The organism is Weissella hellenica (assembly GCF_005405545.1).
GTDB classification, from domain to species: Bacteria; Bacillota; Bacilli; order Lactobacillales; family Lactobacillaceae; genus Weissella; species Weissella hellenica.
The window spans coordinates 288,358-343,639 of record NZ_BJEG01000001.1; the positions used below are offsets into that span (position 1 = coordinate 288,358).

The 55,282-nt window shown below is 39.4% G+C and carries 74 protein-coding genes, 1 other RNA gene and 2 other annotated features (1 of these 77 cut by a window edge); of the genes, 67 read left to right on the forward strand and 8 right to left on the reverse strand.

Annotation, left to right across the window (positions count from 1 at the left end; translation table 11 throughout):
- The first annotated feature begins 111 nt into the window (after positions 1-111).
- The 5 genes from FFM61_RS01365 to FFM61_RS01385 all read left to right on the forward strand — a co-directional run bounded on the left by FFM61_RS01365 (position 112) and on the right by FFM61_RS01385 (position 4,884).
- Complete coding sequence (locus FFM61_RS01365) at positions 112-1,308, forward strand: iron-containing alcohol dehydrogenase (RefSeq protein WP_074426759.1); 1,197 nt, start codon at positions 112-114, stop codon at positions 1,306-1,308.
- Between the two features lie 85 nt (positions 1,309-1,393).
- Complete coding sequence (locus FFM61_RS01370) at positions 1,394-2,242, forward strand: methyltransferase domain-containing protein (RefSeq protein ID WP_074426760.1); 849 nt, start codon at positions 1,394-1,396, stop codon at positions 2,240-2,242.
- Between the two features lie 129 nt (positions 2,243-2,371).
- On the forward strand, positions 2,372-2,773 hold the full coding sequence (locus FFM61_RS01375; RefSeq protein ID WP_042491925.1) for a helix-turn-helix domain-containing protein: 402 nt from the start codon (positions 2,372-2,374) through the stop codon (positions 2,771-2,773).
- Positions 2,774-2,785: 12 nt separating this feature from the next.
- Entirely contained in the window at positions 2,786-3,616 is an 831-nt protein-coding gene (locus FFM61_RS01380) for an SAM-dependent methyltransferase (RefSeq protein WP_083194389.1), read from the forward strand.
- Positions 3,617-3,630: 14 nt separating this feature from the next.
- The gene (locus tag FFM61_RS01385) at positions 3,631-4,884 is read left to right on the forward strand and encodes a chloride channel protein (RefSeq protein ID WP_074426762.1); all 1,254 of its coding nucleotides are present in this window, start codon (positions 3,631-3,633) and stop codon (positions 4,882-4,884) included.
- Positions 4,885-5,099: 215 nt separating this feature from the next.
- Here the strand turns inward: FFM61_RS01385 and FFM61_RS01390 are convergent, their stop codons facing one another.
- Complete coding sequence (locus tag FFM61_RS01390) at positions 5,100-5,276, reverse strand: PspC domain-containing protein (RefSeq protein WP_074426763.1); 177 nt, start codon at positions 5,274-5,276, stop codon at positions 5,100-5,102.
- Between the two features lie 227 nt (positions 5,277-5,503).
- Entirely contained in the window at positions 5,504-7,309 is a 1,806-nt protein-coding gene (locus FFM61_RS01395; RefSeq protein ID WP_074426764.1) for a M3 family oligoendopeptidase, read from the reverse strand.
- Between the two features lie 192 nt (positions 7,310-7,501).
- Between FFM61_RS01395 and FFM61_RS01400 the strand changes: the two genes are divergently transcribed.
- From FFM61_RS01400 to tsaD, 22 genes are all read left to right on the forward strand, one after another.
- Positions 7,502-7,774 (forward strand): autorepressor SdpR family transcription factor, encoded by a 273-nt coding sequence (locus FFM61_RS01400; RefSeq protein ID WP_137604589.1) that lies wholly within the window; start codon positions 7,502-7,504, stop codon positions 7,772-7,774.
- A complete protein-coding gene (locus tag FFM61_RS01405; RefSeq protein WP_074426766.1) occupies positions 7,767-8,402 on the forward strand; it encodes an SdpI family protein in 636 nt (211 codons plus the stop codon). The genes FFM61_RS01400 and FFM61_RS01405 overlap by 8 nt, the downstream gene beginning before the upstream one ends.
- Before the next feature lie 232 nt (positions 8,403-8,634).
- Positions 8,635-10,131 carry a ribosomal protection-like ABC-F family protein gene (abc-f, locus tag FFM61_RS01410; RefSeq protein ID WP_074426767.1) on the forward strand — a complete coding sequence of 499 codons (1,497 nt, stop codon included), beginning with the start codon at positions 8,635-8,637 and terminating at the stop codon, positions 10,129-10,131.
- 99 nt (positions 10,132-10,230) lie between these two features.
- Positions 10,231-11,196, forward strand: a complete 966-nt coding sequence (locus FFM61_RS01415) for an alpha/beta hydrolase (protein WP_074426768.1) — start codon at positions 10,231-10,233, stop codon at positions 11,194-11,196.
- Positions 11,197-11,208: 12 nt separating this feature from the next.
- Positions 11,209-11,826 (forward strand): class I SAM-dependent methyltransferase, encoded by a 618-nt coding sequence (locus FFM61_RS01420; RefSeq protein ID WP_074426769.1) that lies wholly within the window; start codon positions 11,209-11,211, stop codon positions 11,824-11,826.
- Positions 11,804-12,334, forward strand: coding sequence for a nucleoside deaminase (locus tag FFM61_RS01425; RefSeq protein WP_074426770.1), 531 nt, complete (start codon positions 11,804-11,806; stop codon positions 12,332-12,334). The genes FFM61_RS01420 and FFM61_RS01425 overlap by 23 nt, the downstream gene beginning before the upstream one ends.
- Before the next feature lie 17 nt (positions 12,335-12,351).
- Positions 12,352-12,437: signal recognition particle sRNA small type (gene ffs, locus FFM61_RS01430), an RNA gene on the forward strand.
- 182 nt (positions 12,438-12,619) lie between these two features.
- Positions 12,620-14,350, forward strand: a complete 1,731-nt coding sequence (gene dnaX / locus FFM61_RS01435; protein WP_074426771.1) for a DNA polymerase III subunit gamma/tau — start codon at positions 12,620-12,622, stop codon at positions 14,348-14,350.
- A 24-nt stretch (positions 14,351-14,374) separates the two neighbouring features.
- Positions 14,375-14,683, forward strand: coding sequence for a YbaB/EbfC family nucleoid-associated protein (locus FFM61_RS01440; RefSeq protein ID WP_074426772.1), 309 nt, complete (start codon positions 14,375-14,377; stop codon positions 14,681-14,683).
- Between the two features lie 26 nt (positions 14,684-14,709).
- Positions 14,710-15,309, forward strand: a complete 600-nt coding sequence (gene recR / locus FFM61_RS01445; RefSeq protein ID WP_074426773.1) for a recombination mediator RecR — start codon at positions 14,710-14,712, stop codon at positions 15,307-15,309.
- Entirely contained in the window at positions 15,309-15,572 is a 264-nt protein-coding gene (locus tag FFM61_RS01450; RefSeq protein ID WP_074426774.1) for a YaaL family protein, read from the forward strand. Before recR ends, FFM61_RS01450 begins: the two co-directional genes overlap by 1 nt.
- A gap of 130 nt (positions 15,573-15,702) precedes the next feature.
- Positions 15,703-16,347 carry a dTMP kinase gene (tmk, locus tag FFM61_RS01455; RefSeq protein WP_074426775.1) on the forward strand — a complete coding sequence of 215 codons (645 nt, stop codon included), beginning with the start codon at positions 15,703-15,705 and terminating at the stop codon, positions 16,345-16,347.
- Positions 16,348-16,361: 14 nt separating this feature from the next.
- Positions 16,362-16,691 carry a cyclic di-AMP receptor DarA gene (gene darA / locus FFM61_RS01460; protein WP_074426776.1) on the forward strand — a complete coding sequence of 110 codons (330 nt, stop codon included), beginning with the start codon at positions 16,362-16,364 and terminating at the stop codon, positions 16,689-16,691.
- A gap of 9 nt (positions 16,692-16,700) precedes the next feature.
- Complete coding sequence (gene holB / locus FFM61_RS01465; RefSeq protein ID WP_074426777.1) at positions 16,701-17,705, forward strand: DNA polymerase III subunit delta'; 1,005 nt, start codon at positions 16,701-16,703, stop codon at positions 17,703-17,705.
- The gene (rsmI, locus tag FFM61_RS01470) at positions 17,702-18,580 is read left to right on the forward strand and encodes a 16S rRNA (cytidine(1402)-2'-O)-methyltransferase (protein WP_074426778.1); all 879 of its coding nucleotides are present in this window, start codon (positions 17,702-17,704) and stop codon (positions 18,578-18,580) included. The genes holB and rsmI overlap by 4 nt, the downstream gene beginning before the upstream one ends.
- Positions 18,580-19,323, forward strand: coding sequence for an acyl-[acyl-carrier-protein] thioesterase (locus FFM61_RS01475; protein WP_074426779.1), 744 nt, complete (start codon positions 18,580-18,582; stop codon positions 19,321-19,323). Before rsmI ends, FFM61_RS01475 begins: the two co-directional genes overlap by 1 nt.
- A 38-nt stretch (positions 19,324-19,361) precedes the next feature.
- Positions 19,362-20,354, forward strand: a complete 993-nt coding sequence (galE, locus tag FFM61_RS01480; protein ID WP_074426780.1) for a UDP-glucose 4-epimerase GalE — start codon at positions 19,362-19,364, stop codon at positions 20,352-20,354.
- Positions 20,355-20,580: 226 nt separating this feature from the next.
- A complete protein-coding gene (tsaB, locus tag FFM61_RS01485) occupies positions 20,581-21,306 on the forward strand; it encodes a tRNA (adenosine(37)-N6)-threonylcarbamoyltransferase complex dimerization subunit type 1 TsaB (protein ID WP_074426781.1) in 726 nt (241 codons plus the stop codon).
- A complete protein-coding gene (gene rimI / locus FFM61_RS01490) occupies positions 21,290-21,874 on the forward strand; it encodes a ribosomal protein S18-alanine N-acetyltransferase (RefSeq protein WP_074426782.1) in 585 nt (194 codons plus the stop codon). Before tsaB ends, rimI begins: the two co-directional genes overlap by 17 nt.
- Entirely contained in the window at positions 21,858-22,010 is a 153-nt protein-coding gene (locus tag FFM61_RS08920) for a hypothetical protein (RefSeq protein WP_168388691.1), read from the forward strand. Before rimI ends, FFM61_RS08920 begins: the two co-directional genes overlap by 17 nt.
- A gap of 56 nt (positions 22,011-22,066) precedes the next feature.
- Positions 22,067-22,303 carry a GNAT family N-acetyltransferase gene (locus tag FFM61_RS01495; protein ID WP_240005959.1) on the forward strand — a complete coding sequence of 79 codons (237 nt, stop codon included), beginning with the start codon at positions 22,067-22,069 and terminating at the stop codon, positions 22,301-22,303.
- Positions 22,304-22,306: 3 nt separating this feature from the next.
- Positions 22,307-23,332, forward strand: coding sequence for a tRNA (adenosine(37)-N6)-threonylcarbamoyltransferase complex transferase subunit TsaD (tsaD, locus tag FFM61_RS01500; RefSeq protein WP_074426784.1), 1,026 nt, complete (start codon positions 22,307-22,309; stop codon positions 23,330-23,332).
- A 90-nt stretch (positions 23,333-23,422) separates the two neighbouring features.
- Here the strand turns inward: tsaD and FFM61_RS01505 are convergent, their stop codons facing one another.
- Positions 23,423-24,412 (reverse strand): polyprenyl synthetase family protein, encoded by a 990-nt coding sequence (locus FFM61_RS01505; RefSeq protein WP_074426785.1) that lies wholly within the window; start codon positions 24,410-24,412, stop codon positions 23,423-23,425.
- A 460-nt stretch (positions 24,413-24,872) separates the two neighbouring features.
- On the opposite strand from FFM61_RS01505, the gene rpsJ reads away from it, so the two are divergent.
- The 31 genes from rpsJ (at position 24,873) to FFM61_RS01660 (ending at position 40,142) form a co-directional block, all read left to right on the forward strand.
- Positions 24,873-25,181 (forward strand): 30S ribosomal protein S10, encoded by a 309-nt coding sequence (gene rpsJ, locus FFM61_RS01510; RefSeq protein ID WP_042491882.1) that lies wholly within the window; start codon positions 24,873-24,875, stop codon positions 25,179-25,181.
- 89 nt (positions 25,182-25,270) lie between these two features.
- The gene (gene rplC / locus FFM61_RS01515; RefSeq protein WP_042491880.1) at positions 25,271-25,897 is read left to right on the forward strand and encodes a 50S ribosomal protein L3; all 627 of its coding nucleotides are present in this window, start codon (positions 25,271-25,273) and stop codon (positions 25,895-25,897) included.
- A gap of 24 nt (positions 25,898-25,921) precedes the next feature.
- Positions 25,922-26,545 (forward strand): 50S ribosomal protein L4, encoded by a 624-nt coding sequence (gene rplD / locus FFM61_RS01520; protein WP_042491879.1) that lies wholly within the window; start codon positions 25,922-25,924, stop codon positions 26,543-26,545.
- A complete protein-coding gene (gene rplW / locus FFM61_RS01525) occupies positions 26,545-26,832 on the forward strand; it encodes a 50S ribosomal protein L23 (protein ID WP_042491878.1) in 288 nt (95 codons plus the stop codon). The genes rplD and rplW overlap by 1 nt, the downstream gene beginning before the upstream one ends.
- Before the next feature lie 16 nt (positions 26,833-26,848).
- Positions 26,849-27,682 (forward strand): 50S ribosomal protein L2, encoded by an 834-nt coding sequence (rplB, locus tag FFM61_RS01530; RefSeq protein ID WP_074426786.1) that lies wholly within the window; start codon positions 26,849-26,851, stop codon positions 27,680-27,682.
- Positions 27,683-27,737: 55 nt separating this feature from the next.
- Complete coding sequence (gene rpsS / locus FFM61_RS01535) at positions 27,738-28,019, forward strand: 30S ribosomal protein S19 (protein ID WP_042491873.1); 282 nt, start codon at positions 27,738-27,740, stop codon at positions 28,017-28,019.
- A 16-nt stretch (positions 28,020-28,035) separates the two neighbouring features.
- Positions 28,036-28,383 (forward strand): 50S ribosomal protein L22, encoded by a 348-nt coding sequence (gene rplV, locus FFM61_RS01540; RefSeq protein ID WP_042491871.1) that lies wholly within the window; start codon positions 28,036-28,038, stop codon positions 28,381-28,383.
- Positions 28,384-28,396: 13 nt separating this feature from the next.
- Positions 28,397-29,065, forward strand: a complete 669-nt coding sequence (gene rpsC, locus FFM61_RS01545; protein WP_074426787.1) for a 30S ribosomal protein S3 — start codon at positions 28,397-28,399, stop codon at positions 29,063-29,065.
- Between the two features lies 1 nt (position 29,066).
- Positions 29,067-29,486: a 50S ribosomal protein L16 gene (rplP, locus tag FFM61_RS01550; protein WP_042491869.1), complete on the forward strand. Its 420-nt coding sequence runs from the start codon at positions 29,067-29,069 to the stop codon at positions 29,484-29,486.
- A complete protein-coding gene (gene rpmC, locus FFM61_RS01555; protein ID WP_002827981.1) occupies positions 29,486-29,692 on the forward strand; it encodes a 50S ribosomal protein L29 in 207 nt (68 codons plus the stop codon). The genes rplP and rpmC overlap by 1 nt, the downstream gene beginning before the upstream one ends.
- Positions 29,693-29,715: 23 nt before the next feature.
- On the forward strand, positions 29,716-29,982 hold the full coding sequence (rpsQ, locus tag FFM61_RS01560) for a 30S ribosomal protein S17 (protein ID WP_042491867.1): 267 nt from the start codon (positions 29,716-29,718) through the stop codon (positions 29,980-29,982).
- A gap of 45 nt (positions 29,983-30,027) precedes the next feature.
- Positions 30,028-30,396: a 50S ribosomal protein L14 gene (gene rplN, locus FFM61_RS01565; protein ID WP_074426788.1), complete on the forward strand. Its 369-nt coding sequence runs from the start codon at positions 30,028-30,030 to the stop codon at positions 30,394-30,396.
- Positions 30,397-30,428: 32 nt separating this feature from the next.
- Positions 30,429-30,737: a 50S ribosomal protein L24 gene (gene rplX, locus FFM61_RS01570; RefSeq protein ID WP_074426789.1), complete on the forward strand. Its 309-nt coding sequence runs from the start codon at positions 30,429-30,431 to the stop codon at positions 30,735-30,737.
- A gap of 30 nt (positions 30,738-30,767) precedes the next feature.
- Positions 30,768-31,310, forward strand: coding sequence for a 50S ribosomal protein L5 (gene rplE / locus FFM61_RS01575; RefSeq protein ID WP_074426790.1), 543 nt, complete (start codon positions 30,768-30,770; stop codon positions 31,308-31,310).
- 43 nt (positions 31,311-31,353) lie between these two features.
- Positions 31,354-31,752 (forward strand): 30S ribosomal protein S8, encoded by a 399-nt coding sequence (rpsH, locus tag FFM61_RS01580; protein WP_042491863.1) that lies wholly within the window; start codon positions 31,354-31,356, stop codon positions 31,750-31,752.
- 31 nt (positions 31,753-31,783) lie between these two features.
- Entirely contained in the window at positions 31,784-32,320 is a 537-nt protein-coding gene (gene rplF, locus FFM61_RS01585) for a 50S ribosomal protein L6 (protein WP_074426791.1), read from the forward strand.
- Positions 32,321-32,406: 86 nt separating this feature from the next.
- Complete coding sequence (gene rplR, locus FFM61_RS01590; protein WP_042491860.1) at positions 32,407-32,763, forward strand: 50S ribosomal protein L18; 357 nt, start codon at positions 32,407-32,409, stop codon at positions 32,761-32,763.
- 20 nt (positions 32,764-32,783) lie between these two features.
- Positions 32,784-33,287 (forward strand): 30S ribosomal protein S5, encoded by a 504-nt coding sequence (rpsE, locus tag FFM61_RS01595; protein ID WP_074426792.1) that lies wholly within the window; start codon positions 32,784-32,786, stop codon positions 33,285-33,287.
- Between the two features lie 11 nt (positions 33,288-33,298).
- Positions 33,299-33,484 (forward strand): 50S ribosomal protein L30, encoded by a 186-nt coding sequence (rpmD, locus tag FFM61_RS01600; protein ID WP_002827972.1) that lies wholly within the window; start codon positions 33,299-33,301, stop codon positions 33,482-33,484.
- A gap of 41 nt (positions 33,485-33,525) precedes the next feature.
- Positions 33,526-33,960 carry a 50S ribosomal protein L15 gene (gene rplO / locus FFM61_RS01605; protein ID WP_074426793.1) on the forward strand — a complete coding sequence of 145 codons (435 nt, stop codon included), beginning with the start codon at positions 33,526-33,528 and terminating at the stop codon, positions 33,958-33,960.
- Positions 33,960-35,267, forward strand: coding sequence for a preprotein translocase subunit SecY (gene secY / locus FFM61_RS01610; RefSeq protein WP_074426794.1), 1,308 nt, complete (start codon positions 33,960-33,962; stop codon positions 35,265-35,267). The genes rplO and secY overlap by 1 nt, the downstream gene beginning before the upstream one ends.
- The gene (locus FFM61_RS01615; RefSeq protein WP_074426795.1) at positions 35,264-35,833 is read left to right on the forward strand and encodes an adenylate kinase; all 570 of its coding nucleotides are present in this window, start codon (positions 35,264-35,266) and stop codon (positions 35,831-35,833) included. The genes secY and FFM61_RS01615 overlap by 4 nt, the downstream gene beginning before the upstream one ends.
- Positions 35,834-35,925: 92 nt before the next feature.
- Entirely contained in the window at positions 35,926-36,141 is a 216-nt protein-coding gene (infA, locus tag FFM61_RS01620; protein WP_002827967.1) for a translation initiation factor IF-1, read from the forward strand.
- Between the two features lie 35 nt (positions 36,142-36,176).
- Entirely contained in the window at positions 36,177-36,296 is a 120-nt protein-coding gene (rpmJ, locus tag FFM61_RS01625) for a 50S ribosomal protein L36 (RefSeq protein ID WP_040760535.1), read from the forward strand.
- Between the two features lie 53 nt (positions 36,297-36,349).
- The gene (gene rpsM / locus FFM61_RS01630; RefSeq protein WP_074426796.1) at positions 36,350-36,715 is read left to right on the forward strand and encodes a 30S ribosomal protein S13; all 366 of its coding nucleotides are present in this window, start codon (positions 36,350-36,352) and stop codon (positions 36,713-36,715) included.
- 32 nt (positions 36,716-36,747) lie between these two features.
- A complete protein-coding gene (rpsK, locus tag FFM61_RS01635; protein WP_042491849.1) occupies positions 36,748-37,134 on the forward strand; it encodes a 30S ribosomal protein S11 in 387 nt (128 codons plus the stop codon).
- Between the two features lie 51 nt (positions 37,135-37,185).
- The gene (locus FFM61_RS01640) at positions 37,186-38,130 is read left to right on the forward strand and encodes a DNA-directed RNA polymerase subunit alpha (RefSeq protein WP_074426797.1); all 945 of its coding nucleotides are present in this window, start codon (positions 37,186-37,188) and stop codon (positions 38,128-38,130) included.
- A gap of 38 nt (positions 38,131-38,168) precedes the next feature.
- On the forward strand, positions 38,169-38,555 hold the full coding sequence (rplQ, locus tag FFM61_RS01645) for a 50S ribosomal protein L17 (RefSeq protein ID WP_042491846.1): 387 nt from the start codon (positions 38,169-38,171) through the stop codon (positions 38,553-38,555).
- Between the two features lie 310 nt (positions 38,556-38,865).
- Positions 38,866-39,081, forward strand: a complete 216-nt coding sequence (locus tag FFM61_RS01650) for a hypothetical protein (protein ID WP_074426798.1) — start codon at positions 38,866-38,868, stop codon at positions 39,079-39,081.
- Positions 39,056-39,280, forward strand: coding sequence for an NfeD family protein (locus FFM61_RS01655; RefSeq protein WP_074426799.1), 225 nt, complete (start codon positions 39,056-39,058; stop codon positions 39,278-39,280). Before FFM61_RS01650 ends, FFM61_RS01655 begins: the two co-directional genes overlap by 26 nt.
- The gene (locus FFM61_RS01660) at positions 39,267-40,142 is read left to right on the forward strand and encodes an SPFH domain-containing protein (RefSeq protein WP_083194393.1); all 876 of its coding nucleotides are present in this window, start codon (positions 39,267-39,269) and stop codon (positions 40,140-40,142) included. The genes FFM61_RS01655 and FFM61_RS01660 overlap by 14 nt, the downstream gene beginning before the upstream one ends.
- A 51-nt stretch (positions 40,143-40,193) precedes the next feature.
- Here the strand turns inward: FFM61_RS01660 and FFM61_RS01665 are convergent, their stop codons facing one another.
- The 4 genes from FFM61_RS01665 to FFM61_RS01680 form a co-directional block, all read right to left on the reverse strand.
- The gene (locus FFM61_RS01665) at positions 40,194-40,886 is read right to left on the reverse strand and encodes a methionine ABC transporter permease (protein WP_074426800.1); all 693 of its coding nucleotides are present in this window, start codon (positions 40,884-40,886) and stop codon (positions 40,194-40,196) included.
- 2 nt (positions 40,887-40,888) lie between these two features.
- Positions 40,889-41,935 (reverse strand): methionine ABC transporter ATP-binding protein, encoded by a 1,047-nt coding sequence (locus tag FFM61_RS01670; RefSeq protein ID WP_074426801.1) that lies wholly within the window; start codon positions 41,933-41,935, stop codon positions 40,889-40,891.
- 65 nt (positions 41,936-42,000) lie between these two features.
- The gene (locus tag FFM61_RS01675) at positions 42,001-42,831 is read right to left on the reverse strand and encodes a MetQ/NlpA family ABC transporter substrate-binding protein (RefSeq protein ID WP_074426802.1); all 831 of its coding nucleotides are present in this window, start codon (positions 42,829-42,831) and stop codon (positions 42,001-42,003) included.
- Positions 42,832-42,928: 97 nt separating this feature from the next.
- Positions 42,929-43,196: a binding site (T-box leader), on the reverse strand.
- A 57-nt stretch (positions 43,197-43,253) separates the two neighbouring features.
- On the reverse strand, positions 43,254-43,919 hold the full coding sequence (locus tag FFM61_RS01680; RefSeq protein ID WP_074426803.1) for a YoaK family protein: 666 nt from the start codon (positions 43,917-43,919) through the stop codon (positions 43,254-43,256).
- A 138-nt stretch (positions 43,920-44,057) separates the two neighbouring features.
- Between FFM61_RS01680 and FFM61_RS01685 the strand changes: the two genes are divergently transcribed.
- Both FFM61_RS01685 and nadE read left to right on the forward strand, forming a co-directional pair.
- A complete protein-coding gene (locus tag FFM61_RS01685; protein WP_074426804.1) occupies positions 44,058-45,533 on the forward strand; it encodes a nicotinate phosphoribosyltransferase in 1,476 nt (491 codons plus the stop codon).
- A gap of 27 nt (positions 45,534-45,560) precedes the next feature.
- Positions 45,561-46,385, forward strand: a complete 825-nt coding sequence (gene nadE, locus FFM61_RS01690) for an NAD(+) synthase (RefSeq protein WP_074426805.1) — start codon at positions 45,561-45,563, stop codon at positions 46,383-46,385.
- 82 nt (positions 46,386-46,467) lie between these two features.
- Here the strand turns inward: nadE and FFM61_RS01695 are convergent, their stop codons facing one another.
- A complete protein-coding gene (locus FFM61_RS01695) occupies positions 46,468-47,484 on the reverse strand; it encodes an aldo/keto reductase (protein WP_074426806.1) in 1,017 nt (338 codons plus the stop codon).
- A 203-nt stretch (positions 47,485-47,687) separates the two neighbouring features.
- Here FFM61_RS01695 and cysS point away from each other — a divergent pair, with 203 nt between their 5' ends.
- From cysS to FFM61_RS01730, 7 genes are all read left to right on the forward strand, one after another.
- Positions 47,688-49,100, forward strand: a complete 1,413-nt coding sequence (gene cysS / locus FFM61_RS01700; protein WP_074426807.1) for a cysteine--tRNA ligase — start codon at positions 47,688-47,690, stop codon at positions 49,098-49,100.
- A gap of 71 nt (positions 49,101-49,171) precedes the next feature.
- Positions 49,172-49,385 (forward strand) — a binding site (T-box leader).
- A 76-nt stretch (positions 49,386-49,461) separates the two neighbouring features.
- Positions 49,462-49,941, forward strand: a complete 480-nt coding sequence (locus FFM61_RS01705) for an S-ribosylhomocysteine lyase (protein ID WP_042491831.1) — start codon at positions 49,462-49,464, stop codon at positions 49,939-49,941.
- 199 nt (positions 49,942-50,140) lie between these two features.
- A complete protein-coding gene (gene kdsA, locus FFM61_RS01710) occupies positions 50,141-50,992 on the forward strand; it encodes a 3-deoxy-8-phosphooctulonate synthase (protein ID WP_074426808.1) in 852 nt (283 codons plus the stop codon).
- Positions 50,976-51,929, forward strand: coding sequence for a KpsF/GutQ family sugar-phosphate isomerase (locus tag FFM61_RS01715; protein ID WP_074426809.1), 954 nt, complete (start codon positions 50,976-50,978; stop codon positions 51,927-51,929). Before kdsA ends, FFM61_RS01715 begins: the two co-directional genes overlap by 17 nt.
- Positions 51,930-52,205: 276 nt before the next feature.
- A complete protein-coding gene (locus tag FFM61_RS01720) occupies positions 52,206-53,129 on the forward strand; it encodes an aspartate carbamoyltransferase catalytic subunit (protein ID WP_074426810.1) in 924 nt (307 codons plus the stop codon).
- Complete coding sequence (gene pyrC, locus FFM61_RS01725) at positions 53,110-54,387, forward strand: dihydroorotase (protein WP_074426811.1); 1,278 nt, start codon at positions 53,110-53,112, stop codon at positions 54,385-54,387. Before FFM61_RS01720 ends, pyrC begins: the two co-directional genes overlap by 20 nt.
- Before the next feature lie 9 nt (positions 54,388-54,396).
- A protein-coding gene (locus FFM61_RS01730; RefSeq protein ID WP_074426812.1) for a carbamoyl phosphate synthase small subunit crosses the window boundary here: on the forward strand, positions 54,397-55,282 show its 5' portion. It continues 200 nt past the right edge of the window; the window shows 886 of its 1,086 coding nt (coding positions 1-886); it begins with the start codon at positions 54,397-54,399; the stop codon falls past the right edge of the window.

The window sequence follows — 55,282 nt, forward strand, 5'->3', positions numbered from 1 at the left end:
TCCTATTGATGACATTCATTTGTTATCGATAGGATGTTTTTGTTAAGATAAAGAGGGTTAAAATAAATTAATAATGCATAAAAAGCAATAATCTAAATTATGGGAGGTTGCATGGAAGATTTTAGTTTTCAAAATAAGACAGCTATTCGCTTTGGTAAAAATCGGATTGATGAAGAGTTGCATGATGCAGTAGCCCAGTTTGGGCATAATGTATTATTAACTTATGGCGGTGGATCAATTAAAAAATCAGGCTTATATGGTCGTGTTATGGCTGCATTGTCAGATTTAAATGTTGTTGAGTTATCCGGGATTGCGCCCAATCCCAAAGTGACATCAATCCGTGCTGGCCAAAAATTAGCAAAAGAACATGTGATAGATGTGATTTTATCAGTTGGTGGTGGCTCAGTATTAGATGCTGCAAAGGTAATTGCTTCAGCAAAATTTTACGAGGGGGATCCTTGGAATTTAATTGGGGTAGCTGGTACGAAACGTCGACACCAACTGGCGCAATTACCAGTCGTTGATATTTTGACGCTGGCAGCTACGGGTTCAGAAATGAACAATGGCTCAGTGATATCGAATGCACAATTAAATATGAAATTAGATTCATTTGGTCCGCAAACGCCAGCAGTCTCATTTTTAGATCCACAGTTAACGTATTCTGTATCAAAGTGGCAAACAGCTGCCGGTTCATTTGATATTTTTTCACATTTAGCTGAACAATACTTTGACCGTGCGACGGCTAATGATGTTACAAGCGGTATTATTGAAGGGATGATGCGAGCCATTATTAAATGGGCGCCAATTGCTGTGCAAGAACCGGATAACTATGATGCGCGAGCGAACTTAATGTGGGGTGCTACTATGGCACTAAACGACTTTGCTAGCTTAGGAAATGCTAATGATTGGACTGTTCATCCCATTGAACACGAATTATCAGCTTATTATGATATTACCCATGGTGTTGGGTTAGGTATCTTAACCCCACGCTGGATGAAACGTGTTTTATCGACAGAAACACAAGCCCGGTTTGCTCGTTATGGTCGTGAAGTATGGCATTTAACGGGTGATCATGATCAGCTTGTTGCACAAGCAGCAATTCAAGCAACGTATGATTGGATTAAATCATTGGAAATCCCAATGACGTTACCAGGTGTTCATATTAATGATGATACAAATTTTGTAAGGATGGCTCAAAATGCAGTTCGCGTTGGACGATTGGATCATAATGATGGCTATGTTAATTTAACAGTTGATGATGTTGTCGCTATTTTTGGTGCTTCGATGACGACTGATGGTTTTGAATAAATAAAAATAATATGAGGAATCAAAGTTAACCAGATTCGTCAGGGGCTTTGATTTTTTATTTGCAAATAGAAAATGATGGTACAATATGAAAAAAATTGATAAAGGTGTTCAATTTGTCACTCAGAATCTAAACATGTTTCGCTGCTTGGTTGATAATGAACCCTATGACCATATGGTTGAACATACCTTGGTATGTCCGCAGGGTCATCGCCTAGATTTAAATAAAAAAGGGTCATTGTATTTTTTGAACAAGGCAGTAAATACAGAATACGATGATAGTATGTTAGCATCACGACGCAAAGTGCTGACAGCCGGGTTGTTTGACGGGATTGTACAGGCCGTGTATGAAGAATTACCTGATCAACCACAACGAATTTTAGACGTTGGTACTGGTGAAGGAACACCACTAAAGCGTTTATTAGATTTACGTCAACAAGATGACACAGCTATCGGATTTGATATTTCAAAAGCTGGCGTTAATTTAGCAACCCAGCTAGTATCAGAGGCTTTTTTTGCAGTAGCTGATTTAGCAAACCTACCATTTACGGATGATAGTTTTGATAGTATTGTTGAATTTTTCTCACCAAGTGCGTATGAAGAGTTTAAGCGAGTTTTAGCACCAGGTGGAACGTTAGTTAAAATTGTACCAGCATCAGGTTATTTGCATGAATTACGAGAGATATTATATCCAGTTGATTCACCAAAACATACGTATCAAAATGATAAAGTTGTGCAACGCTTTATGGAAAATTACCCTACAGCCACACAACGTGAAATCACATATACATGGGAAATCCCAAGCGACCTATACGTTGATATATTACACATGACCCCGCTACATTGGGGAGCACGTCCTGAAACGCAAACAATAGCAGAAAATATGGCTTTGACACAGGTCACGGTGAATGTCGTTTTGATGACATATCAGAATTAATTGTGCATAATGTGGATAAAATAAGTATTTTTCCACAAAAAATTGTGGAAAAAGTTACGAAAGTTCGGTAAAATGGTCATAATAGGGTGAGAGCCCGTTACACTATATTTAATGAATGGAGCCGCGTATATGTTTCCTGATCGCTTACGTGAATTACGAAAAGGTCGTAATATCACATTGGAAAATCTTGCTGAAGAAATGAATAAACATCTTGAGCCAGGTCAAAAACCAAATACAGCTGCTCAAATCGGAAACTGGGAACGCGGTGACCGTTCACCATCCTATATTGAAGTTCGTAAATTAGCGGATTTTTTTAATGTTTCGATGGATTTTTTAGTGGGGCGTGCCATGTCAGAAAAAACAGATTTGTCATTGCTGTTTTTGTCAGGTAAAGAAATTGATTTTAATGGTAAACCATTAACGGATCAACAACGTTTTGATATTTTTCAATATGTTAATTCTTATTTGAATCCAGTTTCGTATACCGCTGAAGATGATTTACGTAGTAACCATCAAGAAAGTTTATTTTAAAAAGGAATGAATATGAACCAAACAGAATTAATTCGATTTGATACTGGTCGACAGCTCACTGAGATTGATTATCTTAGTGAGCTGTTGTCATATCAAACAATATTTAAATCAATTAAATCTATCAATCAATTGATTACAACAGTTAGTCAGGTTATTAAAGATATTAATCAAGGATTTTTGCCACAGCAGTTGCCGGTTTTGGAAGTGACGGACACGATGATTAGTGACGTCCAAAAATTTATTCTAAATAAATTTCCAACACAACCAGCTAAGGGTAATGCATTGTGGGGAAAAATGAGTGAAGACCTTGAGGCAGTCGACTTTTTGGTTCGTCATTTACGCGATGCCTTAATCGAATATTTTAGTATGTACGGCTATGTTTCCACACCTTTTATTCAAGATTTATCTACCTATTTGGCAGGAGAACCTGTTTTAGAATTAATGGCCGGACATGGCTATTTATCGGCTGGATTACGTGCATGCAATCCAACACAAACAATTATTGCGACTGATAACCAATTATGGCGTGATCAACCAGATATAACGCTATACCAACCGGTTACAACTGTTGAGAATATGACGGGATTAGCTGCGTTAGAGAAGTATGGCGAACAAGTCGGCGTAATTATTACGAGTTGGGCCCCTGATACTTCAACAGCTGACTGGGAGTTATTACAAGTAATTCGTAAAAATTATTCGGCTAAAAAATTGTTGGTCATTGGTGAATATCAAGGTGCAACAAATTCAAAAGTATTTTGGCAGCAAGCTAAATTAAAGCCAGTTTTAGCCACACATCATCACACTTTTGATTTAATTGATGAACAAGTATATGAAGTAGAATAGGATGTTATTTAAAAATGCTAGCTGAAACAAAACGTCAAACGATAGCGTTAATTACGGCAACGATTGTATTAGGAATCATTGTTGGTATTAGCTCATTATTATTAGGGCAATTATTAGATATTGTGGAACAGTTATTTTTACATTTTGAAGAAAATGCACATATGCCAGTTGCTACTGCTGCAACACCTATTAATCGCTTACTTTCAGTGACATTAGGTGGTATTATTGTTGCCTTGGTTTGGTATGCGCTCCAACGGTATGGTAAACCAACTGTTAGCATTAATAAAGCGTTGCAGGGAGAGAAAATGCCGGTTGGTGTGACCATTATTCATGTCATGACGCAAATTTTCTATGTCGCAACAGGTGGTTCAATTGGTCGTGAATTAGCACCGCGTGAAGCTGGAACATTGATGGCGCAAACGTGGCAAAAATTTGCAGGTCGGATTGGATTAGCTGAACTATCAGTTGATGATCAACGCTTGTTATTAGCTTCTGCAGCAGGAGCTGGGTTTGCTGGTATTTATATCGCGCCTATTACGGGGATGTTATTTGCTGTTGAAATTTTATTAAAAAAAGTAGACATTCGGACAGTATCTGTTAGTTTGAGTATGTCTGTTATTGCGATGCTCGTTGGTTCGATTACGAAGGGATTTGTGCCTTATTATTTAATCGCTCATAAGAATTTTTCAATTAAAATGTTACCGTTTGTCGTAGTAGTTGCATTGGTGATGGGACTATTAGGTGGTCTTTTCCGTCGTGGTTTCCAATGGGCTGGCAAGCATAATGCTAAGAAACAACAAATTTTATGGCAGTTACCATTAGTCGCTTTATTAACCGGAATAATTGCCATGAAAATGCCTCAAATTATGGGGAATGGTCGTGGCTTAGCTGAATTTTCTTTTGTGAATCTTGATCAAAATTTCATTATGTTCTTGTTAGTAGGGGCCGCGTTAAAAACAATTGTTACTTTGCTCACCATCAAAGCGGGAGTGGCTGGTGGTACGTTGACACCGTCGATTGCAATTGGTGGTGCATTAGGAAGTATTATTGGGTTTGCTTATCTGGTTATGATGCCTGGTTTATCAATGACAATTATTGCTCAGGCCGGTGTTATTGGAGCGGTCGGGTTCTTAGCAGCCTCACAGCAAGCCCCATTAATGGCATTATTTATGTTATTTGAAGTTTGTCATCTAGATTCGTCGGCATTACTGCCACTAGGGCTAACAATAGCTTTGGCTAGTGTATCTTCTAAATTAGTTTTAAAATAAATTAGTCAGTTGGCAAAAAAGCATGCTCTAAATTAGTTGTTAAGGGTTTATAACCATAGTACTTCAGCATGTTTTCAAGATTATTAACCAGGTGATATTATTACCAAAGGTGTTACGAGGAAACTAGTATCGGTCAATTAATCATTGATCAACCAATAGAAAAAGGACTGGTAAGCTCTCACTGAGATAGCTTATCAGTCCTTTTAATTAATCTGTTATTTTTCAGGTAATAGTAGCCAAAGAATTAAATAAATAACCAAACCCGGGAAGGGACTTAGTGTTAGTAATACCCAAATAATTCTTAGTAAATTAACATTCCAACCAAAGCGTTCAGCTAAGCCACCTAATACGCCGGCAAAAACACGATGATCTGTTGAACGGTATAGATTCATAATATATTCCCCCTATAATCCTTTACGTTCATTATACATTAAAACTTATGAAATTCTAATAATCATCATCCAAATTAGCAATTCAAATTTTACTGTAGCATGCAGAACCAAATAAAAATTTGCGGATACTGTTGTATGATGAAGTACCTAATTGCGTATAACAAAAAAGTGTCAGTAACCTAACCGTTTTAATATGGTAGCTTGCTGACACTTTAAATAGTTTTTATTTAGATAAACTGTTCAGAGAGGGTTAAGAACTCATCGATATCCTTTTTAATTAAATCAGCTCCCGCTTGCCAGAAATCAGGCTTCGTTAAATCAACACCCAGATGCTTTTGGGCTAATTCTTCAGTCGTCATGTTGGCAGTATCACGTAGCAACGCGATGTAAGCTTCTTCAAAATTTTCTTGGGTTTGGGCCCAAGCGTAAATCCCTTGGCTAAATAGGTAACCAAATGTGTAAGGGAAGTTATAGAAAGGTACATCATTAATGTAAAAGTGTAGCTTTGAGGCCCAGAAGTGGGGATGAAGTTCATCCAAAATACCGCCAAAGGCCTGTTCTTGAGCAGCTGACATTAGTTCATTTAGGCGAGTCGCAGGTACAAAACCAGCTTGTCGTTCTGTATAAAAATTATTTTCAAATAAGAAACGGGCACGAATATTTAAGAACATGGCAATTGGATTAGCCATTTTAGCATCAAGTAAAACAACTTTTTCGGCATCAGATTTGGCGGCTTGGACATTAGCGTCAGCGATTAACATTTCAGCGAAGGTTGATGCCGTTTCAGCAACGTTCATTGCGTAATCATCACGCCATACGGGCAGATCAGTTAAGACTGAAGTGTGAAAACCGTGACCAATTTCGTGGGCAATAGTTGCTGAATCATTAACAGAACCTGTAAATGTGGTAATAATACGTGATTCGTGGATATCCGGTACACTTTCCATCCAAGCACCTGGTGTTTTACCAGGGCGATTTTCTGCCTCAATCCATTGGTTTTCAAAAGCATTTTGGGCAAAGGCAGCCATCTTGGGTGAATATTTACCAAAATTTTTAATGATAAAGGCAGCAGCATCATCATAAGTTGTTGTTGTAGGGGTGTAATCACCTAATTTTGTAATTGGTGCAGATTGATCTTGCCAACCAATTTTATCTAAACCAAGTAATTGGGCTTTACGCTCAAAATAATCCTTAAACATCGCTTTATTATCATCAACGACTTGCCACATTGTGTTAAGCGTTTGTCGTGATAGATGGTTTAATTCTAACGGTTCTGCTAAAAAGTCGTCATAACCATGCGAAGATTGTTCAGTCAATCGGGCGCCAGCCAAATGATTTAATGTGTCAGCAGCTAGGTTTTCAGCATTACCCCACATTTTTTCATATTGTCGCATAATTTCAGCGCGGATTGTATTGTCAGGGTAGTCATCAATCCGGTTTAATGCTTGTCCAGCTGATAGTGTTTGTTGGACACTATTTTCGTCAGTATAAGTCATTGTTAAACCAGCGCTAATGGTGTCATAGTGTTCAGACCAAGCATCTAAACCGTCCAATTTTAATGTGTTTAATAATTGTTCAGTTTTATCATCTAATAGACGAGCAGCTTGGTGACGTAATCCTTTCAAATGGAAGGCAACTGGCGCAATTGCAGGGACAGCTAGTGCTTGATTAAAATCGTCATCTGAAAAAGTTGTTAACAGTTTAGCAAACGCATTTAATGGTGTTTGGTAAGCAACTGATAATTTTGCGACTTTTGTTTGATAAGGACGATACTCAGAATTTGTATAGTCGGCCGCTGATAAAGCATTAACGAATAGCGTGGCTGTACGTAGACCAGAAAAAATAGTTTGATTATCTGCAATAAGCTGGCTAAGTGTTTTAAAACTTGTGTCATTAACTAAATTATAGTCACTAATTGCTGTCTCTAAGTTAGTAATCTGTTGTGCTAATAAGTTTAATTTTTCTGCAAATTCAGGTGAATGAATACCACCGGGATAAATTGTATCTAAGTTCCAATTTAATGAATAAGTCATTTTTCATCTCCATCAATCTCATGTTTTTTTAATTATTTTGTTATTTATTCTATCATAACTTGTTTCTAGTACAAAAACTATTGGATACCACCTTATCGGATATTATCGTATCGAAATAATTAGTTTTATGTTACTATTTAGACAAATATCTAATTAGACGTTTATCTAAATAGTAGAGGGGAAATGTCATTAATGGGGTTTGAAAAAAGTTTTAAAGCGCTATCTGATCCAGTTAGACGAGAAATTCTGCAGTTATTAAGAAATGGTGCGATGACTGCAGGTCATATAGCAGAACATTTTGATATGACTAAGGCAACAATTTCATATCATTTACGTTTATTAAAAGAAGCGGGCTTAATTTGTGAAGCAAAAGAAAAAAATTTTATTTATTATGATTTAAATACCACACTAGTTGAAGAAATGATGGGGTGGTTAATGTCATTAAAGGAGCGTAAAAATGACTAAAAAAGAATTACGACGGCTATTGATTGTCACGACGGTTGTTATGTTGGTACCTTTGGTTGTTGGTCTAATTATTTGGCCACAATTACCAGATCAAATAGCAACACACTTTGGCGTTAATGGGCAAGCAAATGGTTGGCATGACAAAAATAAGACAGTATTTGGGGTACCTTTATTGATGATTATGATTCAATATATTTGCTTTTTCAGTCTTTATTTTGATCCTTCAAAAAATAACTTTAGTAAAGGGCTGTTCAAAGGACTGTTGTGGATTGCACCGATCATTGAACTTATCATGATGTTTAGTATTTATGGGATTGCGTTGGGATACCCGCTTGATATTGGTATGATTGTTAATTTTGTGGTGGGGTTATTATTTATTGGCTTGGGTAACTATTTACACAAAGTGAAGCAAAATTATACGGTAGGTATTAAAATTCCGTGGACATTACATAGTAAAGAAAATTGGAATCGAACACATCGCTTTGCGGCTTGGTTGTTTTTAATCGTTGGTATTATTATGATGATAAATGGTTTTTTCGAACAAACTTGGTTACTGATTGTACCTATCTTAAGTATCATCATCTTGCCAATTGGTTATTCGTTTATGCTGTATCGTAAGGGAATTTAGATTCTTGTTTCGCTTTAGTATACTTCCCAGGGGCGATATGGTACTATTAAATTAAATTATAGAAAAATTGAGGACTGTCCATTGAAGAATTAATACTATTTTGAAATTGCAATTATTATTGACACTCTTAGGGTGTAGTGTGCATTTCAGGTAGTATTGGTTTGGGTGGAGAGTCTTTTTTTGCGCTCTTTTATCATACTGATTACCTGAAGCTTTAAAATGAGGTGATAATTTGGGTAATATTGAATTTAAACAAGTAACATTTGGCTTTGATAATCAAGCACAACTTTTATTTGATAAAGCTAATTTAACGATTGATACATCATGGAAGTTAGGCTTAATTGGACGCAATGGTCGTGGTAAAACGACGTTGCTCAATTTGTTGCAGGACGTGTATCCATATCAAGGGACTATTACACATCAAGTCAGTTTTAACTATTTTCCACAAGCGATTCGAGATGCGAGTCAATTAACTTATGATGTCTTAAATGAAGTAGCAACAGTTGAAATTTGGCAAATTGAAAAAGAATTACAGTTAATGCAAACAGATGATGCCCTTTTATGGCGACCGTTTGTTAGTTTATCAGGTGGCGAAAAGACAAAAGTTTTGTTGGCATTGTTGTTTAGTGATCATAATCATTTTCCACTAATTGATGAACCAACTAATCATTTAGATTTGCAAGCCAGAAAACATATTGCGCAGTATTTAAAGGATAAAAAACAAGGATTCATTTTAGTTAGCCATGATCGGTCGTTTGTTAATGAAGTTGTGGACCACGTGATTGCCATTGAAAAACAGCAATTAATGATCTATCAGGGAAATTTTGCGACCTATGAAGAACAAAAAGGCCAACGTGATCAGTACGAATTAGATCAGAATAAAAAATTAAAAACAGAAATTGGACGTTTGAAGCACACGGCGAGTGAAAAAGCAGAGTGGTCTCATGGTCGTGAAAAAGGAAAATTTGGTAATCGCCACGTTGCGGGCAGTGGTGCTATTTTTGACCGCGGCGCGATTGGTGCCCGTGCAGCACGGACTATGAAACGTTCAAAAACATTAGTGCATCAAATGGAAAATAAAATCGATTCTAAGGAGCAATTACTGAAAGAAATTGAAACAATTGATATGTTGACCATGAACTATCAACCGAGCTATCACAAAACACTAATCACTGTTAAAAATTTACAATTGGCATACGAAAAATCGTTATTTGAACCAATTTCCTTTCAACTAGTGAAGGGTGAAAGGATTGCTATCCAAGGTAACAATGGGGCAGGTAAAACAGCAATTATTAATTATTTGCTAGGAACGTTTACGGGTCAAAGTGTTGGTGACGTAACTATCCCAGCGAATATACGGATTAGTTATGTGCGCCAAAATTATGAAAATAATACGGGGACCTTGGCAGAATTTGCAACGGCGCATCATTTATCTTACGAAATATTATTAAACAATTTACATAAGTTGGGCGTTGAACGTCATGTATTTAATACGCGTATTGAAAATATGAGTATGGGACAGCGAAAACGTGTTGAATTGGCAAAATCATTAGCGACACCAGCAGCATTGTTTATTTGGGATGAACCATTAAACTATTTGGATGTTTTTAATCAGGAACAATTGGAACAGATTATTCAATTAGTGCAACCCACCATGCTGATTGTTGAGCATGATGAAACATTTTTGAACAATATCGCCACGCAGGTGATTAAACTGCAACATGAGTAGAAAATAGATTATGAAATTTATCGTGATAAATAAAGTAATTAATCCCTTGTGCTATAATATCTTGAGTAAGTTTGATAAGGACAAGATAAGGATTTAGAGATGGTAAAACATCATAAAAAATGGTCGACAAAACGCAAAGTATGGACGTCGGTCGCAACACTAGTTGTTGTGGTTGGCGCAGCTATTCTAGGGGCGGGGGGGTATTTCTTCCATGTTGCCGAAGTAAGAGCTAAAAAGGATTTTGTGGGTAGTGGATTAGTTAGTAAGAAAAATCCGCTTTACGATCAGCAAGAAAAGTGGTTAGCTGCGGATACAAAAGAATGGCAGCTAAAGGCTAAAGATGGGATAAAATTAGTTGGTAATTACTTACCTGCTGCAAAAAAGACAAATAAAACGGTTATCGTTATTCATGGTTTTGGTGTTGATCATAAAGCAATGGCACCATATGGTGAGATGTTTCATCGTTTTGGTTATAATGTTTTGATGCCAGATGATCGGGCATCAGGTAAATCCGAAGGTAAATATATTGGCTTTGGTTACTTGGATGCTAAAGATTATCAAGAGTGGATTAGCCAAGTTATTGCTAAAAATGGTAAAAATAGCGAAATTGTGGTCATGGGTGCATCAATGGGCGCAGCAACGACTATGATGTTATCTGGTATGAATCCGCCATCACAAGTAAAAGCGTACATTGAAGATTCAGGATACACATCAGTTGCGGATGAATTGCATTATGAGGCAGGTAATATGTACGGCTTGCCTAAGTGGTTAGCGAATGTGTTAATTCCAGTTGTATCAGGATATTCAAAAGTGCTGGCAGGTTATAGTTATCATCAAGCAGATGCTGAAAGGTTGTTAGCCAATAACAAACGACCAATGTTGTTTATTCATGGTGATAATGATAAATTTGTGCCAACTAAATTTATGGCGCCAGTTTATCAGGCAACAAATGTACCTAAGGAAAAGTACCTTGTACCTGGTGCTGCTCACGTAGAATCATATCGGACTAATCCAATTCAATATGAAAAAACAGTTCAAAACTTTTTACAAAAACATTTTAATTAAACGAGGAGCATTATGCCGGAACATTATTATACAGCTAATCCAACTACAGCCCATGATGAACATACATGGACATTTGATTTGTTGGAGCATGCTTTAACTTTTACAACCGATGCAGGGGTCTTTTCTAAAGGAACCGTAGATTATGGGACACGAGCAATGTTAACGGCATTTAATCGAGATATCCCAGCTGGGAAAATCCTTGATTTAGGTGCAGGTTACGGACCGGTAGCGATTAGTTTAGCTAAGGTATTACCCGAACGTATGTTTGTTGCTGCCGAAATTAATGCACGTGCAGCCGAATTAGTGCAGCGAAATGCACAGCGTAACCATGTGGACCAACAAATCACAGTTGTACAATCTGATCGTTATGAAAATGTCGTCGACAAGTTTGCAGCCATTTTAACGAATCCACCAGTACGTGCTGGTAAACAAATTGTAACGGATATGATCACTGGTGCAGTTAATCACTTGGTACCTGAAGGGACATTAACGGTTGTTTTGCAAAAAAAACAGGGAGCACCATCTGCTAAAAAATTGATGGCTGAATTATTTGGGAATGTACAAACCATTGCCAAAGATAAAGGGTATTATATTTTGGAGAGTACGTATGTCGGGAACACTAACAGCTAATCAAATCCAATATTTTATGGGCGAAGCTTTACGTGAAGCACGCAAAGCCGCTTTAATTGGTGAAGTGCCAATTGGTGCTGTTGTTGTACAAAATGGGCAAATTATTAGTCGGGCGTTTAATTTACGTGAACATCTACAAGATGGTAGTCAACATGCTGAGTATCAAGCAATTTTAGAGGCTAATCGTTTCCAACATTCATGGCGGTTGCCTGAAGCCCAACTGTTTGTGACGTTAGAACCGTGCATTATGTGTGCAGGTTTAATTCAGCAAACGCGTATTACAGATGTTTATTATGGTGCTGCCGATGCAAAGGGCGGTGGTGTAACGTCAATGTATGAACTATTAACTGATGAGCGCTTAAATCATCAAGTAAATGTGCATCCCGGTGTGCGCAATCAAGAAGCAAGTGTGCTTTTGAAAACTTTTTTTAAAGATGTGCGAAAACGCAAAAAGGCAGCTAAAAAAGCACGGCAATTAGCCGATAAAAAAGCTGGTCAAAATCTGTAGTTCTTGCTATAATGTAGTTTGTGGGGCAAGTATGCACTTCGAATTGTGTCAGGGTCGGAAGGCAGCAGCACTAAGGAGACCGTATATTGTGCTTCACTTCTTAAGTAAATTAGCGGAGGTTAGAACAAATTGTTCTAACCTCTTTTTTGTCTATTGTTAACGTGTAATGTCAGACTAGCTTTGTTTAAATGTGGCTGTTCGTAAAACGCTTTTTCTGATATTATTGGTAATGATAGTTACACACATAAATCAGGAATAAAACTGATAGAAAAGGGGTCACAAGTCATGGCATATCAGGCTTTATATCGGACATGGCGTCCACAAAAATTTAGCGATATGATTGGTCAAGAAGTCGTGACCAAAACATTGAAAAATGCCATTATTACAGGGCAAACAACCCATGCTTACTTGTTTAATGGCCCTCGAGGAACTGGTAAAACATCGGCAGCAAAGATTTTTGCAAAAGCAATTAATTGTTTGCATCCAGTCGATGGTGAACCAGATGGTACTTGTGAAATTTGTCAGGCAATGGATGCAGGTACACTAGGTGATGTCATTGAACTGGATGCAGCCTCGAATAATGGGGTTGATGAAATCCGTGAAATTCGAGAAGATGTTACCTACGCACCAACGCAAGCAAATTATAAGGTATACATTATTGATGAGGTGCACATGTTATCAACAGGGGCGTTCAACGCACTGTTAAAAACATTAGAGGAACCACCAGCCAATGTTATTTTTATTTTAGCAACGACTGAACCACAAAAAATTCCAGCTACTATTATTTCACGAACACAACGGTTTGATTTTAAAAGAATTAATGCACAAGCAGCGTTTGAGAGAATGGTTTACATCTTAAAGCAACGTGACAACACCTATGACGAATCAGCTCTACATGTCATTGCTAATGCAGCTGATGGGGGGATGCGTGATGCTTTGAGTATTCTTGATCAGGCATTATCTTTTGGCGATGGCCATGTGACGTTAGAAAATGCTTTGCTAGTAACCGGTTCTGTGACACAAACCTTGTTAGGTCAATATGTACAAGCAGTTGTAAAACAAGATACCAAAGCTGCATTGGCCAAATTAGCGGAGGTATTGGAGGCCGGTAAAGATGCTAACCGCTTTGTTGAAGATTTAATTAGCTATGCACGTGATTTATTACTTTACACGCAAGCGCCTGAATTAGTAACATTGGTGCCTGATGAAGTATTTATGCAGTTGGCGCAAGAGCGAGAAGCAGTACTTTGGTATAATATGATTGATCAATTGAATGAAACGCAGCAGCAATTACGTTTCACCAATCGTCCAGCCATTTATTTAGAGGTACTGACAGTAAAACTCAGTCAGCCAATTACAGCACTTGTTCAAAATATTGCGACGGCACCAGAAGCAAAGCAGGAGCCAGCAAAAGTAACAACAACTAAAACAATTGAGCAGCCCCCAGTGGCGGCTAAATCCGAGTCAATTACTGAGACAAAGCCTGCCGAAGTACCACATAAGCCAGCGGTTAATGTTCATGTGAGTGAAGATCAGACAGCTGTCTTTAAGGTGCTAGCTGAAGCAACACGTGGCGATTTAAATCGCATAACGGCAGTATGGGCAGACATGGTAAATATGCTACCTGTTTCTGAACAGGCGATGTTAAATGTTTCGCGACCAGTGGCAGCATCTGCTAATGGCTTAGTCGTTGCTTTTAATTTTGATATCATTCGCCATAATGCGATGCAAAAAAATGACTTATTGCAAACGATGCTGACGCAAATCCGAGAATTAACGCAAGCTGCGCATGAACGTCAACTGGTATTTATTACAAGTGATGATTGGCAACAATTACGAGCTAAATATGTTGCACAACTACCAAATCAACACACACAGGTACAATCAACACCTGATGATATGCCAATACAAATGGATGAACCGGCAATTGATCAGCCAATAGAACAGGCAGATAATTTAGTGACAGAAGCAAAAAATATCTTTGATGAAGCAATTGTTGAAGAAGTAGATGATTAAATAAAAGAAAATGAGGAATTAATAATGTTCGGTGGACAAAATATGCAACAAATGATGAAGCAAGCAAAGAAAATGCAAAAGCAAATGGAAGATGAACAATCAGCCATTGCTAAAACAGATTACGTAGGGCATGCACCATCTGATTTAGTTTTGGCAACCTTTAGTGGTGACCGTGAGCTGAAAGATTTACAAATTAACCCAGATATTGTTGATTCTGATGATGTTGATAGCTTAGCAGACATGGTATTGGTTGCCGTTAATGATGCCTTGAAGCAAATTGAACAAGACCAACAAAAGCGTTTAGGTCAATTTGCTCCTAAGGGTATGTTCTAACATACCAATAGAAAGAAGGCAGTTGTATGCAGTATCCAGAGCCAATTGCGAAGTTAATTGATAGTTATACAAAATTGCCGGGTATCGGGATAAAGACGGCGACACGATTAGCGTTTTTTACAATTGATATGCCCGAAGAAGATGTGACAAGTTTTGCGCAATCTTTGATTTCTGCAAAACGTGATTTACATTTTTGTTCAATATGTGGGAATTTAACAGAAACAGATCCTTGTGTTATTTGTTCAGATAATCGTCGTGACCAAAGCACTGTTTTAGTGGTTGCAGAAGTTAAAGATTTAATGGCGATTGAAAATACTGGTGAATACAAAGCACTGTATCACGTATTACACGGGGTGCTATCGCCGCTTGAGGGTAAGGGACCTGATGATATTAATATTGAGGCCTTGGTTAATCGGTTGCAAAAAGATGATACGATTCAAGAAATTATTGTTGCAACCAATGCCAATGCCGAAGGTGAAGCAACAGCGATGTACTTATCACGATTGTTAAAACCAGCTGGTTTGAAAGTATCTCGTCTTGCAACTGGATTATCGGTTGGTAGTGATATTGACTATGCTGATCAAATTACTTTGATTAAGGCGGTTGAAGGGAGGACGCAATTGTAATGTTTAAATTACGAAGCAAACGTCCTAAATTTGATACGAAAGCCTACGATACACGTTTGAATCAAGCAATTGAACATGCTAAGTATGATTATGAAAAAGCTCGTATATCTGAGAACGCCATGTTTGAAAGCGATATTGCACCAAGTATGATTAAATCCGAAACGGCACTTGCTAAGCAAAAATATTTTTTCTTATTACGGGCGGCTCGACAACGTGGTATGAAGGGACATTGGTCCACAGCTTTTGTTCATCCTGAGAAATAAAAAATAAATTTTGTATCAATAATGAAATTTATTGCTGGTTATACGAAAAAAGAGGTCGAAGCTATTTTGTGTCGACTTCTTTTTTAGGTTATAATTAAAAATAAACGATGATTAGAAAGTGGTGAAATACATGTCAGGGACATTTATTACATTTGAAGGTCCTGAGGGTGCGGGGAAAACATCAGTTTTGCGAGCGATAGTAGAACGGCTAACACCTCTGTTAAATGATAAACTAGTTTTAACTAGAGAACCAGGTGGACAGGGCAGCCCAGTGGCTGAGGCAATTCGTGACTTGGTATTAAATCCAAATTTACCTAGTATGGATGCATGGACTGAAGCATTGTTGTATGCAGCATCGCGCCGCCAACATTTGGTTGATACTGTTTTACCAGCGTTAGCAGAGGATAAGGTAGTGATTAGTGATCGCTATTTAGACAGTTCCATTGCCTATCAAGGTGGAGGACGTCGTTTAGGCGTAGACGCTGTGACAACGATTAATCAATTTGCGACTGAGGGTGTGATGCCAACAGCAACAGTTTATTTGGATATTAGGCCAGAGATTGGATTACAAAGAATCCAAGAACATCGACAAGATGAAATTAATCGTTTGGATGTTGAGGCGTTATCATTTCATAAACGCGTAGCTGATGCATATCATCAACTTGCTGCACAATCCCCAGAACGCTTTTTAATTATTAATGCTGAGCAAGACTTAGCAACGGTTATTTCAGATACATGGACAGCACTGATGCCAATACTTGGTATCCAGGAATAGGAGGTTTTCACATTATGAAAATGATTATTGCAATTGTACAAGATAAAGATGCGAATAAATTGGGTGGTAAGTTTGTAAAGGCAAACGTACGAGCAACTCGTTTGGCAACATCTGGAGGATTTCTTCGTTCTGGAAACACAACGTTTATGATCGGTGTTGAAGATGACCGTGTTCAAGAAGTGCTTGATTTGATTGAAGAAACGTCACACACACATAAGCAATTTATGACGCCAGCAGTTAGTCTTGATGTCGCAATGGAATCAACTGCTGCAACACCAATGGAAGTTCAAGTTGGGGGTGCAACGGTCTTTGTTCAAGATATTGAGCAATTCCACCGCTTTTAAGAGGTGCTCATGGATGCTGAAGAATTAATTGCGCATGTCACTGACTTACAGCCACGATTAATTGCGCAACTACAAAAGGCGTCAGCAAGTCAACAGCTTGCTCACGCTTTTTTGTTTACTGGGCCAACCGGGCGAGGACAAACATTGGTGGCTGACTGGTTAGCGATGCGCTTAATGTGTCCGAATATCAATGAAGATGGACAACCTGATGGCACATGTCATCAGTGTCAACGAATTGCTAATCATGAACACCCTGACGTGATTGAAATAAAACCGGATGGTAAAAGTATTAAAGTTGATCAAGTGCGTTTTTTAAAAGAAGAATTTACTAAAACTGCGGTTGAGGGTCAGCAAAAGATTTTTATTATTAATGGTGCTGATACAATGACAAGTAGTGCAGCAAATGGTTTGTTGAAATTTATTGAAGAACCTGCACCAGGTCAAACGGCAATTTTAATTGCTGAAAATAAAGCCCAACTGTTACCCACAATTGTTTCACGAACACAGGTTATTAATTTTACCAATGTTAGTCCACAACAATTCACAGTGGTGCTACGTAATATGGGCTATACAGATAAGCAAATACCGTTAGTACAATCATTAACAGATAGTACTCAAGTTGCTAAAGATTGGTTGACTGATGATTGGTTTGCCCAAGTAAGTCAGGCAATTTTAAACCTAGCAACTGCGATGTTAGAAAATTCTAACCAAGCTTTTACACAAGTACAGACAACCTTTGTAGCTTTAGCCGGTGAGCAAGCAGATAAACAAACCATTTTGATGATGTTTGCGCAGGTTTGGCGGGATGTTCTTTTGACAAAATCTGGTATTCAAACAAACCATTTTGCTAAAGATTGGACACAGCTAGTTCAACGATATGATGAAGCAACCTTGCTGACTGTCGTCAACATTGTGTTAGCGGCACCACAAAAATTACAAAAAAACATTAGTTTTCAAACAACTCTAGAAGCCACTGTATTAGCAAGTCAATTTAAGTTAGCAGGTTTAACATGAAACAACAAAAAAGTTTTGGCACCCAGACAATGGGAACCTTATATTTAGTGCCCACACCAATTGGCAATTTAGGTGATATGACTAATCGTTCAATTGAAGTGATGCAATCAGTTGATTTAATTGCGGCTGAGGACACCCGGCATACACAACAATTATTAAACCAATTTGATATTGATACGAAACAAATTTCTTTTCATGAGCATAACAAAGAAAATCGCATTCCTGAATTAGTTGCACGTCTACAAGCAGGTGATAGTATCGCTCAGGTATCCGATGCGGGAATGCCTTCTATATCTGATCCAGGACATAAATTAGTAAAAGCTGCTATTTTAGCAGATATTCCAGTAGTACCAATTCCAGGAGCTAGTGCGGGGATTACGGCATTGATTGCGTCAGGATTAGCCCCACAATCATTTATGTTTTATGGCTTTTTGCCACGTAAGCCCAAAGAACAATTACATGAATTAGAAATGTTGAAAGTGCATCAAGAAACAATGATTTTTTATGAAGCACCACATCGTTTAGCTAAGACATTAAAGGGGATTATGACAGCTTTTGGTTCTGATCGCCAAGTCGTATTAGCTCGTGAGTTAACAAAACGCTACGAAGAATTTTTACGGGGAACAGTTGCAGAATTAGTCACTTGGGCTAATGAAAATGAAGTTCGCGGTGAATTTGTTGTTTTGGTAGCAGGTAATGATCACGTTGAACAAGCGGAGGAGATAGATCCTTTATCTGAGATGGAACCAATACAAGCAGTACAAGCATTGGTTGGTGAGGGTCTAAAGCCTACGGCAGCTATTAAGCAAATTGCTAAACAACGTGCATTAGACCGCCAAACATTGTATCTACAATATCAAGGAGAAAATAATTAATGGCTGTAGAATTCCAGATGCCACATGACGTCGTATACTATGAAGCTGATGTAACTGGCAAATTGAGTTTGCCAATGGTCTATAATTTGGCGATTCTTAGTTCAACGCAACAAGCAATAGACTTGGGAATTGGTCCTGATTATACACATGAAAAATGTGTCGGGTGGATCGTGTTACAGCAGGTAGTCACGATTAAGCGCCGACCAAAAGATGGTGAAAAAATTATCTTGGCAACAACTGCTAAGCAATTTAATTCTTTCTTTGCACGTCGTCAGTATCGTTTGCTTGATGCGAACGGTCACGAGTTGGTTGTCATGGAAAGTTTATTTTCAATGATTGATATGGATAAGCGTAAATTAGCACGTATTCCAAAGGATATGGCTGAGGCATATCAACCAGAACATGTTCGTAAAATTCCACGTTTAACAGATGTTAGTGGTTTTGATGAGACACAAGCAATTGATTACAAAAAAGAATATGAAGTTCGTTACTTAGATATTGATTCAAATCAGCATGTGAATAATTCTAAATATGCCGACTGGATGATAGATGTTTTGCCGTTAGAATTTTTAACAACCCATGAACCAACGGCCATGAATATTAAGTATGAACATGAAGTTTTGCCCGGTAATCAAATCAAGTCTGAAGTACAAGTCGTTGGCAATACAACAAAGCATCGCATTATGTTTGGGGACACGATTTCAGCAGAAGCAACAATTGATTGGACGTTAGTAAATATTTAAGCTAAACTAAAGATATTAAGACAATAAGGAGAATAAAAATGTCCGTATTAGTATTGGGGGGAGCTGGCTATATTGGTTCTCACATGGTGGCTACATTATTAGCCGCTAAGCGCGATGTAGTTGTCGTTGATAATCTATTAACTGGTCATCGTTCATCTGTACCAGAGGGGGTACCTTTTTACGAAGTAGATATTCGTGATAAGGCGGCATTGACTGAAGTATTTGAAAAGGAGCATATTGATCAAGTTGTTCATTTTGCAGCATCTTCAATTGTACCTGAGTCAGTGGAACAACCATTGAAGTATTTTAATAACAATGTTTACGGCATGATTAACTTGCTTGAAGTCATGTTGGACTTTGATGTTAAGCAAATTGTCTTTTCATCAACAGCTGCAACATATGGTGTGGCTAAAGAAAATCCAATAAAGGAAACAACGCCGCAAAATCCAATTAACCCATATGGTGAATCAAAGCTTCAAATGGAACACATTATGAAATGGGCTGATCAAGCTTATGGATTGAAGTGGGTAGCACTACGTTACTTTAACGTTGCTGGTGCAAAAACTGATGGTTCTATTGGGGAAGATCACCCAACGGAAACGCACCTGGTGCCAATTATTTTGCAAACGGCGCTTGGAAAACGTGAAAAAATTATGATGTTTGGTGATGACTACAATACACCAGATGGTTTTAATGTCCGTGATTATGTCCATGTAATGGATTTGGCAGATGCACATGTATTGGCATTGGATTATTTAGCTAAGGGTAATGATTCAAATCAATTTAATTTAGGATCAGCAAACGGCTTCTCAGTTAAGCAAATGGTTGAAGCAGCTCGTGAAGCAACGGGTAAAGAAATACCAGCTGAGATTGGTCCGCGACGTGCTGGTGATCCTGATTCGCTAGTTGCTTCTTCAGCTAAGGCGCGTGAAGTGCTTGGCTGGGAACCAAAGTATGATGATGTGAAGGAAATTATTCGTACGGCTTGGAATTGGCTACAAAAGCATCCAAATGGTTATGAAGACCGTTAATTAAAATTAAGTCAAACGAAAGGCCGCTGAATTCTATTGGATTTGGCGGCCTTTAATCTAGTCTCATTTTTAGATATACTTACATATATATGAGCCGGTGTTTCGTCATCATGAAAAAAGATGATGTTAAACAGTCAGTGCTTGTTATCACGTAATAAATGTGTTGTTCTATTAAAATTGCGGTAAAATGAATAATAGTATTTTACAAATAAAGGAGTTAGGTGATATGAAAACCATTGCTTTTGATACAAGCAATCAACCCTTGAGCGTGGCATTATTTGAAGATGACCAATTAATTGACCAACGTGAAACGAATATAAAACGAAATCATTCGACACAATTATTACCATTTATTGATGAATTGGTCCGCCAAGTAAATTGGACACCACAGGATTTGGATAATGTGATTGTTAGTCAAGGACCAGGCTCATATACGGGTTTGCGAATTGCGGTAACGACAGCTAAAACATTAGCGTTTACACTTGGCTTAACGTTAACAGGTATTTCAAGCTTAGCACTACTAGCTAGTAATATTAGTGATGATAATGTTGTGATTGTCCCCATTATGGATGCACGTAACCAAAATATCTATGCTGCCCAATATCAATGGCAAGCGGGGCATTTAACGGTTGTACAAGCTGACGCACATATGAATCTTGACAAACTACAAGCAAGTTTAGTGAATCAGCCACAAAATATTGTATTTGTTGGGGAATGGCAACGTTTTGAAACACAATTAAAAACAGCTTTTCCGCAAGCTAAGTTTGCAAGTGATAATTTGCCACATGCAGCAAACAGTTTACTTTTAGCTAAAGACGGTCATAAATTAACAACTATGAATGAGATTCATCAATTTGTCCCACAATATCATCGACTATCACAGGCTGAAGCTGATTGGGCAAAAGCACATTCTAATGACGAAGGTGGCCACACCTATGTGGAAAAAGTTTAAAGAATGGTTGAAACTGTTAAAACAGCCAGTGCCAGAAACTGTGCAACGTTTTCGACAAAAAATTGTGATTAAAGATTTTGAATTTGATTTAATGTCAGCACAGTCATCTGATCTGACTGATATAATTGCATTACAAGAAAATGCGTATCAGGGCGAAGCACAATGGCCCTTGGAAGTGTTCACAGAAGAATTACAACGAACGAATGATCGTTTGTATGTGATTGTTCGTCAACCTGAAACTGGCTCATTAGTGGCGCTTATCGGTTGTGCTTTTCGTATGGGAATTCATGAAGCACATATTACTAATATTATGGTAGCACCCCATTGGCAAAATCGAGGGATGGGTACTTTTTTGGTGATGTATATGATGACTATTGCGCAGCAACTTGATTTTCATCGTATTTCATTAGAAGTTCGAGTATCAAATGTTGCAGCTCAAGAACTTTATGAACGACTAGGGTTTCAAGTTGTTCGACGCAAAACGCATTATTATGGTGAAAATGATGAGGATGCGTTTGATATGGCACAAATATTAGGAGATCATAACGATCATGAATTTCTTAAGTAAACAAGAAATGACGGCACAACAGTTATTTCAAGTAGCTGACGACGCTTATTTGAATGGGTCGCCTTGGCATCTTAAAACATTCCAGGCAGAATTACAAAATGAATATACGCATTATTTGGGGATGAGTGACAATTAATCGGATTTGCAGGCGGCACCTACTTAGATGATGTATTAGACATTAGTAACGTTGCAATTGTGCAAGCTTATCAAAAGCAACATCTTGGCGAGCTATTATTAAAAACATGGTTTAATACATTTACAACGCAAACAACGGTATTATTAGAAGTACGTGCTGGTAATCAGGGAGCCAAGCGTTTATATCAGCGTTTGGGATTTGAAACGTATCGTAAACGGCAAGCGTATTATAATCATCCTGTTGAAGATGCTGTACTGATGATGTTGCAATTACCAATAAAATCAAAGGAGTAAGGGATGACAGAAACACGTTATATGATGGCGTTTGAATCAAGTGCTGATGAAACGAGTGTCGCCATTGTTAAAAATGGTGTTGAAATTATTAGTTTGGAGACAGCAACCCAAATTAAAAGCCATCAACGTTTTGGTGGCATTGTGCCGGAAGTAGCCAGTCGTCACCACATTGAGCAAGTTACGATTTTGGCTGATGCTGCTTTATCAGATGCACAGCTATCTTATGAGGACTTAACGGCGATTGGTGTTACGCAAGGACCTGGTTTAGTAGGTGCTCTATTGATCGGTGTTACAGCAGCTAAAACAATCGCTTGGGCACATAATTTGCCATTAGTGCCAGTATTGCACATGGCCGGTCATATTAGTGCTGCTAATTTTGTTGCACCTATTCAATATCCAGCATTAGCTTTAATGGTATCAGGTGGACATACTGAACTAGTCCTAATGCCTAAAGAATATGAATATATCATTATTGGTGATACTCGTGATGATGCTGCTGGGGAAAGTTACGATAAGGTTGGTCGTACGATGGGCTTGCAGTACCCAGCTGGAAAAACATTAGATGAGATGGCGCATCGTGGCATACCATCATATAATTTACCACGGGCGCTTATGAACGATGATGCTTATGACTTTTCGTTTTCCGGTTTAAAAAGTGCTGTGATTAATTTGATGCACAATGCTGATCAGCGGGGTGAAATCATTAATCATGATAATTTAGCTACTTCATTCCAAGCGGCAGTGGTGGAAGTCTTGGTCACTAAAACAGCACGAGCGCTGGATAATTATCCTGTAAAATCATTTATTGTGGCTGGTGGGGTTGCAGCTAATCGTGGTTTACGGGATGCGTTAACAGAGATGCTTGCTAAGCGACCACAAATCAACTTTTTACCAGTGCCAATTAAGTTAGCCGGTGATAATGCGGCCATGATTGGTGCTGCTGTTGATATTGCTTATCGCCATGGTAAACGCGGGGATTGGGCGTTGAATGCTAATCCAGCTTTAGAATTTGACTATCAAGAACTATAAAAAATAACCAGTTTCCATCTCGCATTTATTGCAGTTGGAAACTGGTTATTTAATTTTTAAAATCATTTTTCTACTATATAATGGTGTTAATTAATTAGCACGTTCAAGTAGGGCCTCACTGATGGCAACTAGCGTATCTTTAGCATCGCTTTCAGGCAGCTTATCTAATTGTTCTAGTGCGTCATTAGTATAGCTACTTGCTAAAGCAATGGCCTCATCAACGGCACCACTAGCTATAACCATATCACGCAAGGCAACCGATTCAGCAGTACTAATTTGATCTTTTTTCTTTAGTAATGTTTGAATAGCATCATTATTTTGCATTGCGATGATTAATGGTGCTGAGTAAACCCCCTCACGAACATCTTGTAGTGTTGGCTTGCCTAAATCATGATTAGTTGATTGGTAGTCTAAGATATCATCTAAAATTTGAAATGCCATTCCAACATTATAAGAAAAGTCAGATACCAATGTCATAAATTCTTCTGGTGCGTTACCATTAGCAGCGCCAAGTTTAGCTGATAATACAAATAGTGCAGCTGTTTTACCTGCGATTTGTTCTTTGTAGTTGGCTAATGTCATATGACGATCGTAATGATTTGTGCGTTGTGTTAATTCACCTGTTAAAATATCTTCTAATAATGAAGTTGCTTGTTGGACAAGTTTCATATCACTTGTATGGTAGGCAAGTGTTTTGAATGTTGCCGCAAATAAATAATCTCCGGCATAGGCGGCAACGTCTTTACCAAAGCGAGATTGAATACTGGGTGCATGACGTCGTTCAGGAGAATCGTCAATGATATCGTCATGAACGAGAGTAGCAGTGTGCAGCATTTCGATTGCAGCAGCAATATGTTTTAAATCTGAATTATTGCGAGGATAAAACTGACCGATTATCAGCGTAAAAGCAGGGCGCAGCATTTTACCACCAGCGTGGAACATATCCAACAATGCTTGTTCAACTTCTTTGTCATTTGCTTGTAATGAATTTTGAATAATCAATAACACATCTTGGAGCTCCGCTTGAACTGTTGGAAAGTTCTCCCACATAGGGTGGATTTGTGTAAGAGTTTGTTTCATTAATTTGGCATTCCTTAAATCTACTATATAGTAAAACATAAATTGACATACTGGCTTTTAAACTAATTCCTATTATATATGAAAAAAATAGAATGCGCAGTTAAAAATTCGAAAAAAAGACATTTAAACAATTCGAGAGTTTTTAATGGTAATTTTTTTGGAAATTGTGTATTATAAATAACGTTGTGATGCAACAGATTATTATTTAAAATAATTCTGATAAAGTAAACAAAACACTTGATTGTCCAGCATAACTGCTGTATTATAATCAAGTACGCTAATTGAGGGGTATTTTAATACCCTTGTATATTAGTGTGCACAAACAAGCAATGATGCGGGAGGTTGCGACACACCCGGCAGCATTGCCACGAGACCCATTGCCATGGAGCCTTGTGGGGTGTGTCGGTAGTTTCCGCGGAGTTAGTTTCATATTCCAATATGGACGAAGGGAGAATTTATCATGGCTAACAAGAAGATTCGTATCCGCCTAAAGGCATACGAGCACAAGATTTTGGATTCATCAGCTGAAAAGATTGTTGAAACTGCAAAGCGTACAGGTGCTGAAATTTCAGGTCCTATTCCATTGCCAACTGAACGTACTTTATACACAGTTTTGAGTTCACCTCACAAGCACAAAGATGCACGTGAGCAATTCGAATTGCGTACACACAAGCGTTTGATTGACATCATGAACCCAACTGCAAAGACAGTCGATGCATTGTCAAAGTTGGAATTGCCAAGTGGTGTTGACATCGAAATTAAGTTGTAATCCTTATAACTTTAATTAAGATAATGACTTGCCCAGTTATGCATTTAACTAACTAAAAATTTTAGATTTACTATGAAAAGGAGATAGTCATGACTACTAAGGGTATCTTAGGCCGCAAAGTCGGCATGACTCAGGTATTCACTGAGACTGGTGAACTTATCCCTGTAACTGTTGTTGAAGCTACGCCAAACGTTGTTTTACAGGTTAAAACTTTGGAAAATGATGGTTACAACGCACTTCAATTAGGTTACCAAGATAAGCGCCAAGTTTTGAGTAACAAACCTGAGCAAGGTCACGTTGCCAAAGCAAATACGACCCCTAAGCGCTACATTCGTGAAATCCGCGATGCTGAGGGAGAATTCAATGTTGGGGATGAAGTAAAGGTTGATATCTTTGCCGCTGGTGAAGCTGTTGACGTTACTGGAATTACGAAGGGTCATGGTTACCAAGGTAACATCAAGAAGGATGGCCAATCACGTGGACCTATGGCTCACGGTTCTCGTTACCACCGTCGTCCTGGTTCATTGGGTGCCATTATTAACCGCGTCTTCAAGGGTAAGAAATTGCCTGGACGCATGGGTAACCACAAGCGTACTGTACAAAACTTGCAAGTTGTTCGCGTTGATGTAGAAAATAACGTGATCTTGGTTAAGGGTAATGTTCCTGGTGCCAACAAGTCACTTGTTACTGTTAAGTACTCAAAAAAAGCTAAGTAATAAGGACGAAGGGAGGAAATTAACATGACTAAGGTTGCTTTGTTTAAGCAAGACGGTTCAAATGCCGGTGATATTGAGCTAAATGCTTCAGTATTCGGTGTAGAGCCAAACAACAATGTCATTACGGATGCCGTATTGATGCAACGCGCTTCAATGCGTCAAGGAACTCACGCCGTTAAGAACCGTTCAGCGGTTTCTGGTGGTGGAAAGAAGCCTTGGCGTCAAAAGGGAACGGGTCGTGCCCGCCAAGGTTCAATCCGTTCACCACAATGGCGTGGAGGTGGAGTTGTCTTCGGACCTACACCACGTTCATATGCCTACAAGATGCCTAAGAAGGCATACCGTTTGGCATTGAAGTCAGTGTTGTCACAAAAGGTTTTGGATTCTTCATTGGTAGTTGTTGATGCATTGTCATTTGACGCACCAAAGACTAAAGAATTTAAGGCAGTTTTGAACAACTTAAACGTAAATGAAAAGACGTTGGTTGTCTTGGACGATGATAATGCTAATGCAGCACTAGCAGCACGTAACTTAGAAAACGTGACTGTTATGACTGCTAAGGGTGTTAACGTGCTTGACGTAATCAACAACGATAAGTTGATTGTAGTTCAATCAGCTTTGGCACAAGTTGAGGAGGTTTTGGCATAATGGACGCACGCGATATCATTTTGCGCCCGGTCATCACTGAACAAACGATGAACGTTTTGGATGAAAAGCGTTACACGTTTGAAGTTGATGTTCGCGCCACAAAGCCACAAATTAAGCGCGCTGTTGAAGAAATTTTCGATGTTAAAGTTGAAAAAATCAACACCGCTAACGTACGTGGTAAGTTGAAGCGTCAAGGACGCTTCTCTGGTTACACTAAGAAGCGCAAGAAGGCAACTGTTAAGTTGTCTGCAGCTTCTAAGGACATTCAATTGTTCAACGAAAACTAATTAGGAGGAAATTAGCGTGGCTATCAAAAAGTACAAGCCAACCTCTAACGGTCGTCGTAACATGACTTCTTCAGATTTTTCTGAAATCACTAAGACGACGCCCGAAAAGAGCTTGTTGGAATCAAAGTCAAACACTGGTGCTCGTAACTCATACGGTCACATGACTGTACGCCATCGTGGTGGTGGGCACAAGCGCCAATACCGTATTATCGACTTCAAGCGTACTAAGGATGATGTACCAGCTAAGGTTGCTGCGATCGAATATGATCCAAACCGTACTGCAAACATCGCTTTGCTACAATATACTGATGGAACTAAGGCATATATCTTGGCTCCTAAGGGACTAGAAGTTGGTATGACTGTTCAATCAGGAGCAGATGCTGATATTAAGGTAGGTAACTCTCTACCACTATCAAAAATTCCTGATGGAACTCAAATCCACAACATTGAATTGAAGCCTGGTCACGGTGGACAACTTGTTCGTTCAGCCGGTGCCTCAGCTCAAGTGTTAGGTAAAGAAGGAAAGTACGTTCTAGTTCGCCTACAATCAGGTGAAGTTCGTATGATCTTGGCTGTTAACCGTGCCACAGTTGGAGTTGTTGGAAACGAACAACACTCATTGATCAACTGGGGTAAGGCTGGTCGTCGTCGTTGGAAGGGTCAACGTCCACACGTTCGTGGATCTGTAATGAATCCTAACGATCACCCTCATGGAGGTGGTGAAGGAAAGGCTCCTATCGGAATGCCATCACCATTGTCACCATGGGGTAAGAAGACAGCTGGTAAGAAGACTCGTAACGTTAAGGCTCGTTCAACTAAGTTTATCGTTCGTGGTCGCAAGAGCAAGTAATTAATAACTACGCCAGCTATTATAAGTTTTTAAAAAACGAGAGGAGGACCTCAAAATGGGTCGTAGCCTAAAAAAAGGGCCATTTGCTGATGCTTCTTTGTTAAAGAAGGTTGAAGAGGCTAACGCTTCTGAAAAGCATACTGTCATTAAGACATGGTCACGTCGCTCAACAATTTTCCCTAGCTTTATTGGATTGACTTTTGCAGTTTACGATGGTCGTAAGCACATGCCAGTTTTGGTACAAGAAGACATGGTTGGTCACAAGCTTGGAGAGTTCGTTCCTACGCGTACGTTCCGCGGACACGCAGCAGACGATAAAGCAACTAAGCGTAAGTAATTAGGAGGACAATACAATGGCTGAACAAATCACGTCAGCACGCGCCACGGCCAAGATCGTCCGTGTCGCACCACGTAAGGTCCGCCTAGTGCTTGACCAAGTTCGTGGTAAGTCTGTGGCAGAAGCATTTGCAATTTTGCAATTTATGCCAAACCACAGCTCAGAAGATGTATACAAAGTGTTGAACTCAGCAGTAGCAAATGCTGAGAACAACTTCTCATTAGATCGTGAAGATTTGGTAGTTGCTGAAGCCTTTGCAAACGAAGGACCAACGTTAAAGCGTTTCCGTCCACGTGCCAAGGGTTCAGCTTCACCAATCAACAAGCGTACAAGCCACATTACGATTGTGGTAACAGAAAAGTAAGGAGGATTGAGTCATGGGTCACAAAATTAACCCAACTGGTATGCGTGTCGGCATCATCCGCGACTGGGATGCAAAATGGTACGCAGACAAGAAGGACTTCGCAACAACTTTACATGAAGATTTAAAGTTGCGTGAGTACATCGAAGCTAAGTTGGCTGAAGCATCAATTTCACGTGTTGAAATTGAACGTACTGCTAACCGTGTAAATATCTCAATCCACACTGCTAAGCCAGGTATGGTTATTGGTAAAGGTGGTTCTGAAGTTGATGCTTTGCGTAACGAGCTTTCAAAGATCGTTGCCAAGGGTGAACGTGTTCACATCAACATCATTGAGATTAAGAAGCCTGATTTGGACGCCCACTTGGTAGGTTCACAAATTGCAGCAGACTTGGTTCGCCGTGTGGCTTTCCGTCGTGCAATGCGTAGTGCTATCCAACGTGCAATGCGTGCTGGTGCCAAGGGTATCAAAACGCAAGTTTCTGGACGTTTGAACGGTGCAGATATGGCTCGTATTGAGCAATATACTGAGGGTACAGTGCCTTTGCACACATTGCGTGCAGACATTGACTACTCATGGGATGAGGCAACAACTACTTACGGTCAAATCGGAGTTAAGACTTGGATTTACCGCGGTGATATTTTGCCAGAGAAGAAGTCAGTAAAGAAGCAAGGAGGCGAGTAACATGCTAGTTCCAAAGCGTGTAAAGTACCGTCGCCCACACCGCGGTAAGATGCGTGGTGAGGCTAAAGGTGGTAAGACAGTAGCTTTCGGAGATTTCGGTTTACAAGCTACTGAATCACACTGGATTACAAACCGTCAAATCGAGGCTGCTCGTATTGCTATGACGCGTTATATGAAGCGTGGTGGTAAAGTATGGATTAAGATTTTTCCACACTTGGCCTACACTTCAAAGGGTGTTGGTGTTCGTATGGGTAACGGAAAAGGTACCCCAGAAGGCTGGGTAGCACCTGTTAAGCGCGGCAAGGTATTATTTGAAGTTGCCGGTGTTCCTGAAGAGGTTGCCCGCGAAGCCTTGCGTCTTGCATCTAACAAGTTGCCAGTCAAGACTAAGATCTTGGCTCGTCAAGTGGAGGGTGAATAATGAAGATCAAGGATCAACAAAATGAAATCAAGGGTCTCAGCCAAGCTGAGCTAGTTGCCAAGGAAAAGAGCTACAAGGAAGAGTTATTCAACTTGCGTTTCCAATTAGCTACTGGTCAACTTGAGAACACGGCTCGATTGTCAGAAGTACGTAAGCAAATTGCCCGTATCAAGACGGTCATTCGTCAGCAAGAATTGAACAAGTAGACTAAGAGAGGAGACCGTTCGTTATGACTGAAGCTCGTAACACACGTAAGGTTTACCAAGGCCGCGTGGTTTCAGATAAGATGGATAAGACAGTTACTGTTGCCATCAACACTTACAAGAACCACCCAGTATATGGTAAGCGTGTTAAGTACACGAAAAAGTTTAAGGCTCACGATGAGAACAACGAAGCTAAGACTGGTGATTTGGTACGTATCATGGAGACACGTCCAACATCAGCTACAAAGCGCTTCCGTTTGGTAGAAATCGTCGAGAAGGCCGTTATTATCTAATCGTTTAATCTCGAATATTACCAATAACGGAAGGAGGACAAAATCGTGATTCAACAAGAGAGTCGTTTAAAGGTTGCAGATAACTCAGGTGCACGTGAAATCTTGACTATCAAGGTATTAGGTGGATCTGGTCGTAAGTTTGCCGGAATCGGTGACATGATCGTAGCAACTGTTAAGCAAGCTATTCCTGGTGGAAATGTTAAGAAGGGTGACGTTGTTAAAGCCGTTATCGTTCGTACTGCCGCTAGTACACACCGTACTGATGGTTCATACATCAGTTTCGATGAAAATGCTGCTGTTATCGTTAAAGATGATAAAAGTCCAGTAGGTACTCGTATCTTCGGACCTGTTGCGCGTGAATTGCGTGACAATGATTACATGCGTATTGTGTCATTGGCACCTGAAGTATTGTAATTACCATCATTAAATCAAGGAGGAAGCCTCGCATGTTTGTGAAGACTGGTGACAAGGTTAAGGTTATCGCCGGCAAGGACAAGGGTAAGGAAGGCGTAATCGTAAAGATTGACGCAGACCAAAACCGCGTTGTTGTTGAAGGTGTCAATATGGTTAAGAAGCACCAAAAGCCTAATAACCAATACCCACAAGGTGGTATTGTTGAGCTTGAAGCTCCAATCCACGTTTCAAACGTACAATTGCTTGACCCTTCTACTAACGAACCAACTAAGGTTGGTTACAAAGTTGAAGATGGTAAGAAGGTACGTTTCGCTAAGAAGTCTGGAAAGACTTTAGCATAATTTTCTAGGTGAAAGGAGGAAATCATTATCATGGCAAATCGCTTGAAGGAAAAGTACGTCAATGAAGTTACATCTTCATTGGTCGAGAAGTTTGAGTATTCATCAATCATGCAAGCACCTAAGATCGAAAAGATCGTGCTTAACATGGGTGTTGGTGATGCTGTTTCAAACTCAAAGAACTTGGATGAAGCTGTTGCTGAATTGGAATTGATTGCTGGTCAAAAGCCAGTTATCACTCGTGCTAAGAAGTCAATTGCTGGCTTCCGTTTGCGTGAGGGTATGGCAATCGGTACAAAGGTTACTTTGCGTGGTGAACGTATGTACGACTTCTTAGATAAGTTGATCAACGTTTCATTGCCACGTGTTCGTGACTTCCGTGGAGTTTCACCAAAGGCTTTTGATGGCCGTGGAAACTACACATTGGGAGTTCGTGAGCAACTTATTTTCCCAGAAATTGATTATGATAAGGTTAACCGCGTTCGTGGTTTGGATATCGTTCTTGTAACGACTGCCAACTCAGACGAGGAATCTCGTGAATTGCTTACTCAAATGGGTATGCCTTTCTCAAAGTAATCAACACTGATTTACAGTAATTAATAATAGGAGGCAAATATCAATGTCAATGACTGACCCAATTGCAGATTTCTTGACACGCATTCGTAATGCGAACATGGTTCGCCACGACTCAGTTGAAGTACCTGCATCAAAGATCAAGAAGGACATCGCCGAGATCTTAAAGAGTGAAGGCTTTGTTCGTGACGTTGAATACATTGAAGATGACAAGCAAGGTGTCATCCGTGTTTTCCTTAAGTATTCTGCTGACAAGACTCGCGTAATTACAGGTTTGAAGCGTATTTCAAAGCCTGGTTTACGTACATATGTTAAGTCAGATAACGTACCTAAGGTATTAAACGGTTTGGGTATTGCAATCATCTCAACTTCTGAAGGTGTTATCACCGATAAAGAAGCTCGCGCCAAGAAAATTGGTGGCGAGGTATTGGCTTACGTCTGGTAAAAACAAAATTTAAATAAGGAGGTGTCAACCAATGAGTCGTATTGGTAATAAGGCCGTAACATTGCCAGCTGGCGTTGAACTATCACGCGAAGGTGACGTTGTTACTGTTAAAGGACCTAAGGGTGAGCTATCACGCACGATTGCTCACGAAATCAATTTGACTGTTGATGGAACTGAGGTTTCATTCACTCGCCCATCTGATGATGGACGTATGAAGGCACTTCACGGAACTACTCGTGCCATTGTTAACAACATGGTCGAGGGTGTTTCAAATGGCTTCAAGAAGACATTGAAGCTAGTCGGTGTTGGATACCGTGCTTCAAAGCAAGGCGACAAGCTTGTTTTGAACGTAGGTTACTCACACCCCGTAGAATTTGAAGCTCGTGAAGGGTTAACTGTTGAAGTTCCTGACTCAACGACGGTTACAGTTGCAGGAATCAGCAAGCAATTTGTTGGTGATTTCGCCGCTGAAATCCGCGCCGTACGCGCACCTGAACCATACAAGGGTAAGGGTATTCGTTACGAAGGTGAATACGTTGCACGTAAGGAAGGTAAGACTGGTAAGTAAACTTAGGCCTTGTGCTTGAAGTCGTAAGCAACGTTACGATTTTACTTATGAGTATATCTTTCGAACTGAAAAAAGAGGTTACGAACATGATTACGAAGTCAGACAAGAACAAAGTGCGTCAACACCGACACACTCGCGTTCGTGGAAAGATTTCTGGTACTGCTGAGCGCCCACGCTTGAACGTTTACCGTTCTAACAAGAACATCTACGCGCAATTAATTGATGACGTAGCGGGTGTGACGCTTGCTAGTGCCTCAACTTTGGATAAGTCAATTGAGACTGCTCCAAAAACTGAACAGGCAGCTAAAGTTGGTGCTTTGATCGCAGAACGAGCAAAAGAAGCTAATGTTGAAGTTGTAGTATTTGATCGTGGTGGTTACTTATACCATGGTCGTGTACAAGCTTTGGCTGAAGCAGCTCGTGAAGCTGGTTTGAAGTTCTAAAGGAAGGAGGAAAGAAAAACATGGCATTTATTGATGCAAATAAGCTCGGTGAGCTTGAAGAAAACGTTGTAGCCATCAACCGTGTTACCAAGGTTGTTAAGGGTGGACGCCGTTTGCGTTTCGCTGCTTTGGTAGTTGTTGGTGACCGTAACGGACATGTTGGTTTTGGTACTGGTAAAGCGCAAGAAGTTCCTGAAGCAATCCGTAAGGCTGCTGAAGATGCAAAGCGCAACATCATTAGTGTACCTATGGTTGGTACAACCCTTCCTCACTCTACATTGGGTGTCTTTGCTGGTGGTCGCATCTTAGTGAAGCCCGCCGTTGAAGGATCTGGAGTAGCAGCTGGTGGTGCTGCTCGTGCCGTTTTGGAACTAGCTGGAGTTGCTGATGTGACTGCAAAGTCATTAGGCTCAGCTACACCAATTAACGTTGTACGCGCAACTTTTGATGCAATCAACTCATTGAAGAACGCTGAAGAAGTTGCTGAATTGCGTCAGGTCTCATTAGAGCACTTGGCAGATTAAGGAGGCAGAAAATGGCTGAACAAGTTAAAATTACTCTTGTAAAGAGTGCTGCCCACCGTTTGCCAAAGCAACGTGCGATTGTTAAGGCCCTTGGTTTGAACAAGGTCCAATCATCAGTCGTATTGCCTGACAACGCAGCAACGCGTGGTGCAGTGTTCAAGATTGCTCACTTGGTTACTGTTGAAGTAGTTAAGTAAGAGCTAAATAATTAGATTGCATTGAAGGAGGTAAAACCCTAATGAAGCTAAATGAACTCCAAGTAGCTGAAGGTGCACGTAACGTCCGCAACCGTGTTGGACGTGGTGAGTCATCAGGTAATGGTAAGACTGCTGGTCGTGGTCAAAAAGGTCAAAAGGCTCGTGGTAAGACTCGTCAAGGTTTCGAAGGTGGACAAATGCCATTGTTCCGTCGTATGCCAAAGCGTGGTTTCACGAACATTAACCGTAAGGAGTATGCTGTTGTCAACCTTGACGTCTTGAATCGTTTTGATAACGGTACTGAAGTTTCTCCAGCATTGTTGGTTGAAACTGGTATTGTTAAGAACGAATTTAACGGTGTTAAGATCTTGGCAAATGGTCAACTTGAGAAATCATTGACTATTAAAGCTAACAAGTTCTCAGCAGCAGCAACCGCAGCTATCGAAGCTGCTGGTGGTAAAGCTGAGGTGATCTAATGCTGAAAACCGTGCTCGATTCACTTAAAGAAAAAGATATTCGAAAGAAACTATTTTTTACTTTGGGAATCCTAATTGTTTATCGATTAGGAGCCTATATTACTGTCCCGGGTATTAACACGGCGGCATTAACAGAGGTAGCAAATTCTGGGCTCGGCAGCATTTTGAATATGTTTAGCGGTGGTGGATTAACAAATTACTCATTATTTGCAATGGGAGTTTCACCATACGTTACTGCACAAATCGTGGTACAGCTCCTACAAATGGATATTGTGCCACGATTTGTTGAATGGTCGAAACAAGGTGAAGTGGGTCGACGTAAGTTGAACCAAGTTACTCGGTGGCTGACCATCGTCCTAGCTTTTGTCCAATCTATTGGAATCACGGCAGGATTTAATCAACTAAGCCAAGTTAACTTGGTTAAAACACCAAATGCAGAGACTTACATATTAATTGGATTCATTTTAACGGCTGGTACAATGTTATCAGTTTGGTTGGGTGAAATGATTACTGAACGTGGTCTCGGTCAAGGTGTTTCAATGTTGATTTTTGCTGGTATAATTGCGCGTTTACCAGCAGGTATTTATCAACTATTCAAGGAACATATCCTACAAGGTGACGATCCAGCGCGTGGATGGGCATTTTTGATTGGACTAATGATGATTTTTATAATTGTTATTAGCTTTGTTACTTGGTTTAATCAGGCGATTCGCAAGGTGCCAATGCAATATACACGTCGTTCGGTAGGGGCAGGAAGTTCTTCCTATTTACCATTACGTATTAATATTGCTGGGGTTATCCCGGTGATCTTTGCGTCATCACTACTGGTTACGCCACAAACTATTTTGCAAGCATTTGCAACTAAGTTTGCGGATGCAAGTTGGTATAATACAATTATGCAATACCTTTCAATTCAAACGATGCAAGGTGGTATTGCGTATACATTACTAATTGTCTTGTTTACATTCTTCTATGCGTTTGTTCAGGTTAATCCTGAAAAGGTACAAGAGAATCTACAAAAACAAGGTAGTTATATTGTAGGCGTCTGGCCTGGTCCATCTACTGAAAAGTGGATGTCAGGTCTGCTGATGCGTCTGTCAGTAGTCGGCGCTTTGTTCCTAGGATTTGTCGCTTTAGCACCAATTCTAGCAACACACTTCTTTGGGTTGGATAGTAACCTTGCAATGTCAGGAACGTCGATCTTGATTGTCATTGGTGTGGCAATTGACCTGATTCGCCAACTTGAAGGATTGATGATGAAGCGGCAGTATGTTGGATTTATTCGAGAAGGAGTCGAGACAAAATGAGTTTGAACATCATGTTGTTGGGTTTGCCAGGTGTTGGTAAAGGAACCCAGGCTGCAAAGATCGTTGAGATGTACAACTTGCCACACATCAGTACGGGTGATATGTTCCGTGCGGCAATGGCCAACGAAACTGATCTTGGTATGCAAGCAAAGTCTTATATGGATGCTGGTAACTTGGTTCCTGACGAAGTTACCAATGGTATTGTTGCCGAGCGTCTAGCAGAAGAAGATACGAAGCCAGGATTTATCTTAGATGGATTCCCTCGTAACTTAGAGCAAGCGAAAGCTTTGGAAGATATGTTAAGTAAAGAAGGTCGTTCATTGGACGCTGTTCTTTACTTTACTGCTGATATGCAAGTATTGGTCGATCGTATGATGGCCCGTGGACGTGCAGATGACACGCCTGAAGTGATTCAGAATCGCTTGGACGTTAATGGTAAGCTTACTGAACCAATCGCAGAATTTTATAGCCAAAAAGGTCTATTAAACAAAATCGATGGTTCACGTGAGCTTGATGTCGTGTTCGCAGATGTAAAGAAGTTACTTGATAGTTTGAAGAACGACTAAGTTTAACAGGTATTTTTCCCTTTTCAAGGTAAATCTATCGTGTTATAATAACTTGTTACGTTCTCCAATGTCACAACTAAGGAGGCAGCAACGTGGCCAGTGATGTTATTGAAATTTCTGGTGTGGTAAAGGAAACTTTACCCAATGCCATGTTTACCGTTGAACTGGAAAACGGCGCAGACATCTTAGCACATGTTTCTGGTAAAATCCGAAAGAATTTCATTCGTATTCTACCTGGAGATCGTGTAACAGTTGAGATGTCGCCATATGATTTGACGAAGGGCCGTATTACATACCGGTTCAAGTAAGCAGATCGTACAAAAAATTCAAGGAGGTAAATATCATGAAGGTTCGTCCATCAGTTAAGCGTATGTGCGACAGCTGCAAGGTTGTCAAGCGTAATGGTCGTGTAATGGTGATTTGCTCTGCAAACCCAAAGCACAAGCAACGTCAAGGTAAGTAATTTTACTGACGTTAGAAAATTTATTTATTATATAGAAAAAGGAGGTAATCGTAATGGCTCGTATTGCTGGTGTTGATTTGCCTCGCGATAAGCGTATCGTGATCGCATTAACATATGTATATGGAATCGGGAATGCAACTGCACAAAAAGTTTTGGCAGAAGCAAAGGTTTCTGAGGATGTCCGTGTTCGTGACTTGACCCCAGACCAAGAAGACGCTATCCGTGCCGTCGTTGATGGTGTTAAGGTAGAAGGTGACTTGCGTCGTGAGATCTCAATGAACATTAAAGGTCTACAAGAAATTAATTCATACCGTGGTATCCGTCACCGTAAGGGCTTACCAGTTCGTGGACAACACACGAAGAACAACGCTCGTACTCGTAAGGGCCCAGCTGTTGCAATTGCAGGTAAGAAGAAGTAATTTAAACTAACTAGAAAGGAGATAACTTGATTATGGCAGGTCGTACTAATCGTAAGCGTCGTGTACGTAAGAATATTGAGTCAGGTGTAGCACACATCCACGCAACGTTCAACAACACGATCGTAATGATCACCGACGTTCAAGGAAACGCCGTTGCTTGGTCATCAGCTGGTGCACTTGGTTTTAAAGGTAGCCGTAAGTCAACGCCGTTTGCTGCGCAAATGGCTGCTGAAGCTGCTGCTAAGAGCGCAATGGAAAATGGCATGAAGACTGTTGAGGTAACTGTTAAGGGACCTGGTTCAGGTCGTGAATCAGCTATCCGTTCGTTAGCCGCTGCAGGATTGGATGTTTCATCTATTAAGGATGTTACACCAGTACCTCACAACGGTTCACGTCCACCAAAGCGTCGTCGTGTCTAATTGCCGGTTGCAAATAGTGCACAACAAGCTTTGAAAGGGGTAACAAACGGTATGCTTGAATTCGAAAATCCTAAGATTATGCTGGTTGAAGAGGATAGCAATTACGGTAAGTTTGTGGTTGAGCCGCTTGAACGTGGTTACGGAACTACTTTGGGTAACTCACTACGCCGTGTATTGTTGTCTTCATTGCCTGGTGCGGCAATCAATTCAGTACAGATTGATGGCGTTTTGCATGAATTTTCAACGGTCGAAGGTGTCGTTGAAGATGTCACGCAAATTATTTTGAACCTTAAAAAGGTTTCAATGCGCATCGACAGTGACGATGAAAAAACACTCGAAGTTAACGTAACCGGTCCCGCTGATGTGACGGCCGGTGATATAACTGGTGATAGTGATGTTGAAGTCTTGAATAAAGATCTTCACATTGCTACTGTTGCGGCTGGGGCTACTTTGCACATGACTTTGACTGCTGCTCGTGGTCGTGGTTATGTTTCAGGGGACCAGAATAAGGAATTGCATGATGAAATGCCTATTGGCGTTCTAGCAATTGATTCAATCTTTGCCCCAATCGAACGCGTCAACTATCAAGTTGAAAACACTCGTGTTGGTCAACGTGATGACTTTGACAAATTAACTTTAGATGTTTGGACTGACGGTTCATTGACGGCTACTGAAGCTGTTTCTTTGGCTGCTCGTATTATGTCTGATCACTTGAACGCTTTTGTTGATATATCTGAGCGTGCAATTACTGCACAAGTGATGGCAGACAAGGAAGAAGAGCCAACCGCAAAACATGCAGATACGCCAATTGAAGAATTGGATTTGTCTGTTCGCTCTTATAATTGTCTCAAAAGGGCCGGGATTAACTCTGTCCAAGAGTTAACTGAGCGTACGGAGACTCAAATGATGTCTGTTCGTAACCTCGGTCGGAAATCACTTGACGAAATCCAAGACAAGCTTACATTGTTAGGTTTGGGATTCCGCAAGGAAGATTAGATTAAACGATAGAATACCAAGTAAAGGAGGACACACTCATGGGATACCGTAAGTTGGGACGTAACAGTGCACAACGTAAGGCTTTGTTGCGTGATTTGACTACTGATTTACTAATCAATGGTCGTATCATTACGACTGAAGCTCGTGCAAAAGAAGTTCGTCGTACTGCTGACAAAATGATTACGTTGGGTAAGCATGGTGATTTATCATCACGCCGCAAGGCAGCTGCCTTTATGCGTAACGTTGTTGCAGACGTAAAAACAACTGATGATAACAAAGTTCAAGTTGAAACAGCTTTGCAACACTTATTTAACGATGTTGCACCTCGCTTTGAGGGTCGTGCCGGTGGTTACACTCGCATTTTGAAGACTACTCAACGTCGTGGTGACGCTGCTCCAATGGCAATCTTGGAATTGGTTGACTAATTTCATTGGTTAATTAATAAACACAATGAGATCTCTCATGTTATATGGTATAAACCGCTAAGATGATGGCTAATAGCCAAGTCTAGGTTGAAAGGCATTTATGTCGCACCTATAACGTGTGAGGTTTTTTTGTGTTTTTTTATTGTATACAGGACACTCGAAACGGTAGTGATGAAAATCTGTCGCAGTTTCGAGTTTTTAATTTATCAATATAAAAATAATGATTTTCCTAAAAAAACACTTTTAATAATTTACGTGTTGGCAAAGCTAGTATATACTAAAACAAAAGTGTTCTTTTTGGGGGGGACAAATGAATAGGAAACGTAATGTAAACGTAACGGGTATGACGATACATTTAACACCAAGTAATTTTATGGTAAATCGTATTTTAGTTAATGGTCACTATTTTGATTATCGGGGTGTTAATCTAAATATTGGTGATACAGTTCGAATTCGTCAACAATTAGGAAATTTTCTAGTTGTTGAAAAAGCGTTTAAATATGGTAAAAACTATTATGAACTATAATTTTGATAATCGCTTGTTGGACAGAGCGTTTACTTTATCTACGGATAATTATGCAGATGGCTTTGTTAAATTGAATGGTATTTATTATCGTGTTGCTGCTTCTGAGAAGTTAACCTGGGGAGATGAGGTTATAATCGTTGGCGTACAAGGAAATACTATTCGTATAGAAAAGGGGGAATCAAAAAATGATATTATCTAGTATTTTATATGTCATTATCTTTTTGCTATTAGTTTATTTATTGGTTTCAAGTATTCGAATCATTCCACAAAATATGGTGGGTATGGTTTCGATTCTGGGTAAATATAAAAAGCAAATTACACCTGGTATTAATTTTACGATACCGATTATTACACGTGTTGATAGGGTAGATTTAGCACAAGTACCGCTTAGTTTAAGTGAACAAAGTGTTATTTCACAAGATAATGCGGAAGTTATTATTTCGCTTTCAATGAATTATCATGTTACTAATCCCTATAAATTTACTTTTGAAAATGCTGACTCAATTAAATCTATGGTTCAACAATCAAGGGCGCACTTACGCGGTATTATTGGTACGATGGATTTAAATGACGTTCTTAATGGTACAGAAAGAATTAATGCTGCATTAAGTCATGAATTAGCGACAATTACAGATGCTTATGGTGTTAATGTTGATCGTATTAATATCGATACAATCCAACCGACACCAGAAATACAAGAATCAATGAATAAGCAAATTAATGCCACACGTGAACGTGAAGCAGCTATTGCCAAAGCAGAAGGTGAAGCACGTTCAATTGAATTGACCACAAGAGCTAAAAATGATGCTTTAGTAACGACTGCTGAAGCAAAAGCAAAAGGTGTGCGTTTAGCAGCTGATGCTGAAGCATATCGTATTCAAAAGGCGAATGATGCCTTAGCTGTTGTAGATAGCAAGTATCTGGCGGCTCAAAACATTGATGCTTTCCGTGAAGTTGCGAATGGACAAACTAATACAGTTGTTGTTCCTAATACAGCAATTGATGCGTTGGGTAATTTAACAGTTGCAAATGAATTGTTTCAACAAAAAACAAATAAGTAAATAAAAAATAAGGATGGAACATTTCTGTTCCATCCTTATTTTTATTAACATTTAGTTATGACGAGCATGCTTTGCTAGCAAGTCACCCACAAATTGAATAATGACAATAAATAGTAGGATGATGATTGTTGCAGTCCACATAACGTCGTTTTGGAAACGTTGGTAACCCGTGACAATTGCTGTTGTTCCAAGTCCACCAGCACCGATAGCACCAGCCATAGCAGTCAAACCAACCAAACTAATCAATGTAACAGTTGAAACACGAATTAGCTCTGCGCGACCCTCACGTAAGTAAACGTCTGAGATAATATCCCAGTTAGTTGCCCCGAATGAACGAGCAGCTTCAACTTTACCACCTTCAACACCAAGTAAAGCAACCTGTACCTGACGAGCGTAAAAGGGGAAGACACCAAGTGAGAGCGGTACTAGAGCGGCTGTCGTTCCAATAGTTGTACCGACAATTAATTGTGTTAGTGGTGAGAATGCCACTACCATAATGATAAATGGAATGGCACGACCAACGGAAACAATTTTATCTAAGATTTGGAAAACTGTTCGATTAGGTGCAATACCATCGTCAGCTGTTAAAACTAGACCAATTCCAAATAACAAACCAATAATCCCACCAATAATGGCGGCGCCGAGAGTCATATAAACTGTTTGCCAGATTGCAACGCCCCAGCCATAGTCACCTGACCAACCCAACGCGTAAGCATTAGGCATATGTTCTTGAATCCATCCCATAATTAGTTGGTACCTCCTTGTAATTCAGTAATGACCACACCGTGATCACTAAAACTTGTTTTAGCAGCATTACGATTAGCAACGCTTCCCTTAAATATTGCAACGGCAATACCAACAGGTGTCTGTGTCAAAATTTCCATGTTTGAATAGAGAATGTTTGTTGTGACACCAAAATCAGCATAAATTGTTGATAGTAATGGTTGCGCTGTATCAGCACCAACATAGCTGATTTTGATTAGTTCTTCATCGTAAGCTAATGGTTGGGTGGTTAATAGTTCATTCACTTTAACCAATGCTTCATCTAAGTTAGTTGCTGTATTGATGAAATCCTTTGTTAAAGGTTTTTGTGGATTGGTAAAAATTTCTAGTAATGAACCACGCTCAATGATGGTACCGTTTTCCATCACCGCAACCTTATTAGCAGTTTCTTTGATGGCTTGCATCTCATGCGTAATCAAAACAATAGTTAAGCCCAATTCACGATTTAATTGCTTTAACAATGACAAAATCTGATTAGTTGTTCGTGGATCTAAGGCTGAGGTTGCCTCATCAGAAATCAAAATTTCAGGATCATTTGCTAATGCACGGGCAATGGCAACACGTTGCTTTTGCCCACCAGAAAGTTGATTTGGGTAGTTGTCAGCACGTTCATCTAGACCAACAAGTTTAAGCAATTTATTGACTTTATCAGCTTTATCAGCTTTTGATAATTTTGAATGCTTTAAAGGTTGGGCAACATTACCAAAAATCGTTAATTCGTTCATCAAGTTAAAGTGTTGGAAAATCATCCCAATTTTTTTACGCTGATCACGCAATTCCTTAGATGAAAGTTGTAACATGTCGATGTCGTTTACAATGACCGAACCACTGGTTGGACGTTGCAATAAATTGATGGTACGAACTAATGTTGATTTACCAGCACCAGAATAACCAACAATCCCATAGATATCGCCTTTTTCAATTTCAATGGATTCATCTTGGACAGCGATAATCTCACGTTTTTTTTGTTTAAAAGTTACATTTATATTTTTTAATGAAATAACAGCCATATTTTTCTCCTACTATTGATATGTATGTGAACGAGCTAGTGCCCGTCACAGTTATTGCAAATGGCTTACTTCAACTTGATATCCCATGCAGGAATTTCAGCCTTACCCCAAGTATCCTTTAGGTATTGCTTTGTTTGCTTGCTTTGGTAAGTTTTAACAACTTGCTTGTATGCTTTTTTGTCAGCATCACTCTTGCGAGCAACAATAACGTTAATCCATTGCTTTGACTTTTTATTGATTGGTTCAACATAAACAGCTGAATTTAACTTAAGTTTAGCTTCTTGTGCATAATTAGTATTAATAACGGCACCGTTCATTGACTTTAGAGAAGATGGGCCTTGATCAGCAGCAACTTCTTTAAACTTAAGGTTTAATTTGTTTGACTTGATGTCTTTAAGGGTTGGCAAATCAACCCCTTTCTTGATTTTAATTAAGCCAGCTGATTGTAGCAAAGTTAAAGCACGACCTTCATTAGTGCTGTCATTTGGTACGGCAATACTATCACCCTTTTTGAAATCTTTAACATCTTTGTATTTTTCTGAATAAAGACGAATTGGGGTAATGAAAGTCTTACCAATTGCTTTGACCTTATTGTCATTTGATTTATTCCAATTGTTTAAGAAATAAACGTGTTGGAATGCATTTAAATCAAGTGATCCATCAGCTACTGCTTTGTTTGGTTGGTTGTAGTCAGTAAAGACTTTTGTTTTAACAGTTAAGTTATATTTCTTTTGCGTTGTTTTGTTGATATTATCCCAAAGTTCTTTATCACTAGTACCAACAATTCCGACAGTTACTGTTTTTTTAGCAGTGTTGGCCGTAATAGGGGCGATAGTTCCAGCAGCGAAGGCACTAACTGCTAAGATAGCACCAATTTTTAATCCTTTATGTGTCATAACGTTTCTCCTTAGACTATTTATAAGTATGCATTAGTGTATTTCAGAAAGGGAAGGGAACAAAAAAGACCCGTCCCATCATGATTAGATATAATCTGATAGAAACGAGTCTCGTGTTACCATTCTACTTTTGTTTTAACTATTACTAGCTAAAACCTTAGCAACGAGCGAGCAGTGAGCGATATGATGCTATGCTGATTCGTGTGTCTTTTAACGTAGACCATTCCGTCGCTAATTTATAGACTTGCTACTCATTAACGCCAATCACAGGCCATTTTCAATTAATACAATTTGAACAGCTTACACCAAGCACTGTCTCTCTTAACAAATCATAGTTAATCTACTTTCCTGATCAACTTGTTTATTTTTTCCGAAATACTTAACCGTATTTTAGTTGATATTAACTGTTGTGTCAACTACCACTATCTTTTTTCTTCACGTTTCACCAAAATAAGAATACCCAATATTAAAATGGGTGCGATGAAGAGGGCACCTTGATGTAATAGTTGTATCGCAAAAAAAGCTAAAATTGCTGAAACGAAGAATGCTAAAATAACTGGTGCTACCCGTCCAGCGCGATGCAATGCTTGTTTATCGTGCCATAATAACCCGTTAGTTAAGCCACTACTAAGAGTTCGTAAATTACCGGTGCTTAAGATGGTCATATAAGGCATACCATGAATGAGATTAAATGTATCTGCTTGAATGGCCATAAAGAAGGCCAGTAATGGCAAGATAATATCGGATGAAATGGTGTGATATTCTAGCAAAGCAACACCGAATAAACCGATAAATTCAACGAGTAAAGCAAGCATGGTATGTGATTGCTGGTGCTTTTTTGCAAACTGTTTCAAAAACTGGTTAAAACTAGTACCGATTAAAAAAGCAAATACTGGCCAGAAATAAATTAAAGCATGTAGCCATTTGCCATCGGCAACATTTAGACCAATTTGTAATAAATTACCACTTTGAAAGCTTGCAAAACGCATATCATGAATTTGAAATGTATAGGCATCAATAAAGCCAGCTGTTGCTGCGAGCAACATCCCCGTGCGCATTGACTCTTTAATTGGGTAATGATGAATCATGATAATCGTTCCTTAATAAAAAATTATTGTTGCGACAATTTCCTTAGTATACCACTAGTTATATCATACTAACATGACTTTACACCCTGTGATTTGTGTTAAAATAGTAACAATATAGAAAACGAGGAGAATTTTGTTATGGCTTTAGCATATCCAGATGATAGCTTGGCATTACACACAGATGCCTACCAATTATCAATGATGCAAACGTATTTTATGAAGGGAATTTATGAACGCAAGGCAGTTTACGAAATGCACTTTCGCAAAATGCCATTTCAAAATGGTTATGCCGTTTTTGCAGGATTGGAACGGGTTGTTAATTTTTTGAGTGGGTTACATTTTTCTCAGAGTGATCTTGATTATCTACGTTCAACTGGGGAGTTTAATGAAGATTTTTTAAATTATCTAAAAAATTGGCGTTTTAAAGGAACGGTACGCATGCCAAGCGAAGGGGATGTTGTTTTTAACAACGAGCCGATTGTGCAAGTTGAGGCAACCGTTTTTGATGCACAATTAATAGAAACCCCATTATTAAACATTATTAACTATCAAACTTTGATTGCAACTAAAGCTTCAAGAATTCGGTCAGTTGTTGGTGACCAAACTTTGATGGAATTTGGTTCACGTCGTGCGCAAGAAATGGACGCAGCCCTTTGGGGGACAAGAGCTGCTTACATTGGAGGTTTTAACGCAACTTCAAATGTGCGAGCAGGTAAATTATTTGGTATTCCAATTTCTGGGACGCATGCACATAGTCTAGTACAAGTTTATCGTAATGATTATGAAGCTTTTAAAGCATATGCGCAGACGCATCGTGATGTGGTTTTTTTGGTCGATACATATGATACGCTACGGTCTGGTGTGCCAGCTGCGATTCGTGTGGCACAAGAAATGGGTGATAAAATTAACTTTATCGGTGTCCGTATTGATTCAGGTGATTTGGCTTACGTCTCTAAAGGCGTTCGTAAAATGCTAGATGAAGCCGGTTTCCCTGATGCATCAATTGTTGCTTCAAATGATTTGGATGAATCAACCATTAAGAGTTTGAAGTTCCAAGGTGCTAAAATTGATACATGGGGTATTGGAACAAAACTTATTACAGCATATGACCAGGCTGCACTTGGTGGTGTTTATAAAGTGGTATCAGTCGAAGATGAAAATGGGGATATGACCGACACCATTAAAATTTCGGGGTCGGCTGAAAAAATTTCAACGCCAGGGCAAAAACAAGTTTGGCGCATTACACGTAATTCTGATGGTAAGTCACAAGGAGACTACATCGCTTTATGGGATGAAGATCCAACTAATTTGCCTGATGGCTTGTACATGTTTCACCCTAGCTATCCATACCTAAACAAGACTGTCGTTGATTATACAGCACGACCAATCTTACAAGATATTTTTGTAGATGGTGAGTTGGTATACGAATTGCCAACGTTGGATGAAGTACGTAGCTTTGCACAACATCATATTAATTCGTTATATTCAGAATATCGCCGTGATATGAATCCACAAGAATATCCAGTTGATTTGTCACAAGATGCATGGGACCATAAGATGAATCTTATTAAGAAAAGCCGTGCATATGTTGATGAAATTAGTAAAAACAATTAATAGTAGTATTTCTTAAGGGAGGCTGTTATGCGACCATTACAAGCAGGAATTATTCAAACATTAGGTGTTCAACCAACAATTGATGCCAAAACAGAAATCAATCGTTCAATTTCATTATTAAAAGATTATTTAATTAAGACCGGACTTAAGACGCTTGTTTTAGGCATTTCAGGTGGACAAGATTCATTATTGGGTGGTAAGTTAGCACAATTTGCTGTTGAGCAGTTGCGTGAGGAGACAGGCAATCAAGACTATCAATTTATCGCAATGCGTTTACCTTATAGTCAACAATCTGATGAGTCAGATGCAATGGCTGCGATTGCTTGGCAAGGTGCTGACAAAACGGTAAAGGTCAACATTAAAGATTCGGTTGAAGGAATTGTGAAGCAGCTTGAAGATAATGGCATCGAAGTAACTGATTTTAATAAGGGAAATATTAAAGCACGTGAACGAATGATTGCCCAATATGGTGTTGCAGCAGCTAATCACGGTGTTGTGATTGGAACTGATCATGCGGCTGAAGCATTGGCTGGTTTTTATACGAAATTTGGGGACGGTGCGGCTGACGTGACCCCATTGTACCGCTTAAATAAGCGACAAGGGCGCCAATTGTTAGCGTACTTAGATGCACCAAAGAACTTATATGAAAAGGTACCAACAGCTGATTTAGAAGAAGATCGACCAGCATTGCCTGATGAAGAAGCTTTAGGTGTCACATATGATGCGATTGATGATTACTTGGAAGGTAAAGAAGTATCTGATGTCGATGCTAAGCAAATTGAGCATTTGTACACAACTTCTGAACACAAGCGTCGTCAACCAGTAACTGTATTTGATGAGTGGTGGCGTTAAGATATAAAAGCATAAAATTATGGACCGTTAGTCTAACCACTTTGAGATGGTAGATTAACGGTCCTGTTTTTTTGATTTGATGTTAATGTGCTTGCCAATCGATACTAAGTTGTTGGCTTAAGATATTATCGATTTGATTTAATTCAGCCTTGCTGAAGTTTAAATGATTTAAAGCTTTAATGTTGTCAACTAATTGTTCCGGACGACTGGCACCGATAATAACACTAGCAACTTCAGGATGTCTAAGATCCCAAGCTAATGCCATTTCAGCCAAAGTCTGGTGGCGGTTTTTAGCAACTTCATTTAAACTTTGAACAGTTTTGATGGTAGCATCAACTTGATTTTCATGTAAGAAGGGACTGGTACTTTTAGCCGCACGTGATGACTTTGGAATACCATTTAGGTATTTATCAGTTAATAAACCTTGTGATAGTGGACTAAAGACAGCCGCTGCTTTACCTGTTTTACGTAAAACAGGTAATAAATCTTGTTCAATCTGCCGGTTAAACATGTTATAACGTGGTTGATGAATGATGAAAGGTGTTTTTAAATCATTAAAAATATCAATAATGGCTTGCGTTTGCATACCGGAATAATTTGAAATACCAATATATAAGGCCTTACCATCACGAACCAGTTGATCCAAAGCAAGTGCCGTTTCTTCAACTGGGGTGTCTGGATCTGGACGGTGTGAATAGAAAATATCAACATAATCTAATTGTAGACGGGCTAGACTCTGATCAGCACTAGCGATGATACTTTTTTTGGAACCCCAATTACCATAAGGACCATCCCACATTTCATAGCCAGCTTTACTTGAAATAACGAGTTCATCACGATAAGCATGCATATCATGAGCAAGAATATTGCCAAAGTTCTTTTCGGCACTACCAGGAACGGGTCCATAGTTGTTGGCTAAGTCAAAATAGGTGATACCTAAATCAAAAGCTTGGTGAATAATTGCTTTTTGATTTTCAAGCGGGTCGACACTACCAAAATTGTCCCAAAGTCCAAGACCTAGGGCAGATAACTTTAGCCCACTATTGCCAACACGGTTATAAATCATTTTGTCATAACGTTCTTTATTTGCTTGATACATTAAAATTCCCCCGATAATTTATATGATACGCAACAGTCGTTCTTAATTGTAAATTATAGCTGTAATTTAGTAGGGTGTCCAAAGCAACCTAGTCCACATGCTAAGTCATAAAAAAATATGGTAAAATGTTTATATAAATACTGACAATTAGTCAGTTAATAAAAATGAGGGCGACCACATTTTTAAAAGGAGAGGGACGTAATATGATGAAAATGTTTAATACCATGACATTGGCTAAGGAAGATTTCCAACCTATGCATGAAGGTAAAATCAGTATGTATGTCTGTGGGCCAACTGTCTATAACTACATTCATATTGGAAATGCACGTTCTGCAATTGCCTTTGATACAATCCGACGTTATTTTGAATATCGTGGTTATGAGGTTAATTACGTATCTAATTTTACAGATGTGGATGATAAAATGATTAAGGCAGCAGCAGCGCAGGGAATTACTGTACCTGAATTAGCTGATAAATATATTGCTGCTTTCAATGAAGACACGACTGCTTTGAATATTAAACCAGCCACAGTACGACCTCGGGCAACAGAACATATTACAGAAATCATTGATTTTGTGACTGACTTAGTTAATAAAGGCTACGCATACGAGTCAGCGGGTGATGTGTATTATCGAGCAAAAAAGTTTAAAAATTATGGTGCACTAGCCCATCAGAATTTACAAGATATGACTTCCAATGCAGCAGGTCGTTTGGATGATGTGGAATTGGCCCGTAAGGAAGATCCAATGGACTTTACCGTTTGGAAAGGTGAAAACGGCGATGGTGCGATTGCCTGGGATTCTCCTTGGGGTAAAGGTCGTCCTGGTTGGCACATTGAATGCTCCGTTATGTCGACTAAGTATTTAGGCAATCATTTTGATATCCATGGTGGTGGTATCGATTTAGCATTCCCACATCATACGAATGAAATTGCGCAAAGTGAAGTTCATACGGGAGAGCAATTTGTGAATATGTGGTTACATAATGGTTTTGTGACTGTTGGTGACGAAAATGAAAAGATGTCTAAGTCATTGGGAAATTTTGTGACCGTTCATGATTTATTACAACAAATTGATGATCCAATGGTACTACGATTTTTCATGGCTACAACACAATATCGCCGGGCGATTGCATATTCAACAAATAACATGGCCCAAGCCGGTAAAAATCTAGACCGTATTCGTACCGGTTATCGCAATTTGCAATTCCGTTTGCAGGATGCACTTGTTGGGGATGATGAACAAATCATGACACAAGCTAACGAGTATATCACGGCATTTAAGGCAGCAATGGATGATGATTTTAATGCGCCAAATGCATTGACCGCAATCTACGGATTAGTTGATTTAGCTAATCAATATGCGAATGCCCAAGAGGTCCACCAACAAACAGCGCAATTTATTTTAGATACTATCGCAACGTTAATGGGGGTCTTTGGTGTTGATGGTTTGGCACAAGATGAACTATTAGAAGACGATATTGATGCGTTGATTAAAGAACGTGATGAAGCACGGGCAGCCAAAAATTTTGCCCGTTCTGATGAAATTCGTGACCTATTGGCACAACAAGATATTATCCTTGAAGATACACCGCAAGGAACCCGTTGGCATCGTTAATAATAAATGGCAAAAATGAGTTTTTTTTAATCAAACAGTTGACACAACGTGAGATTAGATTTAGCATAGTCGTATCGACAGCGATAAGATGAGTACGGTCAATGTGTTTTATAGAGAGTCAGTGGTAGGTGTAAACTGATAAACACTTTATCAGAAGATGGTCTTGGAGTCACAATGACATGAACAACGCGTGAGTGCCGTTCGGGAACGCCCGTTATAGCGATGAGAGGATAAGGCAGATTGACTTATTAAACTCGGGTGGTACCACGTGCTAACGTCCCGTAATCTTAATTGATTGCGGGATTTTTTTGTTTTAAAGCTGGCGATAATTTAGGGGAAGTTATTTTAGGAGGAATTTAACATGGCAGAAGTTGAAAGTTTTTCATTGGATCATACCAAGGTACAAGCACCATACGTTCGTAAAATCGAGACGCAACAAGGACCTGCAGGAGGCCAAATTGTAAACTATGATTTGCGGTTGACACAACCAAATGAAACCGCCATCGAAACGGCCGGTGTACACACTTTGGAACACTTGTTTGCAAGTTTGGTGCGTGATGAATTAGATGGTATTATTGATATTTCACCATTCGGTTGCCGTACTGGTTTTCATGTTATCAGTTGGCAAGACTATTCATCAACTGAGGTAGCTGTAGCCTTTACACATGCGCTACGCAAGATTCGCGATGATATTCAATGGGATGATGTGCCTGCAACAACAATTCGCGAGTGTGGTAATTTTAAAGACCACAGTTTGCACTCAGCTAAAGAATGGGCGCGCATTATTTTAGATCAAGGCTTTTCAGATGATCCATATGTTCGTCATGTTGTGGAAGCTTAATTTCGGCATTATGATAAGAAAATAAAGTTGGTTAAAATACTTGCGTTACAAGTCATTAACCAACTTTTTTTGCCCATTAAGCAAAACAGAGGAAGACTTTAAACGTGTCAAAATTGAAAAGTTAGCATATAATACTTAAAAATTAATAATTTCTAATAATTTTTATCAATTGAACTAGTCAAGAGCGGGGGAAATAGATATGCCAAAAATTAGTGAAGTATTTCAAGAGTATGGCTTTAAGGACGATCGTTTAACTTTACTAGCAGGCCCATGTGCCATTGAATCTTATGAAACTTGTGTTGAAGTTGTTGAAGAATTGAAGAAAATTACTGATGAGTTAGGCATTAATTATGTGTTTAAGGCATCTTTTGATAAGGCTAACCGTAGTTCAATGTCATCAGATCGTGGTGCCGGAATGGAAGCTGGTTTAGCGGTCTTACGTACGATTAAAGAAGAATACAATGTCCCAATCGTGACTGACGTGCATGAGTCATATCAATGTGCGCCAGTTGCAGAAGTGGCAGATGTGCTTCAGATTCCAGCTTATCTAAGTCGTCAAACTGATTTGTTGTTAGCAGCAGCTAAGACTGGCCGGGTTGTTAATATTAAGAAAGCCCAGTTTATGGCACCTGAAGATATTCAGAGTGCAGTGGCTAAAGTGGAGACAGAAGATAAGCATGTTCTAGTAACTGAACGTGGTACCATGTTTGGTTACCATCAATTAGTAGTCGATATGACAAGCTTGATTCAGATGCGCGAAACAGGTTACCCAGTTATTTTTGATGCGACCCACTCTGTCCAGATTCCAAGTGGTTATGGTAATCATTCTGGTGGTAACCGTGATTACATCTTCCCATTAATGCGTGCCGCCTTAGCAATCGGAATTGATGGTATCTTTGCGGAGGTCCATCCAAATCCACCTAAGGCTATTTCTGATCAAGATAGTCAACTCTATCTACCAAAGGCACGGCCAATCCTAGAAGAAGCCAATAAGCTATTCCACGAACATCTTAACAGTAAGGTGGTGTATGCAGATGAAGACTTATTATAATGACGCGAAAGAGACCTTTGACATTGAGATTAAAACTTTGGAAAAGGTCCGTGATGCATTAGACGAAAGTTTTGACCAATTTGTTGACGATGTTTTACAGATGACTGGTCGTTTAATTTTTATTGCGATTGGTAAATCAGGTATTATTGCTGAAAAAATTTCGGCTTCATTTTCTTCGATTGGGGTGCCAAGCTTTTTCATTGATGCCGGGAATGCCTTTCATGGTGACTTAGGTCGTGTGTCTGCAGATGACGTGGTTGTGTTTGTTTCTAATAGTGGTGAAACGGAAGAAGTACTGCAAACTTATTTTGCATTGCAAGAGATTTTTGGTAAAGATTTAAAAACGATTGCTCTAACCGGGGCATCAGATTCAACATTGGCTAAAAATACGCAGGAAGCATTGATTGTTGATGTTGCTGCTGAAGCAGATGTGACCAAATTAGCGCCAACCAACTCAACAACTGCGACATTGGTGGTTGGGGATGCGTTATTAATTGCTGTTCAAAAAGAAAAACAATTCACGAAAAAAGATTTTGCATTATATCATCCAGGTGGATCAATTGGAAAGTTGTTGTTGCAAACAGTTAAAAATGTTATGCACACCAAAGTCCCATATGTTGATCTTGAAACACCGCTTAATGATGTTATCTACCGTATTAGTGATTTTGGAATCGGGATGACGTTAGTAAAAGATCAGGATAAAGTTGTTGGCATTGTGACAGATGGAGATATTCGTAAGAAAATGCTACATGTCACTAAGGTTAAGGAATCTACAGCTGCTGATTATATGACAGAAGGGTTTATTAGTATTGACGTTAATAAACGAAATCGAGCAGCATGGCGTAAGATGGCTGCACATAATATCTCTAATTTGGTTGTGACCGAAAAAGGTGAAGTTGTGGGAGTTATTACCATCAATGACGTTGTTGATGAATAAAACGCTTAATTAAAAAAATAAAATTCGTTAAACTGACTTAGTAAAACGTTTAAATTAATTTTACTGGTTAGTTAACTGTTTACCTAAGTGAATAAACATGATATAGTAATGTCAATCAAGAATAACCTTTAAGCGTAGTCCAGTGAGGCTAACAAAGGATACCCAAGTTGATGGCAGTCACCCCAAATAGGTGAATCATACTATCGAATAACTTAGTAAGCCTTATGAATCACTGGATTCATAAGGCTTTTTTTGCGTAAACGATGAGGAGATAGCATGCGAAACTTTGTGAATTTAAACGATTTAACAATACAAGAAATTATGCAATTAATTAAAACAAGTTTGGCGTATAAAAATGAGCAATTAGATTTGCCAACCGAGTCAAAAAATGTTGCCAATTTATTTTTTGAAAATTCAACACGGACTGCCAGCAGTTTTCAAATGGCTGAATCAAAGTTAGGGTGGCAACCAATTCAGGTTAATCCCCAGACGAGTTCAACGCAAAAGGGCGAGTCACTAAGTGATACGCTAAAAACCCTTGGTGCGATCGGTGTAGATGTGGTGGTACTCCGACACAGCATTAACGACTGGTATGAGCCATTAATTGCTGAAAATTCAGCATTGATGCCACAGCTTGTTAATGCAGGTGATGGCAATGGCCAGCATCCATCACAAAGCTTACTTGACTTAATGACAATTTATGAACAGTTCGGTTACTTTTCAGATTTAAATATTCGCATTGTAGGCGATCTAGCGCATTCCAGAGTGGCCCGTTCAAATGCTGAAATTTTAAAACGTTTAGGCGCAAAGGTGAGCTTTTCAGGACCAAAGCAATGGTATCCCGCTGATTTTGACCAATATGGGACTTATCAGGAAATGGATCAAGGTCTAGAAAATTTGGATGTCTTGATGTTATTACGCGTGCAACATGAGCGGCTAGCACAACAAGATAATGATGATTTTTTAGAGACAACGTATCATCAACAATTCGGTTTAACCGACAACCGTTATGAGCAATTAAAAGATAAAGCAATTATTATGCATCCAGCCCCAGTTAATCGGGGAATTGAAATTGCTAATGAGTTGGTAGAAGCAGACAAATCACGTATTTTTACGCAAATGGCTAATGGTGTTTATGCCCGTATTGCCATCTTAACTAGTCTGATGGAGGAGAAAGTAAATGACATCAATATTAATTAAAAATGCGCAAAGTGTTGGAGCAGATGATACATTAATTTGCCAAGATATTTTAATCATTGACGACATGATTACAGCGGTGGCAACTAATATCAAAGAAACGGTCGACCGTGTGATTGATGCAAATGGTGCGCTAGTCACACCAGGGCTGGTTGATGTTCATGTGCATTTTCGTGAGCCAGGATTTGCCTACAAAGAAACTGTTGCCACTGGGTCAAAAGCAGCGGCACGTGGAGGATTTACGACAGTATTAGCGATGCCTAATCTAGATCCGGTGCCAGATAATTTAGAAAACTTTCAAATGATTAAAGCCAATAATGATGCTAATAGTTTGGTTCATTTAAAGCAGTATGCAGCTATTTCAACGGCTCTAACAACGGAAGAAGTCAGTGATATTGACGCACTAGCGAAGGCAGGGGCTGTTGCCTTTACAAATGATGGTAAAGGTGTGCAAACGGCTGCTACAATGCTAATGGCAATGAAAGCTGCTGCCAAAGTAAAACGACCATTAGTAGCGCATGTAGAAGATAATTCGCTAATTAATGGTGGCGTGATGAATTTAGGTGAAAAATCAAAAGAATTACAGTTACCAGGTATGGATCCTTTAGGTGAATCATCCCAACTGGCGCGTGATTTAGTGTTAGCTAAGGCTAGCGGGGTGCACTATCATGTTGCACACCTTTCAACAAAGTCATCGGTAGAACTGGTCAGACTTGCTAAATTACAAGGAGTCAATGTAACGGCAGAAGTGTCACCACATCATTTGTTATTGGATGAAACTTATATTACTGCTGATAATGCTTACTTTAAAATGAACCCGCCGCTTCGAACGCCAGCGGATCGTACAGCGGTCATTGCAGGATTGTTGGACGGCACCATTGATATGGTAGCAACTGATCATGCGCCTCATAGTACAGCAGAAAAAGAAGGGTCATTTATTGGGGCTGCTTTTGGAATTACGGGTATTGAAACAAGTTTCCAATTACTTTATACCCACTTAGTTAAACCAGGGATTGCAACGTTGACCCAATTATTAGACTGGATGGTTGTCAAACCCCAACAAGCCTTTGGATTACATGGGGCACAAGCAGTAGTAGCTGGCCAACCAGCAGATTTGGCATTATTTGATATTAGACATGCACACAAAATTACAGCAGATGAATTTGCCTCAAAAGGGGTTAACACACCATTTATTGGTGCAACAATTTACGGGCAGACAATATTAACCATGGTTGATGGTCAAATTGTTTACGAGGCATAGGGGGAAAACATGCAACGTTATTTAGTTTTAGAAAATGGTTCAATTTATACAGGTGAAGCTTTTGGTGCCACCAAGGATGTTGCAGGAGAGCTCGTTTTTAATACGGGGATGACAGGTTATCAAGAATCATTAACAGATATTTCTTATTCGGGACAAATTTTAACCTTCACGTATCCATTAATCGGTAATTATGGCATCAATCGTGATGATTATGAATCACTAAAACCGACAGCAAATGCGATTGTGGCACATGAAATTGCACGCCGTCCTTCTAACTGGCGTCAACAAATGTCACTTACTGAATGGGCTGAAAAGATGGATTTACCAGGTATTACAGGTGTTGATACACGTGCGTTAACAAAAGAAATTAGAGAACATGGTGTGATGCGAACCGTTATTGTTAATGAAGTTACCGACGATACATTAGCGCAACTACAGGCAGAAAAACCAGTAACAGATGAAGTTAACAAAATGACAACGAAAACGACATATGTTAATCCGACTGATGGACCATCGATTGCGTTAATTGACTTTGGCTTGAAAAATTCTATTTTACGCTCATTAGCTAAGCGTGGTGTGAATGTGATGGTTTTTCCAGCTAATGTTGATGCAAAGACTATATTAGATATGGATCCGGATGGTGTCTTGTTATCAAATGGGCCGGGTAATCCAGAAGATGTGTTGCATATCCTACCTGTTATTCGAGAACTACAAGAAAAGATGCCGTTGATGGGGATTTGCTTAGGACATCAATTGTTTGCTTTGGCTAATGGGGCAACAACGTTTAAGTTGAAATTTGGTCATCGTGGCTTTAATCATGCAGTTCGTAATATGGTTAAAAATCAAATTGACTTTACATCACAAAACCATGGTTATGCCGTTGATGCTAAATCTA

Bases quoted from the DNA above. Each gene is read 5' to 3' on its own strand.
- rpsC (WP_074426787.1), top strand. From the start codon at position 28,397: ATGGGTCACAAAATTAACCCAACTGGTATGCGTGTCGGCATCATCCGC.
- rpsQ (WP_042491867.1), top strand. From the start codon at position 29,716: ATGACTGAAGCTCGTAACACACGTAAGGTTTACCAAGGCCGCGTGGTT.
- tmk (WP_074426775.1), top strand. From the start codon at position 15,703: ATGTCAGGGACATTTATTACATTTGAAGGTCCTGAGGGTGCGGGGAAA.
- galE (WP_074426780.1), top strand. From the start codon at position 19,362: ATGTCCGTATTAGTATTGGGGGGAGCTGGCTATATTGGTTCTCACATG.
- FFM61_RS01720 (WP_074426810.1), top strand. From the start codon at position 52,206: ATGCGAAACTTTGTGAATTTAAACGATTTAACAATACAAGAAATTATG.
- FFM61_RS01615 (WP_074426795.1), top strand. From the start codon at position 35,264: ATGAGTTTGAACATCATGTTGTTGGGTTTGCCAGGTGTTGGTAAAGGA.
- rpmD (WP_002827972.1), top strand. From the start codon at position 33,299: ATGGCTGAACAAGTTAAAATTACTCTTGTAAAGAGTGCTGCCCACCGT.
- rpmC (WP_002827981.1), top strand. From the start codon at position 29,486: ATGAAGATCAAGGATCAACAAAATGAAATCAAGGGTCTCAGCCAAGCT.
- FFM61_RS01675 (WP_074426802.1), bottom strand. From the start codon at position 42,831: ATGACACATAAAGGATTAAAAATTGGTGCTATCTTAGCAGTTAGTGCC.
- FFM61_RS01400 (WP_137604589.1), top strand. From the start codon at position 7,502: ATGGGGTTTGAAAAAAGTTTTAAAGCGCTATCTGATCCAGTTAGACGA.
- rplP (WP_042491869.1), top strand. From the start codon at position 29,067: ATGCTAGTTCCAAAGCGTGTAAAGTACCGTCGCCCACACCGCGGTAAG.
- rplX (WP_074426789.1), top strand. From the start codon at position 30,429: ATGTTTGTGAAGACTGGTGACAAGGTTAAGGTTATCGCCGGCAAGGAC.
- rimI (WP_074426782.1), top strand. From the start codon at position 21,290: ATGTGGAAAAAGTTTAAAGAATGGTTGAAACTGTTAAAACAGCCAGTG.
- FFM61_RS01640 (WP_074426797.1), top strand. From the start codon at position 37,186: ATGCTTGAATTCGAAAATCCTAAGATTATGCTGGTTGAAGAGGATAGC.
- FFM61_RS01670 (WP_074426801.1), bottom strand. From the start codon at position 41,935: ATGGCTGTTATTTCATTAAAAAATATAAATGTAACTTTTAAACAAAAA.
- FFM61_RS01450 (WP_074426774.1), top strand. From the start codon at position 15,309: ATGTTTAAATTACGAAGCAAACGTCCTAAATTTGATACGAAAGCCTAC.
- kdsA (WP_074426808.1), top strand. From the start codon at position 50,141: ATGCCAAAAATTAGTGAAGTATTTCAAGAGTATGGCTTTAAGGACGAT.
- FFM61_RS01395 (WP_074426764.1), bottom strand. From the start codon at position 7,309: ATGACTTATTCATTAAATTGGAACTTAGATACAATTTATCCCGGTGGT.
- FFM61_RS01405 (WP_074426766.1), top strand. From the start codon at position 7,767: ATGACTAAAAAAGAATTACGACGGCTATTGATTGTCACGACGGTTGTT.
- rplD (WP_042491879.1), top strand. From the start codon at position 25,922: ATGACTAAGGTTGCTTTGTTTAAGCAAGACGGTTCAAATGCCGGTGAT.
- rplC (WP_042491880.1), top strand. From the start codon at position 25,271: ATGACTACTAAGGGTATCTTAGGCCGCAAAGTCGGCATGACTCAGGTA.
- FFM61_RS01475 (WP_074426779.1), top strand. From the start codon at position 18,580: ATGGCTGTAGAATTCCAGATGCCACATGACGTCGTATACTATGAAGCT.
- FFM61_RS01365 (WP_074426759.1), top strand. From the start codon at position 112: ATGGAAGATTTTAGTTTTCAAAATAAGACAGCTATTCGCTTTGGTAAA.
- FFM61_RS01425 (WP_074426770.1), top strand. From the start codon at position 11,804: ATGTCGGGAACACTAACAGCTAATCAAATCCAATATTTTATGGGCGAA.
- rplR (WP_042491860.1), top strand. From the start codon at position 32,407: ATGATTACGAAGTCAGACAAGAACAAAGTGCGTCAACACCGACACACT.
- rpsS (WP_042491873.1), top strand. From the start codon at position 27,738: ATGGGTCGTAGCCTAAAAAAAGGGCCATTTGCTGATGCTTCTTTGTTA.
- secY (WP_074426794.1), top strand. From the start codon at position 33,960: ATGCTGAAAACCGTGCTCGATTCACTTAAAGAAAAAGATATTCGAAAG.
- dnaX (WP_074426771.1), top strand. From the start codon at position 12,620: ATGGCATATCAGGCTTTATATCGGACATGGCGTCCACAAAAATTTAGC.
- FFM61_RS01655 (WP_074426799.1), top strand. From the start codon at position 39,056: ATGGTAAAAACTATTATGAACTATAATTTTGATAATCGCTTGTTGGAC.
- FFM61_RS01685 (WP_074426804.1), top strand. From the start codon at position 44,058: ATGGCTTTAGCATATCCAGATGATAGCTTGGCATTACACACAGATGCC.
- pyrC (WP_074426811.1), top strand. From the start codon at position 53,110: ATGACATCAATATTAATTAAAAATGCGCAAAGTGTTGGAGCAGATGAT.
- rpsH (WP_042491863.1), top strand. From the start codon at position 31,354: ATGTCAATGACTGACCCAATTGCAGATTTCTTGACACGCATTCGTAAT.
- FFM61_RS01420 (WP_074426769.1), top strand. From the start codon at position 11,209: ATGCCGGAACATTATTATACAGCTAATCCAACTACAGCCCATGATGAA.
- rpsE (WP_074426792.1), top strand. From the start codon at position 32,784: ATGGCATTTATTGATGCAAATAAGCTCGGTGAGCTTGAAGAAAACGTT.
- FFM61_RS01680 (WP_074426803.1), bottom strand. From the start codon at position 43,919: ATGATTCATCATTACCCAATTAAAGAGTCAATGCGCACGGGGATGTTG.
- rpsK (WP_042491849.1), top strand. From the start codon at position 36,748: ATGGCAGGTCGTACTAATCGTAAGCGTCGTGTACGTAAGAATATTGAG.
- rplO (WP_074426793.1), top strand. From the start codon at position 33,526: ATGAAGCTAAATGAACTCCAAGTAGCTGAAGGTGCACGTAACGTCCGC.
- rplQ (WP_042491846.1), top strand. From the start codon at position 38,169: ATGGGATACCGTAAGTTGGGACGTAACAGTGCACAACGTAAGGCTTTG.
- FFM61_RS01650 (WP_074426798.1), top strand. From the start codon at position 38,866: ATGAATAGGAAACGTAATGTAAACGTAACGGGTATGACGATACATTTA.
- rpsJ (WP_042491882.1), top strand. From the start codon at position 24,873: ATGGCTAACAAGAAGATTCGTATCCGCCTAAAGGCATACGAGCACAAG.
- FFM61_RS08920 (WP_168388691.1), top strand. From the start codon at position 21,858: ATGAATTTCTTAAGTAAACAAGAAATGACGGCACAACAGTTATTTCAA.
- FFM61_RS01375 (WP_042491925.1), top strand. From the start codon at position 2,372: ATGTTTCCTGATCGCTTACGTGAATTACGAAAAGGTCGTAATATCACA.
- FFM61_RS01695 (WP_074426806.1), bottom strand. From the start codon at position 47,484: ATGTATCAAGCAAATAAAGAACGTTATGACAAAATGATTTATAACCGT.
- nadE (WP_074426805.1), top strand. From the start codon at position 45,561: ATGCGACCATTACAAGCAGGAATTATTCAAACATTAGGTGTTCAACCA.
- rplV (WP_042491871.1), top strand. From the start codon at position 28,036: ATGGCTGAACAAATCACGTCAGCACGCGCCACGGCCAAGATCGTCCGT.
- rplE (WP_074426790.1), top strand. From the start codon at position 30,768: ATGGCAAATCGCTTGAAGGAAAAGTACGTCAATGAAGTTACATCTTCA.
- FFM61_RS01390 (WP_074426763.1), bottom strand. From the start codon at position 5,276: ATGAATCTATACCGTTCAACAGATCATCGTGTTTTTGCCGGCGTATTA.
- cysS (WP_074426807.1), top strand. From the start codon at position 47,688: ATGATGAAAATGTTTAATACCATGACATTGGCTAAGGAAGATTTCCAA.
- rplW (WP_042491878.1), top strand. From the start codon at position 26,545: ATGGACGCACGCGATATCATTTTGCGCCCGGTCATCACTGAACAAACG.
- rpsM (WP_074426796.1), top strand. From the start codon at position 36,350: ATGGCTCGTATTGCTGGTGTTGATTTGCCTCGCGATAAGCGTATCGTG.
- holB (WP_074426777.1), top strand. From the start codon at position 16,701: ATGGATGCTGAAGAATTAATTGCGCATGTCACTGACTTACAGCCACGA.
- FFM61_RS01385 (WP_074426762.1), top strand. From the start codon at position 3,631: ATGCTAGCTGAAACAAAACGTCAAACGATAGCGTTAATTACGGCAACG.
- darA (WP_074426776.1), top strand. From the start codon at position 16,362: ATGAAAATGATTATTGCAATTGTACAAGATAAAGATGCGAATAAATTG.
- FFM61_RS01705 (WP_042491831.1), top strand. From the start codon at position 49,462: ATGGCAGAAGTTGAAAGTTTTTCATTGGATCATACCAAGGTACAAGCA.
- FFM61_RS01505 (WP_074426785.1), bottom strand. From the start codon at position 24,412: ATGAAACAAACTCTTACACAAATCCACCCTATGTGGGAGAACTTTCCA.
- rpmJ (WP_040760535.1), top strand. From the start codon at position 36,177: ATGAAGGTTCGTCCATCAGTTAAGCGTATGTGCGACAGCTGCAAGGTT.
- FFM61_RS01370 (WP_074426760.1), top strand. From the start codon at position 1,394: ATGAAAAAAATTGATAAAGGTGTTCAATTTGTCACTCAGAATCTAAAC.
- recR (WP_074426773.1), top strand. From the start codon at position 14,710: ATGCAGTATCCAGAGCCAATTGCGAAGTTAATTGATAGTTATACAAAA.
- rsmI (WP_074426778.1), top strand. From the start codon at position 17,702: ATGAAACAACAAAAAAGTTTTGGCACCCAGACAATGGGAACCTTATAT.
- tsaD (WP_074426784.1), top strand. From the start codon at position 22,307: ATGACAGAAACACGTTATATGATGGCGTTTGAATCAAGTGCTGATGAA.
- tsaB (WP_074426781.1), top strand. From the start codon at position 20,581: ATGAAAACCATTGCTTTTGATACAAGCAATCAACCCTTGAGCGTGGCA.
- FFM61_RS01665 (WP_074426800.1), bottom strand. From the start codon at position 40,886: ATGGGATGGATTCAAGAACATATGCCTAATGCTTACGCGTTGGGTTGG.
- FFM61_RS01380 (WP_083194389.1), top strand. From the start codon at position 2,786: ATGAACCAAACAGAATTAATTCGATTTGATACTGGTCGACAGCTCACT.
- FFM61_RS01715 (WP_074426809.1), top strand. From the start codon at position 50,976: ATGAAGACTTATTATAATGACGCGAAAGAGACCTTTGACATTGAGATT.
- FFM61_RS01440 (WP_074426772.1), top strand. From the start codon at position 14,375: ATGTTCGGTGGACAAAATATGCAACAAATGATGAAGCAAGCAAAGAAA.
- FFM61_RS01415 (WP_074426768.1), top strand. From the start codon at position 10,231: ATGGTAAAACATCATAAAAAATGGTCGACAAAACGCAAAGTATGGACG.
- rplF (WP_074426791.1), top strand. From the start codon at position 31,784: ATGAGTCGTATTGGTAATAAGGCCGTAACATTGCCAGCTGGCGTTGAA.
- FFM61_RS01660 (WP_083194393.1), top strand. From the start codon at position 39,267: ATGATATTATCTAGTATTTTATATGTCATTATCTTTTTGCTATTAGTT.